The 57,671-nt window shown below is 36.8% G+C and carries 52 protein-coding genes and 3 tRNA genes (1 of these 55 running past the window's edge); 36 read left to right on the forward strand and 19 right to left on the reverse strand.

Translation table 11 applies throughout. The features are described from left to right. Positions 1-64 precede the first annotated feature (64 nt). Positions 65-1,075: a DEAD/DEAH box helicase family protein gene (locus D0T53_RS05410; protein ID WP_255489399.1), complete on the reverse strand. Its 1,011-nt coding sequence runs from the start codon at positions 1,073-1,075 to the stop codon at positions 65-67. A gap of 704 nt (positions 1,076-1,779) precedes the next feature. Between D0T53_RS05410 and D0T53_RS05415 the strand changes: the two genes are divergently transcribed. The 3 genes from D0T53_RS05415 to D0T53_RS05425 are packed head-to-tail and all read left to right on the forward strand — an operon-like array spanning position 1,780 to position 3,859. After that, positions 1,780-2,331, forward strand: a complete 552-nt coding sequence (locus D0T53_RS05415) for a hypothetical protein (RefSeq protein ID WP_163265865.1) — start codon at positions 1,780-1,782, stop codon at positions 2,329-2,331. Positions 2,332-2,335: 4 nt separating this feature from the next. Then, on the forward strand, positions 2,336-3,118 hold the full coding sequence (locus D0T53_RS05420; protein ID WP_163265867.1) for a hypothetical protein: 783 nt from the start codon (positions 2,336-2,338) through the stop codon (positions 3,116-3,118). Positions 3,119-3,169: 51 nt separating this feature from the next. Then, positions 3,170-3,859, forward strand: coding sequence for a hypothetical protein (locus D0T53_RS05425; RefSeq protein ID WP_163265869.1), 690 nt, complete (start codon positions 3,170-3,172; stop codon positions 3,857-3,859). Between the two features lie 19 nt (positions 3,860-3,878). Here D0T53_RS05425 and D0T53_RS05430 read toward each other — a convergent pair whose 3' ends face one another. The 3 genes from D0T53_RS05430 to D0T53_RS05440 form a co-directional block, all read right to left on the reverse strand. Continuing rightward, on the reverse strand, positions 3,879-5,078 hold the full coding sequence (locus D0T53_RS05430; RefSeq protein ID WP_163266160.1) for a site-specific integrase: 1,200 nt from the start codon (positions 5,076-5,078) through the stop codon (positions 3,879-3,881). A 122-nt stretch (positions 5,079-5,200) separates the two neighbouring features. After that, positions 5,201-5,274, reverse strand: a tRNA-Ile gene (locus tag D0T53_RS05435). A 77-nt stretch (positions 5,275-5,351) separates the two neighbouring features. Next, positions 5,352-6,248 carry a class I SAM-dependent methyltransferase gene (locus tag D0T53_RS05440; protein WP_163265871.1) on the reverse strand — a complete coding sequence of 299 codons (897 nt, stop codon included), beginning with the start codon at positions 6,246-6,248 and terminating at the stop codon, positions 5,352-5,354. A 101-nt stretch (positions 6,249-6,349) separates the two neighbouring features. Here D0T53_RS05440 and D0T53_RS05445 point away from each other — a divergent pair, with 101 nt between their 5' ends. From D0T53_RS05445 to D0T53_RS05475, 7 genes are all read left to right on the forward strand, one after another. Beyond that, positions 6,350-7,033 carry a class I SAM-dependent methyltransferase gene (locus D0T53_RS05445; RefSeq protein ID WP_163265873.1) on the forward strand — a complete coding sequence of 228 codons (684 nt, stop codon included), beginning with the start codon at positions 6,350-6,352 and terminating at the stop codon, positions 7,031-7,033. Between the two features lie 5 nt (positions 7,034-7,038). Next, positions 7,039-7,602 carry a cob(I)yrinic acid a,c-diamide adenosyltransferase gene (locus tag D0T53_RS05450; protein WP_163265875.1) on the forward strand — a complete coding sequence of 188 codons (564 nt, stop codon included), beginning with the start codon at positions 7,039-7,041 and terminating at the stop codon, positions 7,600-7,602. Positions 7,603-7,658: 56 nt separating this feature from the next. Beyond that, positions 7,659-7,880 carry a DUF2795 domain-containing protein gene (locus D0T53_RS05455; protein ID WP_163265877.1) on the forward strand — a complete coding sequence of 74 codons (222 nt, stop codon included), beginning with the start codon at positions 7,659-7,661 and terminating at the stop codon, positions 7,878-7,880. 577 nt (positions 7,881-8,457) lie between these two features. Beyond that, positions 8,458-8,907 (forward strand): DUF4252 domain-containing protein, encoded by a 450-nt coding sequence (locus tag D0T53_RS05460; RefSeq protein WP_163265879.1) that lies wholly within the window; start codon positions 8,458-8,460, stop codon positions 8,905-8,907. Positions 8,908-8,916: 9 nt separating this feature from the next. Next, the gene (locus D0T53_RS05465; RefSeq protein ID WP_163265881.1) at positions 8,917-9,420 is read left to right on the forward strand and encodes an RNA polymerase sigma factor; all 504 of its coding nucleotides are present in this window, start codon (positions 8,917-8,919) and stop codon (positions 9,418-9,420) included. Continuing rightward, positions 9,417-9,914, forward strand: a complete 498-nt coding sequence (locus tag D0T53_RS05470; protein WP_163265883.1) for a hypothetical protein — start codon at positions 9,417-9,419, stop codon at positions 9,912-9,914. Before D0T53_RS05465 ends, D0T53_RS05470 begins: the two co-directional genes overlap by 4 nt. A 6-nt stretch (positions 9,915-9,920) precedes the next feature. Continuing rightward, positions 9,921-10,880, forward strand: a complete 960-nt coding sequence (locus D0T53_RS05475) for a DUF4252 domain-containing protein (protein WP_163265885.1) — start codon at positions 9,921-9,923, stop codon at positions 10,878-10,880. 52 nt (positions 10,881-10,932) lie between these two features. Here the strand turns inward: D0T53_RS05475 and D0T53_RS05480 are convergent, their stop codons facing one another. Then, on the reverse strand, positions 10,933-13,926 hold the full coding sequence (locus tag D0T53_RS05480; RefSeq protein WP_163265886.1) for a glycoside hydrolase family 3 N-terminal domain-containing protein: 2,994 nt from the start codon (positions 13,924-13,926) through the stop codon (positions 10,933-10,935). 336 nt (positions 13,927-14,262) lie between these two features. Between D0T53_RS05480 and D0T53_RS05485 the strand changes: the two genes are divergently transcribed. From D0T53_RS05485 to D0T53_RS05510, 6 genes are all read left to right on the forward strand, one after another. Next, positions 14,263-15,078, forward strand: a complete 816-nt coding sequence (locus D0T53_RS05485) for an SDR family oxidoreductase (RefSeq protein ID WP_163265887.1) — start codon at positions 14,263-14,265, stop codon at positions 15,076-15,078. 25 nt (positions 15,079-15,103) lie between these two features. Continuing rightward, a complete protein-coding gene (gene uxuA, locus D0T53_RS05490; protein WP_163265889.1) occupies positions 15,104-16,276 on the forward strand; it encodes a mannonate dehydratase in 1,173 nt (390 codons plus the stop codon). A gap of 194 nt (positions 16,277-16,470) precedes the next feature. Then, positions 16,471-17,091, forward strand: a complete 621-nt coding sequence (locus D0T53_RS05495) for an HAD family phosphatase (RefSeq protein WP_163265891.1) — start codon at positions 16,471-16,473, stop codon at positions 17,089-17,091. A 9-nt stretch (positions 17,092-17,100) separates the two neighbouring features. Next, positions 17,101-18,039 (forward strand): riboflavin biosynthesis protein RibF, encoded by a 939-nt coding sequence (gene ribF / locus D0T53_RS05500; protein WP_370457790.1) that lies wholly within the window; start codon positions 17,101-17,103, stop codon positions 18,037-18,039. Between the two features lie 98 nt (positions 18,040-18,137). Next, positions 18,138-18,503 carry a MarR family winged helix-turn-helix transcriptional regulator gene (locus D0T53_RS05505; protein ID WP_163265895.1) on the forward strand — a complete coding sequence of 122 codons (366 nt, stop codon included), beginning with the start codon at positions 18,138-18,140 and terminating at the stop codon, positions 18,501-18,503. A gap of 49 nt (positions 18,504-18,552) precedes the next feature. Further along, positions 18,553-21,000, forward strand: a complete 2,448-nt coding sequence (locus D0T53_RS05510) for an FAD-dependent oxidoreductase (protein ID WP_163265896.1) — start codon at positions 18,553-18,555, stop codon at positions 20,998-21,000. 2 nt (positions 21,001-21,002) lie between these two features. On the opposite strand, the gene D0T53_RS05515 is transcribed toward D0T53_RS05510, so the two are convergent. Both D0T53_RS05515 and D0T53_RS05520 read right to left on the reverse strand, forming a co-directional pair. Next, positions 21,003-21,308 (reverse strand): YkvA family protein, encoded by a 306-nt coding sequence (locus D0T53_RS05515; protein WP_163265898.1) that lies wholly within the window; start codon positions 21,306-21,308, stop codon positions 21,003-21,005. Beyond that, positions 21,305-22,594 (reverse strand): hemolysin family protein, encoded by a 1,290-nt coding sequence (locus D0T53_RS05520; RefSeq protein ID WP_163265900.1) that lies wholly within the window; start codon positions 22,592-22,594, stop codon positions 21,305-21,307. The genes D0T53_RS05515 and D0T53_RS05520 overlap by 4 nt, the downstream gene beginning before the upstream one ends. Before the next feature lie 211 nt (positions 22,595-22,805). Here D0T53_RS05520 and D0T53_RS05525 point away from each other — a divergent pair, with 211 nt between their 5' ends. The 15 genes from D0T53_RS05525 to D0T53_RS05595 all read left to right on the forward strand — a co-directional run bounded on the left by D0T53_RS05525 (position 22,806) and on the right by D0T53_RS05595 (position 37,970). Further along, positions 22,806-23,825 (forward strand): branched-chain amino acid aminotransferase, encoded by a 1,020-nt coding sequence (locus D0T53_RS05525; RefSeq protein WP_163265902.1) that lies wholly within the window; start codon positions 22,806-22,808, stop codon positions 23,823-23,825. Positions 23,826-23,856: 31 nt separating this feature from the next. Continuing rightward, positions 23,857-24,624, forward strand: coding sequence for an LPS export ABC transporter ATP-binding protein (gene lptB, locus D0T53_RS05530; RefSeq protein ID WP_163265904.1), 768 nt, complete (start codon positions 23,857-23,859; stop codon positions 24,622-24,624). Between the two features lie 41 nt (positions 24,625-24,665). Beyond that, positions 24,666-25,100, forward strand: coding sequence for a Holliday junction resolvase RuvX (ruvX, locus tag D0T53_RS05535; RefSeq protein WP_163265906.1), 435 nt, complete (start codon positions 24,666-24,668; stop codon positions 25,098-25,100). Further along, the gene (gene def / locus D0T53_RS05540; RefSeq protein ID WP_163265908.1) at positions 25,097-25,648 is read left to right on the forward strand and encodes a peptide deformylase; all 552 of its coding nucleotides are present in this window, start codon (positions 25,097-25,099) and stop codon (positions 25,646-25,648) included. The genes ruvX and def overlap by 4 nt, the downstream gene beginning before the upstream one ends. Positions 25,649-25,666: 18 nt before the next feature. Continuing rightward, complete coding sequence (locus D0T53_RS05545) at positions 25,667-26,482, forward strand: polysaccharide biosynthesis/export family protein (protein WP_163265910.1); 816 nt, start codon at positions 25,667-25,669, stop codon at positions 26,480-26,482. After that, positions 26,479-27,261: a polysaccharide biosynthesis/export family protein gene (locus D0T53_RS05550; RefSeq protein ID WP_163265912.1), complete on the forward strand. Its 783-nt coding sequence runs from the start codon at positions 26,479-26,481 to the stop codon at positions 27,259-27,261. Before D0T53_RS05545 ends, D0T53_RS05550 begins: the two co-directional genes overlap by 4 nt. A 5-nt stretch (positions 27,262-27,266) precedes the next feature. Beyond that, positions 27,267-29,657 carry an exopolysaccharide transport family protein gene (locus D0T53_RS05555; RefSeq protein WP_163265914.1) on the forward strand — a complete coding sequence of 797 codons (2,391 nt, stop codon included), beginning with the start codon at positions 27,267-27,269 and terminating at the stop codon, positions 29,655-29,657. 87 nt (positions 29,658-29,744) lie between these two features. Beyond that, the gene (locus D0T53_RS05560) at positions 29,745-31,832 is read left to right on the forward strand and encodes a tetratricopeptide repeat protein (protein ID WP_163266162.1); all 2,088 of its coding nucleotides are present in this window, start codon (positions 29,745-29,747) and stop codon (positions 31,830-31,832) included. A gap of 84 nt (positions 31,833-31,916) precedes the next feature. Beyond that, complete coding sequence (locus D0T53_RS05565) at positions 31,917-33,413, forward strand: helicase HerA-like domain-containing protein (RefSeq protein WP_163265916.1); 1,497 nt, start codon at positions 31,917-31,919, stop codon at positions 33,411-33,413. Positions 33,414-33,638: 225 nt separating this feature from the next. After that, the gene (locus D0T53_RS05570; RefSeq protein ID WP_163265918.1) at positions 33,639-34,925 is read left to right on the forward strand and encodes a sigma-54-dependent Fis family transcriptional regulator; all 1,287 of its coding nucleotides are present in this window, start codon (positions 33,639-33,641) and stop codon (positions 34,923-34,925) included. After that, on the forward strand, positions 34,922-35,425 hold the full coding sequence (locus D0T53_RS05575) for an LptE family protein (RefSeq protein ID WP_163265920.1): 504 nt from the start codon (positions 34,922-34,924) through the stop codon (positions 35,423-35,425). Before D0T53_RS05570 ends, D0T53_RS05575 begins: the two co-directional genes overlap by 4 nt. 4 nt (positions 35,426-35,429) lie before the next feature. Continuing rightward, entirely contained in the window at positions 35,430-36,194 is a 765-nt protein-coding gene (locus D0T53_RS05580) for a hypothetical protein (RefSeq protein ID WP_163265922.1), read from the forward strand. Positions 36,195-36,196: 2 nt separating this feature from the next. Continuing rightward, complete coding sequence (secG, locus tag D0T53_RS05585) at positions 36,197-36,568, forward strand: preprotein translocase subunit SecG (RefSeq protein ID WP_163265924.1); 372 nt, start codon at positions 36,197-36,199, stop codon at positions 36,566-36,568. Between the two features lie 146 nt (positions 36,569-36,714). Then, positions 36,715-37,554, forward strand: a complete 840-nt coding sequence (locus D0T53_RS05590; RefSeq protein ID WP_163265926.1) for a sulfite exporter TauE/SafE family protein — start codon at positions 36,715-36,717, stop codon at positions 37,552-37,554. Beyond that, on the forward strand, positions 37,554-37,970 hold the full coding sequence (locus tag D0T53_RS05595; protein WP_255489400.1) for a DUF1634 domain-containing protein: 417 nt from the start codon (positions 37,554-37,556) through the stop codon (positions 37,968-37,970). The genes D0T53_RS05590 and D0T53_RS05595 overlap by 1 nt, the downstream gene beginning before the upstream one ends. A gap of 190 nt (positions 37,971-38,160) precedes the next feature. On the opposite strand, the gene D0T53_RS05600 is transcribed toward D0T53_RS05595, so the two are convergent. Genes D0T53_RS05600 through xseB form a run of 4 tightly spaced genes read right to left on the reverse strand, consistent with a single transcriptional unit; the run spans position 38,161 to position 41,388 of the window. Continuing rightward, the gene (locus tag D0T53_RS05600; RefSeq protein ID WP_163265928.1) at positions 38,161-39,045 is read right to left on the reverse strand and encodes an alpha-1,2-fucosyltransferase; all 885 of its coding nucleotides are present in this window, start codon (positions 39,043-39,045) and stop codon (positions 38,161-38,163) included. A 3-nt stretch (positions 39,046-39,048) separates the two neighbouring features. Beyond that, the gene (locus D0T53_RS05605; RefSeq protein WP_163265930.1) at positions 39,049-40,488 is read right to left on the reverse strand and encodes a lipopolysaccharide biosynthesis protein; all 1,440 of its coding nucleotides are present in this window, start codon (positions 40,486-40,488) and stop codon (positions 39,049-39,051) included. Between the two features lie 7 nt (positions 40,489-40,495). Further along, positions 40,496-41,176 carry a 2-C-methyl-D-erythritol 4-phosphate cytidylyltransferase gene (locus tag D0T53_RS05610; RefSeq protein ID WP_163265932.1) on the reverse strand — a complete coding sequence of 227 codons (681 nt, stop codon included), beginning with the start codon at positions 41,174-41,176 and terminating at the stop codon, positions 40,496-40,498. Positions 41,177-41,190: 14 nt separating this feature from the next. Next, positions 41,191-41,388: an exodeoxyribonuclease VII small subunit gene (gene xseB, locus D0T53_RS05615; RefSeq protein WP_163265934.1), complete on the reverse strand. Its 198-nt coding sequence runs from the start codon at positions 41,386-41,388 to the stop codon at positions 41,191-41,193. Positions 41,389-41,697: 309 nt separating this feature from the next. On the opposite strand from xseB, the gene D0T53_RS05620 reads away from it, so the two are divergent. The 4 genes from D0T53_RS05620 (at position 41,698) to D0T53_RS05635 (ending at position 43,398) form a co-directional block, all read left to right on the forward strand. After that, a complete protein-coding gene (locus tag D0T53_RS05620; protein WP_163265936.1) occupies positions 41,698-42,654 on the forward strand; it encodes an aldo/keto reductase in 957 nt (318 codons plus the stop codon). A 5-nt stretch (positions 42,655-42,659) separates the two neighbouring features. Further along, entirely contained in the window at positions 42,660-43,121 is a 462-nt protein-coding gene (locus D0T53_RS05625) for a hypothetical protein (RefSeq protein ID WP_163265938.1), read from the forward strand. Positions 43,122-43,233: 112 nt separating this feature from the next. Then, positions 43,234-43,306: transfer RNA gene (locus D0T53_RS05630), tRNA-Gly, on the forward strand. 8 nt (positions 43,307-43,314) lie between these two features. Then, positions 43,315-43,398 (forward strand) — tRNA-Leu (locus D0T53_RS05635). Between the two features lie 246 nt (positions 43,399-43,644). Here D0T53_RS05635 and D0T53_RS05640 read toward each other — a convergent pair. The 8 genes from D0T53_RS05640 to D0T53_RS05675 all read right to left on the reverse strand — a co-directional run bounded on the left by D0T53_RS05640 (position 43,645) and on the right by D0T53_RS05675 (position 55,572). Beyond that, a complete protein-coding gene (locus tag D0T53_RS05640; protein ID WP_163265940.1) occupies positions 43,645-45,360 on the reverse strand; it encodes a helix-turn-helix transcriptional regulator in 1,716 nt (571 codons plus the stop codon). Positions 45,361-45,622: 262 nt separating this feature from the next. Next, positions 45,623-46,630 (reverse strand): fimbrillin family protein, encoded by a 1,008-nt coding sequence (locus tag D0T53_RS05645; RefSeq protein ID WP_163265942.1) that lies wholly within the window; start codon positions 46,628-46,630, stop codon positions 45,623-45,625. Between the two features lie 115 nt (positions 46,631-46,745). Beyond that, positions 46,746-48,830: a fimbrillin family protein gene (locus tag D0T53_RS05650; protein WP_163265944.1), complete on the reverse strand. Its 2,085-nt coding sequence runs from the start codon at positions 48,828-48,830 to the stop codon at positions 46,746-46,748. 52 nt (positions 48,831-48,882) lie between these two features. Next, positions 48,883-49,863, reverse strand: a complete 981-nt coding sequence (locus tag D0T53_RS05655) for a DUF5119 domain-containing protein (RefSeq protein WP_163265946.1) — start codon at positions 49,861-49,863, stop codon at positions 48,883-48,885. Continuing rightward, positions 49,860-51,185 (reverse strand): DUF3575 domain-containing protein, encoded by a 1,326-nt coding sequence (locus tag D0T53_RS05660; protein ID WP_163265948.1) that lies wholly within the window; start codon positions 51,183-51,185, stop codon positions 49,860-49,862. The genes D0T53_RS05655 and D0T53_RS05660 overlap by 4 nt, the downstream gene beginning before the upstream one ends. 434 nt (positions 51,186-51,619) lie before the next feature. Further along, positions 51,620-53,545: a family 43 glycosylhydrolase gene (locus D0T53_RS05665; protein ID WP_163265950.1), complete on the reverse strand. Its 1,926-nt coding sequence runs from the start codon at positions 53,543-53,545 to the stop codon at positions 51,620-51,622. Positions 53,546-53,927: 382 nt separating this feature from the next. Next, positions 53,928-55,121, reverse strand: a complete 1,194-nt coding sequence (locus D0T53_RS05670; RefSeq protein WP_163265952.1) for an MFS transporter — start codon at positions 55,119-55,121, stop codon at positions 53,928-53,930. 10 nt (positions 55,122-55,131) lie between these two features. Continuing rightward, positions 55,132-55,572, reverse strand: a complete 441-nt coding sequence (locus D0T53_RS05675) for a MarR family winged helix-turn-helix transcriptional regulator (RefSeq protein ID WP_163265954.1) — start codon at positions 55,570-55,572, stop codon at positions 55,132-55,134. A gap of 232 nt (positions 55,573-55,804) precedes the next feature. Here D0T53_RS05675 and D0T53_RS05680 point away from each other — a divergent pair, with 232 nt between their 5' ends. Next, on the forward strand, positions 55,805-57,671 hold the 5' portion of the coding sequence (locus tag D0T53_RS05680) for a Plug domain-containing protein (protein ID WP_163265956.1). The gene runs 785 nt beyond the window's last position; the window shows 1,867 of its 2,652 coding nt (coding positions 1-1,867); its start codon is at positions 55,805-55,807; its stop codon lies beyond the right edge, outside the window.

The following is a 57,671-nucleotide window of genomic DNA, read 5'->3' on the forward strand; positions in this document are numbered from 1 at the left end:
CATCTCGTCCGAGACACTTAGTGGTATACTTTTCAATTACTAAGTGGACTACTTTTCAATTATATTATACAGTTCTATAATCGGAGTCTCTTATTCGTCCGCATATCTGTATAATTAAAGTAGATATATCTAATAATGTATGAGATTTTCTTCTATCACTAACAATATATGTTTTACCGTTTTTATCATATATATCACACCCCTCAAACGATGTTGAAGTATAGAAGTTGATTAATTTAGCCTGTGTTGTAGTATCTTCAATTAAATAGTTATCTCCTAATTTCTTCTGATTACTTTTATTGCCTTTGCCTGATTTCTCATTTTTAGAACATACAACTCTTACTTGTTCGGGTAATAACTTTGTTTTTTGAATAACATCTGCAATAAAATCAACACTATTGACGAAGAAATGCAGATTACCAAATATTTGAGTGCGAATAGCTCTGTTAATCAAATCACAAACAACTCTTATCGGCTGATTTGTAACAACCAATTTTATATCAACGGTTGTAACATTGTCCCATTGTACCTCTATAACAGGTAAATTCTTTAATTCCCTTAAAATAAATTCTTCTTCTATTGGGGTTGCTGTCATATAAGTAACTTCTTTGAATCGCCTTGCATGGTTCAATAACCTTTTAACAGCCTTGTTCCTAAAAGCATAACTATTAAATAATATATGCCACTCGTCCACTAATAAGAAGAACTCTTTGTAAACATTAATATCTGTTTCTTCCTGTAATAGATTTATTAATCTCTCTAAGCTGTCATAAGTAACAGCGAATTTTTTAATCTTGTTCTTTCTGATATAATCTAAAATTTCATCTTTAGTAACACCCTCATAGATTCCGAGTAGCTTATTATCGCATTTTTCATTCGGATATTGAGCAACCTTATTTTTAATAACATTCACATAAGGCATTGCAATAATGGTGTTTTTGTCGTTTTCGATTGCAATAGATGTTCCACCGCAACCCGTCTTTCCCTTGTCAAATAAGCAGTTTACAGGGAGTTCAGACATAAATTCATTGAGATATTCACAGTCTTTCTTTGCTTGGATAATTCGTTTATCCATGATTAATTATTTTATAATGTTTTATGCTGTTTAATCTGAAAAAAGGTAGGACGGAAAATTTTTGTATTCTTTCTTTATAGTAGTTTTCTATGTTTGCGAATACAAAAAACCGTTCTAGGAATCTGAATTTTCGGGGACGGATTTTTTACTATTTTGTTTCTTATAGAGGTTTTTACCATTTCAGAATCAAAAAATCCGTTTCGTTATCTTGTAGTCAAAAATTTGGATGAAAGTTGATTTTTGAGACTTTTCACCTCTTCCAAATTTCTTATACAAATATACTTAATTAACAATCTTGAAAAAAGTGAGGAAATTGCATATCCTGTAATTGTAGCCAGGTATAGCATATTTTTATTCGTTAGATGCTAATTTTAGGTAAAGATTGTGTGTTTAGGGCTAAAGTTAGGGTATGAATCATGTATTTATAAATTAACCTAAATAGCTATCAATATTTTTTTGTTAAAATATAGCCATGATTAAAGTGTTAAATTGATTTTTATTTATTAGTTTAGCAAAACCAATGTCGACAGTATGTCAAACTAGCATATCTGTAGCTGGTTAGTTCTTTGATGTATTTATTAGTATCTATAAATCCTTTAATTGCTTTTAGTTTTTCATAACAATTGAAATTATTTTTTTCTTGGTTTGACATAAAAGATATATCGGCAAAAGATGCCGTGTTTTTTTAATAAATAATTTTAACAATGAAAAATTCCACTAAAAGTCCTGAACAAGGCATCGCTGAAGAGTCTCAAAACCCTAAAAAAGCAAATCCTCGCAAACCAAAAGCACCATTTCTAAAAGTCAATGAAAAATATGAGCCTCTGCTCAATAATCAAGTTGGTGAAAAGGATGTTGCTTTGCGTAGAAATGTTATTGAGGAATGTATCAATCGAGTTAAAGGTGTTTCACATAGTGGGTACCAAAAAGATTTGAGAGATGCAATGACTAAACTTCTGTTTAACTTTTCGTTTCTGATGGATTGTCAAAAGTTAGATTTCGACTGTGAAGAAATTTTTTATGCAGCACAGAATGTTGTAATGTATAATAAACTCGGAACAGTTATAAAAGATGGTCTAACAATTGTATTCAAAGGAAAATATGATTTACTTAAAGAAGAAGCTGTATATTCAGAAGATGAATTATCTTCTGCAAAATATGATTCACCTGCAAGTAAAGCAACAGAAGAGCAGAAAGAAGAACTTTCTCAGTTTATTAAAGGAGCTATAACTCTATTATCATCAATTAAAAATTAATGATATGATTATAGTAAGATACTTACAAACTCAAACCAAGTGCATTATCCTAGCCAGCTTTTTTACTTATAATCGTAATATGGCAAAAAAAGATTATTCAATAGAATTTTTAAAAGCATTTGAACCTTTTGTTCATTTGAAAGATGAAAAGTTTAAAATTATATCAGAAACATCTAATGTCTTTGAATGTTATGATTTAGAACATAAACTTTTCTTTATTATTAAAAATTATGAACAAACAGGACGGGATGGACAAGTTTTATTACGTGTTTTACAAAACCCTGCCTCTTCCACAAAAAAGGAAAGTAGTTCAAAATCGGTGCGTTTGTCTGACTTATCTAAGGTTTTTCAAGCATGGTTAGATATGCTAGATGAATATGATAAAGTTAATTCTTTCTATGATGATCCCATAGTTTCAGCTTTTGCAGATGAATATTATGCGGAATTTGAATTTGTCGATAAAGATGCAGACATTAAACCTTTTGGTATTAAACGCATTTTGGCTATTGATTCTTTTTTAGAAAGCACACAGCAAAAGCTCTCCCAATATTTGACAGAAGAGAATCAAATTCAAATAGAAGATATTCAAAATGATATTACAGAATTAAGAGAGAATCTTACATCTAAATCTAAGAAATGGGTTGCTAGAAAAATTAGTATAATTTGGGCAAAAATGACTAAACAAGGTTTACAATTTGTTAAAGATTTTGTCAAAGAAGGAAAAAAACAAATGATTGAGATTGGGGTGAAATTTCTTATTGAGACAGGAAAAAATATTATTGAATAAAACAAAATTTACTGTTTAATAATCAGTTATATATAGAAGTCTAAATGTTTTATGGGTGTAATTGATAAATTATTTAATTTATTCTTAAATAAAGAATATTCTATAAAATCAAAAATATTGTGGGGTGTTCTTCTAATAATATTGATTATAGGGATAAATGATTTTGTAGGCTTCACTTTTTATTATTCTGCATCTAAAGAAATAGAATTAATATCACAAATAGAAACTACTAAACAGACAACTAATAATAAGGAATTACTAAGTTACTTAGATTCAAAAGAAAAAGAAATATTAAACAGAAAATATCTCTATGAGAAATTCTTAGATTTATTTAAACAAACAGAATTAGTAAATGATTCTAAAAATGAAGTTAATTCGTCTTCATCAAACAACACATCATTTATAAGTGAAATTTTCCCAGAGATGCCTTATCGGTCTCAATTATGGCATACTATAACTTCATCTTTCGTTCAAATCTTAGCTTTAATAATTTTATTAATACTTTGTATTATTGCTCCCTTTAGAACAGATATAAAAGATAAACAAAGCGTAGGAATATATATAATAATATTTATTTTATCATCTGCTCTTGGTGCTGGACTTATTTGGCTTACACAATTTCTATTTGGTTTAATACCTGTAATTTTAGATAGAGCATATATAAACTATGGTATACAAATATTATTTCAGATATTATTAATTTATATAAGTATTAAAACGAGTAAAAATAGGGCAGAATAATTCCACCCTATTAAATATTTCATAATAAATTCTTCATTGCTTCGTTTATCTGTGAATTTTCAAAGCTGTCTAAATAGATTTGAGTTACCTTTTCCGAACTATGCCCTAAAGATTCAGAAATTATTGAAGTATTTACACCAGAACGTTTTAAAACGGTTGCAAATGAGTGTCTTGCCACATAGGTTGTTAAATCAATAGGTATATTTAATTCTTGACCTATTTGTTTCAGTCGTTTATTTATAATAGCTAAGACCTTGTGAACCCTGTTTGCTTTTTGTTGCTCCGTTTTATGAAAAGAAGTAAAAATAGGAAACAAATAAGGGTTGTTAAGATTTGAATATTTATCTATCAATTCACTTGCTTTTAGTTGCAACGGTATCTTTATTAACTTCTTCGTTTTTTTCCTTGTGTAAACAAGTCTATCCTCTATAATATTACTTTTTGTCAAGTGTGCTATATCGACAAAGTTTATACCGCCTGATAGATATGAGAAATAAAACAAGTCTATTGCTAAACGTGTGTATTCACTATCAGCATTGTAGTTTATTATTGCTTCAATATCTGATTTCTGAATTGCACGTTTAACCGTTTCTGTATGAAGTTTAGAGACTTTATAAACCTTAAACGGATAGTATTCTTGTTTAACAATATTCAGTTCTATAGCCTTGTTGAATATAGACCTCAATGTTCTGAAACGAACTCCTAAAGAATTATCGGATAATCCTTTTTTACGCAAAAATGCTTCGTATTCCCTTAGCCAAATAATATCTATTTCGGAAAAGTAAATATCAAGATGTGTATTAAAATCTAACATTGATACTAACAATTCCTTGTATATAGATGCTGTTTTCAGACGATTCTCTTGTCTTAGTCGGTCAATTTCAGAATTAAATAATTGCTGAACTGTATTATTAACAGTAGGTGCTTCAACTTTTTCAATTAGACTTGAGACGGTAAAATCTTTGTTAATAGTCTTAAATTCAATTATTTGCCCCGAAAATTCTTTTGTTTTCTCTATGATTATAGTTTGTATGCTGTCTTTATTCGGACAATTACGTTTAGGTTTGTTCTTTTCAAAATCCCAAAATTGCGGTTGAATTGAGATACCTAAACTTTTATACTTCTTCTTATTGTTTTTGCAGATTCTTATCATTAACGGATGTGAACCATCTGCAAGCGTTTTCGACTTGAATAATACGACATTAACTGTTGCATTCATTTGAGTTTTTGGTTTAACTCTTGGTTTAACTAAACGTCGAAAAGCCGTGTTTAAACTATAGTAAAATGGTAGTATATAAAAAATAGAAAGCACCTACTTTATTGTAAGTGCTTCATTTTCTGTGGTCCCACCTGGGCTTGAACCAGGGACCCCCTGATTATGAGTCAGATGCTCTAACCAACTGAGCTATAGGACCTGATTTTCGGAGGTTATCCCGAAATCGGATGCAATATTACTGCTTTTTCCTTAATTATGCAATAGTAGGGCATAAAATTATTTTCTAAATCGGGCAAAGATACTTAACGGAAGGCGTTTCCCTGATCTTTCAGGAATTAGTAACTCCCCATATTCACAGTGCTTTACATCGGGAAAATAACATTTCATTAAATTTTCGGCAATAATGGCTGAAAATCCCATTGAATACAGATTGAGAACAAGAAATGCATTTTTGGGCTCTAACAAATCTTTACACAATTCCATTATTTCGCTAATATTGTCTTCAAGTATCCATTTCTCGCCATCGGGTCCACGACCATATGCAGGAGGGTCAAGAATTATACCATTATATTTTTTACCACGCTTTACTTCTCTGCGACAAAACTTCAACGCATCTTCTACAACCCAACGAATGTCATTTAACCCTGAGGCTTCCATGTTTTCTTTCGACCAGTTTATAACTTGCTTCACCGAGTCTACATGGGTTATATCGGCTCCTGCACTTTTCGCAGCAATTGACGCTCCGCCTGTATAAGCAAACAGATTAAGAACTTTGGGTTGAGCGACACTCATTTCCGTTACAGAATCGTAAATATAGTTCCAGTTTTCGGCTTGTTCGGGAAATATCCCGACATGTTTAAAAGAAGTCATGCCCAAACGGAACCTTAACTTCATATTTTTGTAATGATAACTGATAAACCACTGGTCGGGCATATCTTTTTTCTGCATCCAGCTTCCCCGTTCATTCCCATCGGGCGAGTTGTTTTTCTTTTTTTCTTGTCTAAAGGTAGCATTCGCAAGTTTTTCCCATTCTGTTTCGGGTAAACTTTTAGTCCAGACAGCCTGAGGTTCGGGGCGTGCTATAATGTATTTTCCGAAACGTTCGAGCTTTTCGTAGTTGCCCGAATCTATCAGTTCGTAGTCGGTCCAGTATTGAGGTTCTAGCAAATTCATAAATTATTATTTATAAGGACAAAGATATTAACAATACTTTATAAACAAATGATTGGCAGATTACAAAAACTCTATTACTTTTGGGCACATTTTATTAGCATATGCCTAAAATCTATCGCTTATCAAGAACAGGATTAAGATTATATTATAAAATCCGCCATCATCGCGGACATGGAATCCATTCGCCCTTTGTATTCGGACTTGTAACAAGAGTTATAGAAGAAAAGCGTCCTTTTTATGCCTACAACGAGATAAAAGAATTTATATCAGGCAGTTTCAACCTCAATCAGCAGCTAAACAAAAGCAACCTTTTATCTTTCAAGCTGGTTAATTATTTTAATTCGAAAAAGATATTGGAGATAGGAGCAGGTACAGGTGTAAATACTCTATGCCTTACAGCACCATCGTCGGATATAAAATGTATAGGTATCGAATTGCAGGAGAAAAAGTATAAATCGGCTCAGCTTCTTTATCGCGAATGGGGCAGGAATATTACACTACATACAGACAAGGTTCCGCAAGTTAGTGAGATACAAGACTGCATATGTGTTGACCTGAGAAACTATGATGCTGACAAATCATTCTTTTTCGATACATTATTTGGCATTGTGGGCAACGAATCTTTCATTATTATTAAAGGTATACGAACAAATAAGAAGCGTCAGGCGTTATGGAAGAATCTGAGGGATTCGCAGAAGGTAACAGTATCTCTCGATTTGTATCACGAGGGAATTCTGTTTTTCAATCCGAAACTATTTAAACGTAATTACAGAATAAGTTTTTAATAGAAATGGGAAAAAGTAAAATATATACAAAAACAGGCGATGCAGGAAAAACGTCCTTGGTTGGAGGTAAGCGCGTAGCTAAAACCCATATAAGGCTTGAGGCTTATGGGACGGTTGATGAGTTGAATTCGTTTCTGGGATTTTTGATATGTGAAGTAGAAACGGAAGAAGTTGCGAAAGTTTTATCATTTGTTCAGCATAAGTTGTTCAATGTAGGTTCATATCTTGCTACTGATACAGAAACAACAGCAGTTCGGGATAAGAGTATTATATATGATAAAGATATTGCCGTATTGGAACGCGAAATAGACAGGATGGATTCGGAAGTTCCTCCGTTAAAACAATTTGTTCTTCCCGGAGGTAGCGAAGCTGCATCAAGGGCTCATATCTGCCGTACAGTGTGCCGTAGGGCTGAACGTTGTATACATAGGATAAACGAAATATCCCCTGTTGACGAACATGTGCTTATGTTTATGAACCGGTTATCGGACTATTTTTTTATGCTTGCTCGTTATAAGGCAAATAAAGCTGGAAACGAAATATTTTGGGACAATACTTGTTTGTTATAAATATTGTTCTATTTTTGCGGAAATTTTAATTTATAATTTAATAATTAGGTTATACTATGTATTGGACATTAGAACTTGCTTCAAAATTAGAAGATGCCCCATGGCCTGCCACTAAAGAAGAGTTGATTGACTATGCTCAGCGTTCGGGAGCTCCTCTTGAGGTTATTGAAAACCTGCAGGAACTTGAGGACGAAGGTGAAGTTTATGACACAATAGAAGACATATGGCCAGACTATCCAAGTAAAGAAGATTTCTTCTTTAACGAGGATGAATATTGATCTGGCGAAGGCACAGAACGCTTAAAAAATAAGCATATATAGAGAAGGAGGCTAGAGTAATAATATTACTCTAGCCTTTTTATTTCGATTAAACTTTTTAGTTTTGAAAGAAGATGTATTTAATCTATTGATAGAAAATTACGAAAAGCATTGAAATTAAATATAATAATGTTCTAAAGGCAGCCTGCAACAGCCTGCCTTTATCGTTTAGTATTATCTATATAATAGGTCTTTATTGATTACTAGTTTTGTAAAGAATAAAAAGAATTAGAATTTGACAGAAGTTGTCAGGTTTTCGAATTTTGAACACAAAAAAACAATCAAAACAATCAGAATTATTTTTTTTGAAAAGCTGTCAGATATGTCAGGTTTTGCGTAAAAAACGTATTTGGGCTTACTATAATGAAGGTGTAATTCTACATAAGTAGAGTTTCGATAATTTTATATTTGTATTTCAAAAAAAAATGATTTTACTATTTTGTACCTTTATTAATTATGACACGTTGTAACATTTATATCTTTAGCTTCGTCTCTTATATAAAGGGCAAAAAATAAATGTTCAGAAGATTGGGATGTTATGAAAAAAAATCTATTATTATTGTTTGTGCTACTGTTTTTGTCAACACATATTAGTATTGCAAAAAACGCAGAAAAATTCCTCGACCGTTTTGCCGGAGAAAAACAAGTTGAGTTGGTTTCGTTAAGCGGATCGTTGTTAAAATCATTCAAAAATAGTTTAAACGAAAGTTCAGCTACGTTCGAATCGTTGAAAGTATTAATGTTAAAATCGTGTGACGATAAAATAAAAAAACAATTTGAGAAGGAAGTCGAAAAATTAAAGTTGGATGGATATGAAACTTTAGTACGTAAAAATGGTGACGACGAAACTGTTATTGTTAATGTAAAAATAGAGGACGATACAGTAAAATCTTTATTTGTAGCCAAAACAGGCTCCGAACCTTTATTGGTACTTATTAAAGGGAACATCCATAAATCAGAAATAAATTCAGTTGTTGCAAATTTTTAAAAAAGGCTGATGACTGCCGAAGGATTCAAACAACAATATTTGCCATATCATCAAAAGCTGTATCACATAGCCTTTCGATTACTTGAAAACACATTCGAAGCAGAAGATGTTATTCAGGATGCATATATAAAGCTGTGGGATAAGCGTGGCGAGCTGCATTCTATTCAGAACTGTGAGGCGTATTGTGTGCAAATAGTTAAGAATATGTGTTTGGATGTTTTGAGGTCGAAACGTAATAAAGTTAGCCAATTGTCCGATGATGTCAGTATGCATGTGGATGTTGCCAATTCGGTTGAATTTTCGGAGCGCATTGATATGCAAGATGATTTGGAGCACGTTAAATATCTGATAGATTTATTGCCCGAACAACAACGAAGAGTATTTGTACTTAAGCATTACGAAGAATACTCGACCGAAGAAATCGAAGAAATAACAGGTCTCACAAATATACATATAAGAGTCCTTTTGTCGAGAGGAAGGAAGAGATTAAAAGAATTATTTATAAATAGATGATGAGCGATACCAATAAAATAAAACAATTGCTCGAAGCTTTTTACGAAGGAGAAACAAATGTAGCTCAGGAGCAGGAATTATGCCGTTATTTTACAAATGGCAATATCGATCCTGATTTAGAGGACGATAAAGAGCTATTTATGCAAATATACTCTTCGCATTATAACGAGAATGTACCCATACCTCAGGGGCTTGAAGATAGGCTGGGTATGTTGATTGACGGGCTCGAAGAGTTAGATAAAGAAAAACCTGCAAGAAAAAAAGTCGGATTGTGGCGATGGGTGTCAGGTGTTGCGGCAGTTTTACTTATTGCCATTTTAGCAGGAGTGTATATTCAGGAAAATACAGCAAGCAATGATAAAATGTTAGTGGATACTTACGACGAACCCGAAGATGCTTACAAGCAAACCCAAAGTGTTTTATTGGAAGTGTCGTCGAAGTTGAATAGCGGATTGGGAAGATTAGAAGAAGCCGAGGATAGTTTTATAAAATAAATAGATATGAAACGATTTATAATTATACTGGTAATGATAGCGATTGTTGGTTCTTTGAAGGCTCAAGACGAGGCTTTCGAAAATTTGGCAAAGCTCAAAGGGACTGATGTGGTGCATATATCCAGTTCGATGCTTAAATTAATGCCCGATATTAAAACTCAGGGTGTTGATGTAGGTAGTATTGCCGGAAAATTAAACTCTATAACCATAATATCTGCCGATAGAGAGAGCAGTGTGAAAAATGTGAGGAATGAGATTGATAATATTGTGAAAAAGGGGTCTTATGAACAAACGATGTTTATGAAAGACAATGGTTCGAAAACAGTATTTTATATCAGGAAGATAAACAATAACAGCTCGGAGTTATTAATGTTAAGTGATGAGGCGAAAGAAATAAATCTGATCCGAATAGTTGGTAATATATCGGCTAAGGATTTGCAAAAACTTACTTCGGGCAAAGATCGTGGTAAAGATCGTAAGGAGGCAGAGGAGCAGAGGCGAAAGGCTCGGGAAGCCCGCGAACGCGCTCGCGAGGAGGTACAGAAAGCCAAAGAAGAGGCGCGAAAGGCCCGCGAACAGGCAAGGGAGGAAGCAGATAGAGCTCGTAGCCAAGCTCATGTCAATGCCGAACAAGCCCGGAAAGAAGCTCAAAAGGCCAGAGAAGAGGCATTGAAGGCTCGTGAGGAGGCTTTAAAAGAAAGAGAAAAAGCTTTAAAAGAGGCCGAGAAATTGCGAGAAGAAGCTCAAAAAATGAGAGAGCAGATGTTGCGTGAAGCAGAAAAAAATAGAGAAAAATCGATGCGCGAGGCTCAAAAATTGCGTAAGCAAACTCAAACACAAGTAGAAGAAATGCGTAAACAGTTAGAGGATGCACGAAAGGAAATGAATAAAGCTCCTGATATTATGATGATTCCGGATATAGAGTTTCCTGAAATATCTGAGTTTTCGATGGATTTTTTATATTAGCAGAGTTGTTGTAGAAGTGAAGCAGCCTTAGGCTATTAAAATGCAAAATTTGTCAATTTCGGACTCTCAATGCATTGTATATTTCTTCCTGTATGCGGGATCTTATGTTTAGTTCCATCAACCCACGATTAGTACGACTATCGTAAATTCTGTTTGATAAGAATATGTAAATGAGGTTATTGTCGGGGTCTATCCAAAAGCAAGTTCCTGTAAAACCCGTATGTCCATAGGTGTTGAGCGGAGTTTGCGGGCTACAAGGACTCGACTTGTTATTACGTCCTTCGGGTTTGTCAAACCCCAATCCTCTCCTACTTTTGGCGCTTTTAGCCGTTGTAAATAGTTTACAGGTTTCGCTACTCAAATAACGTTCGCCACCATATTCGCCTTTGTTCAACCACATTTGGTATAATTTAGCCAAATCGTTAGCGTTGGAAAACAGCCCGGCATTACCGCTTATTCCTCCTAACAAGGCTGCTCCTTCGTCGTGTGCGAATCCTTGGATCAATTGTTTACGAAAGAAAGCGTCTCGCTCGGTAGGGGCAATATTATCTTTATACAACAGCTTGTTCAAGGGATTGAAAGTTGTTGTGGTGGCTCCAAGTTTATCGAAGAAATTTTTCTGTAGAAATGTATTCAAATTTGTTTTTGCCTCAGCCTCAACAACCTCTTTCAACAACATGAAGTTGAGACAACTGTAAAGATAGTTTTTGTTGCTCCTGAGTTTCGATTTGGCAATCATCCCGATAATTGAGTCTTTGTATACAGTATTGGCATACATATTTTCGGTTACTTGTAAGCTAAAACCCGATTTTGGAGTGGTTGATATCAACTTAGGGTCGAATTTATAATCGGTTCGCCCCCATGTGTTGTTATCCAGCCTTGCATTATATATGTCCGATTGCTTGTTCGAAAAAAGCCTGCCCGTATAACTGTTTTTGTCGATGGCAGGCATATAATATGGGATGAATGATGTCAGTCCTGTTTCGTGCAATAAAGCGTCGCGTATTGTTATTTTCGATTTATCAGTACCCTTTAATGCGGGAATATACGAACTGAGTTCCGATTGCAAGGTTATTTTCTTCTGGTCGTATAACTTCATTATTGCAGGAACAGTTGCCGTGCCTTTAGTCATGGAAGCAAGATCGTATATATCTGTATTTTTTACGTATCTGTCGCCTTTGTATTCAAACTTTCCGAACGATTGGTTATAAATTACCACTCCGTCTTTTGCAATTAAAACCTGACATCCGGGAAAAGCTTTTTCGGCAATTCCATTATATACAATAGAGTCTATTCCCCGAAGTTTTTCGGAAGGTATTCCTATGTCCTCAGGTAAATTGTATGATAAACGTATTTTGCGGGTGTGTAGCCCTTCGCCTTCTTTGTATAAATCGCGAACGGTTACAGGTAACTTCCCATCTATACTATTGCCTCCAAAAATAGCTTGCGCAGCATATTCCTGAGCGAAAGGGGTATTTTCGTAAGCCACAATAACCGCATCTGTTTTTTTCAGACTCAAGGCATATGGCGACATGCGGTAAGGCGATGTGAAGAATACCATTATACCTTTTTTCTCTTCCAGTATACTTTGTATCGCACTATTGTTATGCACTTTATTGTTATGAACGGATATAATAACAGTATTATAATCGGATAAAGTGCTTTTTAGCTGAAGCAATTCGCTGCCATCGCTAACATCGAAGCACGATACATTACCATAGGCTCGCAATGTTTGATGGAACATGTTTCCGTCAAACCCACCTATCGATATTGCTGCAATTTGGTTTTTATCAAGGTGCTTCAGAGGCAAAAGGTCTTTCTCGTTTTGTAATAGTGTTATAGACTTTTGGTTTAACTTACGTGCTATCCAATTACCATAAGAAGTGTTTAAGCGGGTAAGTAAGTTATCTGTTTCTGCTCTGTTTATAGTCGGTACATTTAATATGTATTTGTATGTTAATACTTTCCGGCAACGTTCTTCTATTGTTTTCTCAAGTTTCGGATCTTTCTGTAAAGCCAATTTTATAGCATTGAACTCTTTTTCGGGCGAAATAGGTCCCAACAGAATATCATTTCCTGCAAGCAAGGCTTTCATACTCATATCAGGTTGGGTCGATACTCCCCGCATTGCTAAACCATCGGTAAAGATTAATCCTGTAAAGCCTAATTTGTTTTGAAGAAGATCGGTTACAATTGATTTTGACAGAGAGCTGGGTAACCCCGATTTGTCCAAAGCGGGGATATTAAGATGAGCGGTCATTATACCCGACAAGCCCGCTTCGATATAATTTTTGAAGGGAAGGATTTCTACGGCTTCCAATCGTTCTGTTTTATGGTTTATTACAGGTAATTCCTTGTGCGAATCGGCAGAAGTGTCGCCATGTCCCGGAAAATGTTTGGCAACAGACATTACTCCTCCGCTTTCGAGCCCTTTCGAATATAAAATTCCGTATTTTGATACCTTTTCGGGATTTTCTCCAAACGATCGCGTCCCGATTACCGGATTGGCCGGATTACTGTTTATGTCGACAGCCGGAGCGAAATTTACGTGTATACCCATCAATCGGCATTGACGTGCTACTTCTTGTCCGTAACGGAAAATTAACGAGTCGTCTTGTATAGCACCTATCGTCATATTTCGAGGGAAACGTATCGTATTATCCATACGCATCGATAGCCCCCATTCTCCATCAAGAGCTATCAATAAAGGAATCTTAGCTTTTTCCTGACACAAATTGGTTAGTGCAGCCTGATCCAATGGCGTTGTTTTAGAAAATACAATGCTTCCTACATGTTGCTCTTCAACTAGTTTTTGAAGCTTGTTTCTGTTCGCTTGCGAGTTGTCGCCTGCAGCCATAACCATAATAGTTTGACCTATTTTTTCGTCAAGACTCATTGTATTGAATACCGAGTCGACCCATTGATTCATTTTCTTTTTATCTATATTCTGATATAAAGAAGTTGGAATCGGGTTGTTTTGAGAATGTGTGTAAGATGAGAATAAGCAAGCAATTGATATATATGCGAAGAATATTTTTAATTTCATTTTTTATTGTTATTTCTCTTTTGCCTTAATAGCAAAATGTAAGTCGAAAATTATTTTTTTGCAAAAGTACTATCAAAGTTAACATATATGTCATTATTCTTGTTGATAAATGTTGTTAAATAGATTATCGACAATGTTTAAAAATACTCCAAGAGGTTAATTTTATGTTATTAAACATGTTGCATTTAAACTTCTTGTACTGAATTAGTTATACTTATACTCTAAAATATGTGCGCGAACACATATTTTACTTTCTCTTTATAATTGTTACTTTTGCCATACTGTGTGCGTGCACACCATTTTATAAAAACGGTATAAGAAGTTAAATGTGATTTTATGAACGAAAATTTGTTTGACATTAAAAGTAAAGTTGTTGTTATTACAGGAGGAGTCGGGGTGCTCGGTTCAGATATAGCACAATATTTAGCAGCTCAAGGATGTAAAGTTGTTATTTTAGACAGGTTACAGGATAAAGGTAATGAGTTGGTGGCTAAAATAAAAGCAAGTGGAGGAGAGGCTGTATTTCTGTTAACCGATGTACTCAAAAAAGAGATATTAGAGCAAAACCGTGCTGATATACTCGATAAATACGGGCAGATAGATGTTCTTATTAATGCAGCCGGAGGAAATATGCCCGGAGCGACAATACCGCCGGATAAAACAATTTTCGATCTTAATATTGATGATTTCAAGAAAGTTGTCGATTTAAATCTTTTCGGAACGGTTATTCCGTCCATAGTTTTTGCAAAAGCGATGGTCGATAACGGAAAAGGGAATATAATAAATTTTGCATCCGAGTCGGCTTTACGTCCACTTACCCGTGTAGCAGGTTATGGTGCGGCAAAAGCTGCTGTGGCAAATTTCACTAAATATCTGGCAGGAGAATTAAGCCTTAAATTTGAGGGAGATTACAGAGTAAATGCTTTGGTGCCCGGATTTTTTGTTACAAATCAGAATCGCGACCTATTAATCAATCCTGATGGATCGTTTACTCCGCGTTCCAAAACAATTTTAGGACATACACCGTTTAACAGGTTTGGAGAGGCCGACGAACTTCTTGGCTCGGTACATTATTTGATGAGCGATGCTTCGAAATTTGTAACAGGTACTTTATTGGTGATAGATGGCGGTTTCGATTCGTTCTCTATCTAATGATTAAAAATAATAAGTTTAGATTATGATACTCAGTGAGCAAACATGGCGTTGGTATGGGCCAAACGATTCTGTGCAATTATCAGATATTAAGCAAGCAGGAGCAACAGGTATTGTTACTGCGTTGCACCATATAAAAAATGGTGAAATATGGACTGTTGAGGAAATACAGAAGCGTATAGCTGAAATTGAAGCTGTAGGTCTTAAATGGTCGGTTGTGGAAAGTATTCCTGTACATGAACATATAAAAACTCAGGAAGGAAATTACAAGCAATACATAGAAAATTATAAAAAAAGCATTCGGAATTTGGCAAAATGTGGAGTGATGATAGTTACTTACAATTTTATGCCTGTGCTGGATTGGACTCGTACCGATTTGGCATATACTATGCCCGATGGATCGAAGGCTCTCCGTTTCGAGCGTGCGGCTTTTATTGCATTTGAGCTATTTATTCTGAAGCGTCCGGGTGCAGAGAAGAATTATACCGAGGAGGAGATTGCAAAAGCGAAAGCCCGATTCGATAAAATGAGTCAGGCTGATAAAGATTTGTTGGTTCGCAACATGATTGCCGGATTACCCGGAGCTGAAGAGAGTTTTACTCTGGCTGAATTTCAGGCTCAACTTGACAGGTATAAAGGCATTGATGAAGCAAGATTGCGTTCGAACTTAATCGATTTCTTGAAAGAAATTGCGCCTGTTGCGGATGAAGTTGGCGTGCAACTGGCAATTCACCCCGATGATCCTCCGTATGGAATATTAGGTTTACCCCGTGTACTAAGTACAGGAAGTGATTTTCAGGCATTGATTGATGCTGTGCCGAATAAGTCTAACGGTTTGTGCTTCTGTACAGGTTCTTTTGGAGTAAGGGCTGATAACGATTTACCCAGAATGATTTTAGAATTTGGCGACAGGGTGTATTTTGTTCATCTGCGGTCGACAAAACGCGATAGTGAAGGAAACTTTTTCGAAGCAAACCATCTGGAAGGAGATGTAGACATGTATAACGTGATGAAAGGTTTTCTTGAAATACAACAAAGACAGGGTGTGTCTATACCATTCCGACCCGATCATGGACATCAGATGATTGATGACCTGAATAAGAAAACAAACCCGGGTTATTCCTGTATAGGGCGTCTTCGGGGGTTGGCCGAATTGCGAGGTTTAGAACTGGGTATTGCTAAAACGATATTTAGTTGAACGATAAAAATATTATTGATTTATAATTGTACTAATTCAGGGGTCGCTCTTCGTGAGAAGGGCGGCTCTTTTTATCAGAAAGCTAATACTCTGTGCAATAAAATGACATTTAAATCTTAGTTATTTATGTTGTGCAACATCAAGTAATTCGTTAACTTCGCATCATAATAATAAATTACACGCTTTTAAGGAATATGGAGAATATAAAAAATATCCTTTTTGATTTTGGAGGAGTTATAGTAGGACTGGATAAACAAAAGGCTGTTGACCGTTTCAGGGAAATAGGAATCTCGAACATAGAGGACTATTTGAGCGAATTCAGACAGAGTGGAATATTCCTTGATTTAGAGGAAGGCAAACTAACTAAAGATGAGTTTTATGCCGAATTTCGGAAACTGGCAGGGAAGGATGTATCTGCCGACGATATAGATTCGGGTTGGATGGCTTTCTTGACCTATATTCCTGAGTATAAATTTCAGTTATTGAAGGACTTGCGAAAAAAATATAATGTTTATCTATTAAGTAATACAAACCCGGTAATTATGGGATGGGCCGAATCGGAAGATTTTTCGCCGACTAAAGAGCCTATAACGGCCTTTTTTGACAAATGTTTTTATTCGTTTAAAATAGGTGCTGCAAAGCCCGATAAAGCGTCTTTCGAGGCGGTAATAGCAGGAGCAGGCCTTAAGCCCGAAGAAACATTGTTTCTTGACGATGGGCAAACAAATCTTGATGTAGCCGCCGAATTTGGTTTCAAAACTTATTTGGCTAATCAGGACGAAGATCTGAGAAAAGTATTTGCCGATTTACTCTAGTATGTAAAAGTGGAATTAATAGATTCAATACAAAATAAGCAATTAAAGCCGATGGTAGCTACCATCGGTTTTTTCGACGGAGTACATTCCGGGCATCGTTATCTTATTGAACAAGTAAGGGAAGAGGCTCGTAAACGTTCGCTACCATCGGCTGTTATAACATTTCCCGTTCACCCCCGAAAGGTAATGAACAGCACTTATCAACCAGCTTTGCTATGTGGCTTTGAGGAGAAAGTAGAGCGTTTAGCTTCAACCAATATTGATTATTGTGTATCAATGGATTTCACACTTGAAATATCTCGTATGTCTGCCGAACAGTTTATGCGAAACATATTGAAAGACCAGCTTAATGTAAAAACATTGGTTATTGGTTACGATCACAGGTTTGGGCATAACCGAATAGAAGGATTTGAAGATTACGTGCGTTTTGGCAAAGAAATAGGGATAGATGTTGTTCAGGCGAAAGAATTAAATGAATTGGAACATGTGAGTTCGACCCGTATCCGTACCCTTTTAATGGAAGGGAATGTTGAGGCAGCTGCTAACATGTTATCGTATAACTATACAATATCGGGGAAGGTTGTTGAAGGATTTAAAGTTGGACGAACCATAGGTTTTCCGACGGCAAATATCAGAGTTTGGGAAGACTATAAAGTAGTACCGGCTTACGGTGTATACGCTGTTGTTGTACACGTTAACAATGTAAGATATGGAGGAATGTTATACATCGGGAAACGGCCTACCTTGCATAATGGAGAAAATGTGAGTCTCGAAGTAAACATTTTCAATTTCGATGGCGATCTTTATAATCAATCGTTGACTGTTGAATTTATAGAATTTATCCGCCCTGACGAGAAATTCTCAGGTTTGGAAGAGCTTAAAGCACGGATTGGGAAAGATAAATGTACTGTACTTGCAGTTCTTGAAAAACGTTTGCTATTATTTTAATCTCTCTGCTAAAAATATTTAAATAAGTTGTTGTATTCTTGATAATCTAAACTAAATTATGTTCCTTTGGAAATATTTATCACTAGCAAGTATTTATTATGGAATCAATCTGTAAATTAAAAGACTTATACAAAGCCCTTTATAATTTTGAAAAGAAATTTTCGGAAGTAAATGGCTTGACTATAAATGAAGGCATGGTTTTATGTTGCTTGAAAGATGGAAAATCTAAGTCAGCTAACGAGTTGTGCGATTTTGTAGGGTTGTCTAATTCGCGTGTTTCGCGTATAATAAATACAGTGGAAAATAAAGGATATATAATGCGGGAAATGGGAATCGCTGATAAGCGTCAGATGATTTTTACATTAACCGATTCAGGATTACAGAAAGTTAAGGAAATGCAAGCGAAGGAAATTGATTTCTCGGGTTTTGCTGCATCTTTAACGCAACTAATGAATAAAGAATAAAAAATTTTGACAAATTAATTGCTATTGGCAAATATTTATATTAGAAATTATGAAAATAATAATAGTAGGAGGCGTTGCAGGAGGAGCAACTGTTGCCGCTCGTTTAAGAAGAGTTGATGAATCGGCAGAAATAATATTATTTGAACGGGGAGCTTATGTGTCGTATGCAAATTGCGGTTTGCCTTACTACATAGGAGGTACAATAAGTGAGCGCGACAGATTGTTTGTACAAACGGCAGAGGGTTTTGTTAATCGGTTTAATATAGATATACGGGTTAACACTGAGGTGTTGGTTGTAAACAGACAGACGAAAAACGTTGTTGTCAGAAATTTGCTGACGGGAGAAGAGTATTCTGAAAGCTACGATAAGCTTGTGTTATCGACAGGAGCCGAACCTATAAAACCTCCTATTCCGGGTATCGGAAACAAACAGATATTCGCGTTGCGTAATATCCCCGATATGGATAGGATAAAAGAATACGTTGATGAGAATAAGCCTCGTCGGGCTGTTGTTGTTGGAGGTGGTTTCATCGGGCTCGAGATGGTCGAAAATTTGCATGATGCCGGAGTAGAAGTCTGCGTTGTAGAACGTTCCGATCAGGTAATGGCTCCACTCGATTTTCCTATGGCTGCAATGGTGCATCAACATTTAAAATCGAAAGGTATAGGGCTGCTGTTGGGCGAAAATGTTATAGAATTTAAAGAAAGTGGACACAATGTTTCTGTCCTACTCGAAAGCGGAAAAGAAATATCTGCCGATATGGTTATCCTGAGCATAGGCGTGAAACCTGAAACAAAACTGGCTAAAGAAGCATCACTGGAATTAGGATCGCTTGGGGGAATAAGAGTAAATGAATACATGCAAACGTCGGACTCTGACATATATGCTTTGGGCGATGCTGTCGAGGTTTTAAATCCTGTTACGGGTAAATATAGTCTGATTCCGCTTGCCGGACCGGCCAATAAACAGGGACGTATTGTTGCTGATAATATAACCGAAGAAAATAAATATAAGTATAAAGGGACAATAGGAACATCTATTGCAAAAGTATTTGATGTGACGGTTGCGGCAACAGGGGCTTCGAGTAAATTGTTGGATAAGGAGCAAATTGAGCATATATCATCTTTTACACATGGAAATTCGCATGCGGGATATTATCCGGGAGCTTTGCCCTTAACCATTAAAATAAATTTTTCTCCTGTCGACGGAAAGCTCTGTGGCGCACAAGTTGTGGGTTTTGATGGCGTTGATAAGCGAATCGATCTTTTAGCTGAGGTAGTTCGGAAAGGTGGCACTATTTACGACTTGCAGGAAATTGAGCATGCTTATGCTCCGCCTTATTCATCGGCTAAAGATCCGGTTAATATGGCAGGATTTGTTGCAGATAATATTTTAAGAAATAAGGTAAATATTGTCCATTGGGATGATATTGCATCGCTCGATTCTTCTTCTATTATGATACTGGATGTTCGTACCCAAAGTGAATATTCTTTTGGAAATATTTCAGGTTCTGTAAATATTCCGTTAGACGACCTCAGAGGGCGTCTGTCTGAGATTCCGCGGGATAAGAAGATAATTATTTACTGTGCTGTTGGTTTACGAGGATATACAGCTTCGCGCATTCTTTTGCAGCATGGATATACAGATGTGCACAACCTTTCGGGCGGTTATAAAATATATTTAGCTTCAGTTGACAAACAATCAACCGATCAAGCCTTTAAATCGTCATCGGATATGAATGAAAGAACAAGCGAGAATAGTGAAGATCTTATAAAAACAATATCGATAAATGCTTGTGGAATGCAATGCCCAGGGCCGATAATGGAACTTAAAAAGAATTATGACCGGATAGAAGTTGGAGATCGTCTTGAAATAAAAGTGACCGATCAGGCTTTTGGCGAAGATTTAAAAGGCTGGAGCCGTATGATGGGCGCTAAATTATTAAATATTGAAAACTCGAAAGGCGTGATTTCCGCTACGGTAGAAAAATCAGCGAAAGAGCAGAACGCTCTGCAAATGAAAGAAAGAGATAATAAAACGCTGATTGTTTTTAATGACGATCTCGACCGTGCACTAGCTTCGTTTGTTATTGCAAACGGGGCAGCAGCTTCGGGGAAAAAAGTGAGTATGTTTTTTACTTTCTGGGGCTTAAATGTTCTAAAAAAGAGACAAAAGCCATCGGTAAAAAAAGACTTAATGGGCAAAATGTTTGGCTTAATGTTGCCTTCGAGCAGTAAAAAACTTAGTCTGTCGAAAATGAATATGGGAGGATTGGGTAGTAAAATGATGCGTTATGTAATGAAAAATAAAAATATAGACAGCCTCGAAATGTTGATGCTAGAGGCTCAGAATAACGGTGTCGAATTTATTGCATGTTCAATGTCGATGGATGTAATGGGTATTAAGGCTGAAGAACTTTTGGATGGTGTAACAATAGGAGGTGTTGCTGCATACTTAGACAGAGCTGAAGATGCCAATGTTAATTTATTTATTTGATACTAAAAAAGTTGGGTTACAGCATAGCCTAAGAGTAGAATAAATATTATTATCAACAGAATGATTGCAATAATGCCCCATTTTAAAAGTCTCAATAGTTTTTGTATCGAACTATGTGTTTCAGTATAGTTCTTTTCGAGCAGGTTTAAAACAGCAGCCGAGAATACAAGAACATCATCGAGCCAGCCTATACCGGGAATATCAGGAATAAGGTCGGTTGGGATAACGGCGTAAACAGCCGAAAGGATGACCCATATCCAAGCCCATACCGACTTTTTATTTTCAACTTTATTTTCTGGTGTTTTCATGCCGAAGCGTGTTGTTTATTAGCCGGAGTTTCAAATACCAGAATTTTGTCGATGCGTACACCATCCATGTCGACAATCTCGATGGCAAATTTTTTCCATTTTAACGATTCTCCTGTTTTGGGGATATGTCCTAAACGGTCAAGTATTAAGCCACTGATTGTATTGTATTCGTATTTTGGATATAACTCAGCCATATTGAAGTAAGATAAGAAATTATAAAACGAACACTGTCCATCAATAAGGTATCCGCCATCTTCGCGTTTTATAATGTCAGGTTCTTCGTTAGGCTCGGATATGTTGCCAACTAATGCCTCAAGGATATCTTTCAGACTGACAATTCCCTGTACAGTGCCAAATTCGTCTGAAACAAGCGCATATTGAATATGAGTTTGTTTCATTTCGTCTAATGCGCTGTATACTTCTTTATTTTCATAAAAATAGTGTACGGGACGTGCAGCGGTTTCCAACTTAAATTCAGGGTCATTCATTTTTCCGAACATATCTTTCAGGTGAACCATACCCAATACATTGTCGAGGCTTTTGTCAGCAACAGGGTATTTATCATAAGGATTGTTTCTTATAATTTCCATAACCTGTTCGTTAGACATCGATTTCTCCAGCCATACTATTTCGTTACGGGGTGTCATTATAGATTCAATATCTCTATCTCCTAAAGTAAATACACGTTCTACTATCGCCTGTTCTACAGGCTGTACATCACCGCCTTCGGTACCTTCCAATAGCAGCGATTTAATTTCTTCTTCAGTGACTTTATTTTCCGACTCTTCTACCCCTAAAATATTGAAAATAAATGCGGTACTTTTCGATAATATCCAGACAAAAGGAGATGCCAATACTGATAAGTAGTGCATCGGGCGGGATATTATTTTAGAAATCTTTTCAGCCGCACTCATTCCAATACGTTTAGGCACGAGTTCTCCAAAAATAATAGTAAAGTAAGTAACTACAATTACAATTAAAATTTGAGCCACATGATACGAATACGTAGGAGGAAAACCTGCACTGGATAATATCTCCGAGAAAGGAGCAGCTAACACTTCGCCGGAGTAGATACCGGTTAATATTCCTATAAGTGTAATTCCAACTTGTATAGTCGAAAGAAATTTATTAGGGTTATTTGCCAGATTTAATGCTGCTTGTGCCGCATTATTCCCATGTCTGGCCTCGTTTGTGAGTTTCGATTTACGTGCCGAAATTACAGCAATTTCAGACATTGACAGAATGCCGTTCAAAATAATTAATCCGATAATTATAAAGACTTCCATAAAAGATTGATTTATATAGCGAATGTAAAGATATTCTACGAATAATTACAGCATTTTTAGTCTTTGTTGCAAATTTGGTCTTTGTTGTTCTTGTTTTTTGTACATTTTTTTATTCTTATACCTCAAAAAGCAAAGATTATAATACTAAAAGTTGTATTTTTGTTGAATAAATGACAAAAAATAATATTTAACAGCACTAAGTGTAACAATTATGGATTCGATGGATTGGGCAAATTTACCGTTTGGGTACATGAAAACCGACTACAATGTAAGGTCGTATTTCAAAGATGGAAAATGGAGTACTCCTGAAGCTACTGATTCGGAACAAATAACCTTGCATATGGCTGCAACATGTTTGCATTATGGGCAGGAAGCTTTTGAAGGACTGAAAGCATTCAGGGGAAAAGACGGAAAAATACGTATTTTCAGAATGAGAGAAAATGCTTTGCGTATGATTTCATCATGCGAAGGCATACTAATGGAAAAATTGCCCATCGAGATTTTCGAAGAATCTGTTATTAAAGCTGTGAAGATGAACGAACGCTTTATTCCGCCATACGAAAGTGGTTCATCATTATATATTCGTCCATTGCTAATTGGCACAAGTGCACAAGTAGGTGTAAAACCGGCGCAAGAATACTTGTTTGTGGTGTTTGTTACTCCGGTAGGTCCATATTTCAAAGATGGCTTTAAACCAACACCAATTGTTATTTTAAGAAGTTACGACCGCGCGGCTCCTCTTGGAACCGGAACGATTAAAGTTGGAGGTAATTATGCAGCAAGTCTTGTGGCTGGTAAAAAAGCACAAGAGCTAGGGTATTCGGCAGTTCTTTATCTTGATGCTAAAGAAAAGAAATACTTGGATGAATGTGGACCCGCTAACTTTTTCGGAATAAAAGATAACACATACATAACTCCTAAATCATCGTCGATATTACCGTCTATCACTAATAAAAGCTTAATGCAATTAGCCGAAGATATGGGTATGAAGGTTGAGCGTCGGCAGATAGAAGAAGATGAACTAGCTACATTTGAAGAAGCGGGGGAATGTGGAACTGCGGCTGTGATAACACCTATTGAGAGGATTGATGATATAGAAGAAAACAAGTCGTATGTATTTACTAAGAACGGCGAAGCCGGGCCTGTTTGTACAAAATTATACAATAAATTAAGAGCGATACAATACGGTGACGAACCCGACAAATATAATTGGGTAACTGTATTGGATTAAAATAAAAGAAAAAACCAGAAGCAAACTGTAAATGAGTTCGAATCAATCGCAAATGGTTCTTCGCACCGAAGGACTGGTAAAAAAGTATAAGTCGAGAACAGTTGTTAACGATGTGTCTATTGAGGTGAAGCAAGGCGAAATTGTAGGCTTGCTGGGACCAAATGGTGCAGGAAAAACAACAACCTTTTACATGACTGTAGGATTGGTTATTCCGAACGCTGGAAAAATATTCCTGAACAATCAGGAGATCACAAAGTTTCCTGTTTATAAACGTGCCCAAAATGGTATCGGATACTTGGCTCAGGAAGCTTCTGTTTTTCGGAAAATGACCGTTGAGGATAATATTCGGGCGGTGTTGGAAATGACAAAAACCTCGAAGGAATATCAACGTGAAAAGCTTGAAAGCCTGATTTCGGAGTTCGGGCTGGGAAAAGTGCGCAAAAATCTGGGAGATAGGTTGTCGGGCGGAGAACGTCGTCGGGCCGAAATAGCCCGTTGCTTGGCTATTGACCCTAAATTCATCATGCTCGACGAACCTTTTGCCGGTGTAGACCCTATTGCAGTACAGGATATACAGGAGATAGTTGCACAGCTGAAATATAAAAATATTGGTATACTCATAACCGACCATAATGTTGACGAAACATTGAGTATAACCGATAGAGCCTATTTACTTTTTGAAGGTAAAGTTTTGTTTCAGGGAACGGCGGAGCAACTTGCCGAAAACGAGATTGTGAGAGAAAAATACTTAGGTCGTGATTTCCAACTAAAAAGACGAACATTTGATCATCTTCGGTAACTGTTTGAAGGATTGAAAAAAATATTTATCTTTGTGCCCTTATGGGCAGATTAATGGCGATAGATTACGGTACTAAACGAACAGGTATTGCTGTTACTGATACATTGAAGATAATAGCAACAGGGTTGGCAACCGTATCTTCCCATAGTTTGATTAATTTCATAAAAGAATACACAAATAAAGAAACAGTTGATTGCATTATAGTTGGAGCACCTAAACAAACGAATAACGAACCTTCTGAAAATATGAAATTTGTTGAAAGGTTTGTTAGAAGTTTAAACAAGGAGATTCCGGAAATTCCGGTCAAACTATATGATGAAAGATTTACCTCCGTTATGGCTCATAAAGCTATGATTGACGGTGGTCTAAAGAAAAAAGATCGTCAGAATAAAGCGTTAGTTGACGAAATAAGTGCAGTCATTCTTTTACAAAGCTATATGGAAAGTTCTTTTTATAAGAAAGGTACAAATATATGATTTTACCGGTATATTTATACGGACAGCCTGTTTTGCGTAAAGTAGCGCAAGATATAACTCCAGAGTATCCAAAACTAAAGGAGTTGATTGGTAATATGTTCGATACAATGTATAACGCAAATGGAATAGGATTGGCTGCCCCTCAGGTGGGGCTTAGTATAAGGCTATTTGTTATTGATTTATCTCCTTTAGCAGAGGATGATGATAGGTTTACTGACTTTAAGAAGGTTTTTATTAATCCGCAGATATTGGAATCATCGGATGAAACTGAAGCTATTCAAGAAGGATGTTTGAGCTTACCCGGTATAAACGAGACAGTAATAAGGCCTGTACAGATAAAAATCCGATATTTAGATGAAGACTTTGTTGAACATACAGAAATGTACGACGATTTTTTTGCTCGTTGTATACAGCACGAGTATGATCACATTGAAGGCAGAGTATTCATTGACAAAATTTCGGCGATTCGTAAACAACTAATAAAGTCGAAACTAAATAATCTGCTGAAAGGTAAAACCCATTGTTCATACAGAGTGAAACCAATATAAGAAATATAATTGTTTATTATGATAAAGAATAAATTATTCTTATTGTTAATTTTTGTGGTCGCGTTCATGACCTCTTGCGTGACGCCTAAAGACACAAATTATTTACAAGACATAGATTATCCCACCACAGGAGATGTAGCTCCTGTCGATTACCTGATTATTCCGGGAGATCAACTTATCTTAAAAGTCTTTACATTGAATGAAGATATGAAAATATTATTTTCGATGTTTATATCTGAAGACAACAGAACTCTTACCGACAATCGGAATAATAATAACATGTACATTCAAAATCAGGGACTTTTTGGCTCACGAAGTACACCAAATAATGTTTTAAATGTTGCATCGGATGGAACTGTTAATATCCCATTTGTCGGGCTTTTGGAAGTGAAAGGTCTTACAGTGCTGGAAGCAAAGAAGAAAATAGCAAATAGCTTTCAGGCTTTTTCTTCAGATGTAACAGTTGATATATCTTTGAGGAACAGGGTTTTTTATGTAGTTGGTGCCGCCGGTTCCAAAACAGTTCAAATGAATAACCTGAGAATGAATATATATCAGGCTATGTCTCAGATAGGAAATGTTGATATGTATGCAAACAGAAAACAAGTTCGAATATTGAGACAAACATCGGATGGAACCGAAGTAAAAACTTTTGACCTTCGATCGAAAGATATTGTGGACTCCGAGTATTACTATATTCAACCGAATGATGTTATTTATATGCCTACAATGCAGCGAAGGTTCTATGGAGCCGTAACCTCATTTACAGGTGTTTTTGGTCTTCTCTCAAGTATTGCTGGTATTGCGGTGTTGATAATAAAATTAGTGCGATGAATAGAAAATATTTAAAAAATATATTGTTGTTTTTAGGCGTATTCGTAGTTTTACATTCGTGTATTTCGCCTAAACAATCGAATTTGCTTCAGCCAAATCATGAGCCTTTTTATGTGCCAAAGCTTTTTGAGGATTATCGTTTACAAGCAAATGACGAGATATACTGTACTATATTAACAAGTAATACAGAATTCGCCAAAACTTTTAATGGCATTTTAACCTCGTCAGAAAGCTTATCAGCTACTGAGAATAATTTCGGGCAACAACAGAACGCATACATTGTATATGATAACGGGAACGTATCTATTCCGTTTTTCGGAGACATTAAAGTTTTAGGACTTACATTAAGGGATGCAGAACTTGCCATTCAGCGTGTCATGAGAAAGTCTACACCGGATGCGCAGGTACGTGTTAGCCTCAAAAACAATCTTTTTTACGTTGTTTCGGATAAACAGAATGGGGTATATGCTGTATATAAAGATAATATGACTATATATCAGGCAATAGCAATTTCGGGAAATCCTTCGGAAGAAGTTGATTTCAGTAAAATAAAGATTGTCAGGATGACTGAAAATGGACAGTCTGTTGTTAAAGAGTTTGATTTGAGAACAGAGTCGGTTATTGAGTCTGAATATTATTATATAAAACCAAATGACGTGTTATATTATTCGACTAGTAAAGGTTCTTTTTTCAAAGTTAAATCTTTTACATCTTTAATTACAACGATAATTACGCCTATAACATTTTTGGTTACAATGTTAGCTATTGATATTAAGTAAACACAATGGAACAAAATAACACTATTAGAGATCCTTTTTTTGACGAAGCACAAGTAAAGTCGAAGTTTTCTTTTGACTTTGTTTTGTGGTTTTATCGCATACTAAAATATTGGTATTTGTTTGCTATATCTTTAATTTTATTTTTAGGATACGCATATATCAAAAATAAATCGTGGAAACCATATTACACAACCACAGCTAAGTTGATGATTGAGCCTCGTAATACAAGTATTGGTGTTGCCATGGGAACCGTGCCATCTCATGCTTTGACCAGAGGACTGACAAATCAACAAATGATTTTGACTTCTTATGAAATGATTGCAAAAACTGTGGACAGGTTACCTCAGTTGCAAGTTGATTATTTCAGAACCGGAAAGTTCAGATCTGATAATTTGTATGGGATGACTCCTATTACTATAGAATGTAGTTATATTGCTCCAAGTGCATATAACTATGTATATACAATAGAGCCTATAAATAACGAGAAATGTAGGATATATTATGCTGAAACAGGAGATACGCCTCCATTTTCGATGGAAATCCCTTATGGAGAACTTGTACCTGAATCGCGTTTCTTTATTCGAATAAGAAAAACAGAAAGATTTACTCCAAACTTTATACCTTTTAATTTTAGATTTGTTTCTAAAAATGAGCTTGTTGCTCGTTATTCGGGAGGACGAATTCAGACGGGGCAGTATTTGGAAGGAGCTTCGGTTTTAGCTATATCAATGGTTGGAGATAATTCGAAACAAGATGTTGATTTTTTAACGGCATTACTTGATGAGTTTGAAATACATAATCTGTCATTAAAAAATGAAGCCGCCGATAAAACAATAGCCTTTATTGATAAACAACTGGAAATTATATCGGATTCGTTGAGATTTTCTGAATTGTTATTTCACGATTTTCAGGAACGGACAGGTATTTACAAATTAGAGTCGGATGACAATCGTCAACGTTTAAATGGAGTATTGTCGGCCATAGGAGAAAATAGAGCCAAAGAGGCTGCCATCATAAAATTGACAGAGGTTATAAACAGTTCAATTCTTAGCGATGAAGAACTTATTGATCCTGCCAGTTTAGGACTTGGTGTAGAAGCACAAGTTGGAGGACCATTATCTCAATATGTGGTTAAATATAATGAGATAATTAAGAAGATGAAAGAAATGGGTGGAGCCAATCCGCTTTACTCAAGAAGCGAAAAGGAATTGTTCGAAATAAAAATGAACATCCTTAATGGTCTGAAAAACATACAAAATCAAATACAACTGGAAAAAGAAGATCTTGAGAATATATCTAAAACTTTACAAGTAAGTTTGGACTCGCTACCTGCACAGGAGCGTGAATTTTTGAGGTACGAACGTCATTATAAGATAAATGAGTCTTACGACACATACTTGAAGAGCAAGAAATATGAAGCGTCCATTCAAAAAGCATCTAATGTCCCCGACAACTATATTCTAGAGAAACCACGTCAACAGGGAGGGGCTGTAAATACCGGGGAAAAAGAACAAAATTACTTAATGTTTTTTGCTATAGGACTAGTTATTCCGTTGGCATTTGTTGTATGTAAGGAAGAGCTGTTTAACTATTCTATATCGACAAAAGAAGAGTGTGAGAAAATATCAGGATTGCCTGTTATCGGAACTATTGAAAATATTGCTAAAAAACAGTCGACAGGTGCTGTATTAGTTAAAAACTTTCCAAAATCGAGTTTTGCCGAGTCGTTTAGAAATATGCGGGTACGTCTCGAATATATAACACAAAAAGAATCTTCGATCTCTTTGTTAGTAACTTCTGCCGAGCCTGCTGATGGTAAAACATTTGTGGCTGCCAATGTGGCATCTGTATATCAATTGACAGGTAAACGGGTTATATTGGTAGACTTTGACCTTCGCCGTCCTTCGGTGGGAAAAAATCTGAATATACACTCAAAAAAAGGGGTTTCAAACTATCTGGTTGGTCAAGTATCTTTAGATGAAATTATTTTAGTCCATCCTGAATTTGGGTTTGATGTTGTTACAGTAGGAACATTGCCACCTAACCCTAGTGAACTGATAAAAACACAAAAGACGAAAGATCTGATCGATTATCTGAAAGCTACTTACGATTATGTAATTCTTGACTGTAGTCCTATTGGGCTTGTTTCGGATGCATATATCCTTTCTAAATATGTCGATTCAACTCTGTTTGTTATACGTAGGGCTAAAACAAATAAAGCGTTCTTTAAAAGTGTAATAACACAGGTTCGCGACGACGGATTAGAACGTTTTGCACTTGTGTTCAATGATGTAAAAGGGCGTGAAGGATATTATGGTACATCGCGGTATTACGGAGATAAATCTTATTACCTGAAACGGAATTCATATTATCACGACGATTACTTCGAAAAATAAAAAAAATTAAAAAGAGGAGCTTAAACAGTTCCTCTTTTTTCTTCTTGCCTATAATTTATATATTTGCCCAATATTCAGTATTATATGATGAAAAGAAATGCGATTATATTCATAACACTGCTAGTCAGTATTGCAAACTTTGCGCAAATAAATACAGACAGGGTTATACTTATTGGGCGAAATGCTTTGTACTACGAAGATTATGTTCTTTCGATACAATATTTTAATCAGGTTATAAAAATAAAACCATATTTGGCCGAACCTTATTATTACAGAGCTATCGCAAAGTTTTATCTCGATGATGTAAAGGGTGCCGAAGAAGATTGTAGCTTATGCGTTGACCATAATCCGTTTTACATAAATGCATACCAACTTCGGGGCGATGCACGCCTTAGCCTTGAAGATTATAAAGGAGCAATTGAAGATTATAAAAAGGTTATCGATTATTCTCCTGACAACAAGTATGCTTTACGTAATCAGGCTATTGCTCACATTCAGAATAAGGATTATAAACAAGCCGAAAACGATTTGGATGTACTATTGAAAGCTTATCCCAAATTCTCGGAAGCTTTACTCATTCGAGGTACTATGCATGCAGAGGTTGGAGACACTGCAAAGGCCTTTCAGGATTACGGGTTGGCTATAGAATACGACAAATATTATTCTCAAGCCTATTCGATGAGAGGATTATTATATTACCAGAAGAAAGACTATGATGATGCTTTGGCCGATTTTGACGAGGCTATTAAACTAGAACCTTTGTTTACGGGTAATTATATAAACAGAGGATTGGTTAAATATTCGAAAAATGATTTGCGCGGCGCTATGGCCGATTATGACAAGGTTATTGAAACCGATCCGAACAATATTATAGCCCGGTTTAACAGGGGGCTACTTCGCAGACAAGTTGGAGACGACAACAGGGCTATCGAAGACTTTGATATAGTAATAAAAGTAGAACCCGAAAATTATCTTGCATACCTGAACAGAGCACTGCTTAAGCAAAGCATATCTGACAATAAAGGTGCAATAGCCGATTTAGATGTAGTATTAGCCGCACATCCTGATTTTTATCAGGGTTTTTATATACGCTCGGAACTGAAACGTAAGCAAAATAATCTTCGTAGTGCCGAAAGTGATTATTTATATGCACGTAAGGCGGAAGACCAATTTATGCGTACTGCTCAAGATGCAGATGATAAAGCATCGGCTGGTAAGAAAGGAAAGAAAGAAAAAGACTCTAACATTAGGGAGCAATCAGACAATACAATCGATAAGTTCAATATGCTAGTGGTTGCCGATACAAAAGAGCAGGAAAAAAGTAAGTATAAGAGCGAAACAAGAGGAAGGGTACAGAACAGGCAAGTTAAAATAGAACTTGAACCCCGCTATGTTGTAACGTTTTACGAAAAACAGGACGAGTTAAGAAGCTTTGTCCGTCTAAATAAAGCTTTAGATAATTTAAACAGTGAAAAATTCCTTAGCCGGAAAGCAATTATAACTAACAGGGAGGTACCTCTTGACGAAACGCAGATTGAAGTTCATTTTGCATCGATAAATGAGTATTCGAAACTAGTCGTCGAAAATCCGAATAATCCGAATTATCTTTTTGCCAGAGCAATGGACTATATGCTTATACAAGATTTTGCTAGTGCTTCGGAAGATTTGACTAAGGCTATAGAATTGAAACCTGATTTTATGCTTGCTTATTTCAATTTAGGTGTTGTTTATACAAAACAATTAATATTCAGGGAGCATGTACCCGAATATGAAAGCTCGGCACAAGAGGATAAATTGAAGCTGTCGGAAAACATTGGTAAATCATCTTCGTTAGGATCAATAACATTGAAAGATGAACCTAAATCGGATAAAAAAATGTTTGAATACGAGAACATACTGAAAAGTTATGCAAAAGTACTGGAACTTGATCCCGATTTTGTTTATGCTTACTATAACAGAGGAGAGGTAAGATCGATGCAACGCGATTTCAGAGCTGCTATATTAGATTACAACGAAGCACTGAAACGTGAACCGGAGTTTGCCGATGCTTATTTTAACAGAGGATTAGCAAGGTTGCAAATTGGTGATAAAACACGTGGATTAAGCGATTTACGAAAGGCTGGAGAGTTAGGTATAGCCTCGGCTTATAGTATCATTAAACGAATGACAGAATAACAATTATTGTTTTTGAACAGTTTGATTGTTTTCATGTTATAATCTGAGAAATACGAATTTGTAAAACTGATAGGTAAATTTGGTATGTTTGATAAAGAAGATAAAGCTTTTATAGCAATAGCAGGAGATAAAGATGTGTGCATGATTCCTAAAATGGCGAATCGGCACGGACTGATAACCGGTGCAACCGGAACAGGAAAAACTGTAACCCTTCAGAATTTGGCCGAAACATTTTCACAAATGGGTGTACCTGTTTTTGCGGCAGATATTAAAGGCGATTTGTCGGGGGTAGCTAATAAAGGCGGCAATAAAGATAGCGTAATAAAAAGAGTTAATGCCTATAACCTTGTTGAAAAGGGATTTCAGTTTCAAGGTTTTCCAGTCCAGTTTTGGGATGTTTTTGGCGAACAAGGAGTTCCTGTAAGGGCTACAGTAGCCGATATGGGTGCATCTCTGTTGTCACGCTTACTTTCACTGAACGATACCCAGAGTGCAGTACTTACGGTTGTGTTCAAAATATCGAAAGACGAATCGCTGGAGCTTATTGACCTTAAGGATCTGCAAAAAATACTTGAATATGTAGGTAACAATGCATCGAAGTTTACAGCAAGTTATGGTAATATATCAATGGCAAGCATTGGCGCTATACAGCGTGGTGTTTTGCAGCTGGAACAAGATGGTGCCGATCAGTTTTTTGGAGAACCGGCTTTGAATTTCGACGATTTTATACAAACAAACGGAAATAAAGGTGTTATAAATATATTAGCAGCCGATAAGTTGATGAACTCGCCAAGGGTTTACACAACTTTCCTGCTTTGGATGATGACTAAATTGTTTGAACAATTGCCCGAAGTGGGCGATATGGACAAGCCTAAATTAGTATTCTTTTTCGATGAAGCACATCTTCTATTTAACGACTCGCCTAAGGCGTTGACCGATAAAGTAGAGCAGGTTGTAAGATTGATACGCTCGAAAGGCGTAGGTATATATTTTGTAACACAAACCCCATCCGATATTCCGGATGTAATACTGGGACAGCTCGGGAATCGTATACAACATGCATTGCGTGCATATACTCCCAAAGATCAGAAAGCGTTGAAAACCGCTGCTCAAACATTTAGGGCAAATCCGGCATTCGATACCGAAACTGCTATTTCGCAACTCGAAACCGGCGAAGCTTTAGTCTCATTTTTAGATGAGAAAGGAGCTCCACAACCGGTAGAAAGAGCGTTTATATTACCTCCCGAAGGTCAAATTGGACCAATAACAGCTGAAGAGCGGACCAATATTACACAAACTTCTATTGTGTATCGTTATTATTCGCAGGCGCAGGACCGTGAGTCGGCGTATGAAAAGTTAACCGTGCATCTGAATAATATTCAGCAGGAAAAGGAAGCTGCCGAACAATTAAAACAAGAAGAAAAGGCGCGGAAGGAACAGGAAAAAGCAGACAAAGTGCAAGAAAAACAACGTCAGCAAACAAAAAAAACGCGTAACCGCTTCCTCCAAACATTGGCAACAGCAGTGCTTGTTCCCGTTGCCCGCCAATTTATTAATTCGTTTTTTAAAAAGAAAAAGTGAAATAACTTCTGTTTGGCATATTTCGGGGTTTTGTAAAATTGTTTAACTATTGATTCTCAGCAGTATTTACTTTGTTGTTAGATTCTTGAATTAGATCATTATAAATCAGATAAAATGTCTGGTATTATAATATCCTAAAACTTCTAAATCTTTATCTAAACCAAAGTTAGTTTCAATAAAATATGTAAATTTGTCAGTTATCATTGACTGACGCAATAAATTGTTATGGCAAAACCTGATATTCAGCAAGTAAAACAACGTTTCGGTATAATAGGAACATCCCCATCGCTTGATAGGGCTATTGATGTGGCTTTGCAAGTTGCACCAACCGATATGTCGGTATTGGTTACAGGCGAAAGTGGGGTTGGTAAAGAAAGCTTCCCTCAAATTATACATCAGTTTAGTCATCGTAAGCATGGTACATATATAGCTGTAAACTGTGGTTCGATACCCGAAGGTACAATAGACTCGGAATTATTCGGGCACGAAAAAGGTTCGTTCACAGGAGCTACCGGAGAGAGAAAAGGATATTTTGAAGTAGCAAACGGAGGAACGCTTTTTCTGGACGAAGTGGGTGAGCTTCCGTTATCGACTCAGGCACGCTTGTTACGCGTGCTCGAAACAGGCGAATTTATAAAGGTAGGGTCTTCTAAAGTTGAAAAAACCGATGTAAGGGTAGTTGCTGCAACAAATCTGGATATGGTAAATGCCATCAATAACGGGCGTTTTCGCGAAGATTTATATTATAGGTTGAACACTGTTCCTATTAAAATTCCGGCATTAAGGGAGCGAAAAGATGATATACCTCTGCTTTTCAGAAAATTTGCGAGCGATTGTGCCGAAAAATATTCGATGCCGTCTATAGTGCTAACAGATGATGCCAAGCAAATGCTAAAAGAATACCGCTGGCCCGGGAACATCCGACAATTGAAAAACATTACAGACCAAATATCGATAATAGAACAAAGCAGGGAAATAACCACCGAAATACTAAAGCGGTATTTACCCGATAACGAAGTTAGAATAGTTCCGTTAGGATTGTCGGGAGCAGCAAACGATCAGAAAATGTTTGGTAGTGAACGGGAAATACTGTATCAGGTGCTTTTTGATATGAAAAAAGATGTGAATGATCTGAAGAAGGTTGTTCATAACATTATATCGGGAGGCATAAATATAAATGGCGGGCAACATAATAATGTTCCGAATGATGATGATAAAATAGTTGTTCCTTCGATAGTTGTTGCACCCGATCAGAAAGACATGCTTCCTGTGAAGTTTTTAGATGACACATCGTCTGTTGAGCCAACAATTATAAATGCCGATATTGAAGAGATTGAAGCTAAAGATGCATCCAACGAAGAAAATCTCTCGTTACAGGATGTTGAAAAGGAGATGATAAAAAAGGCTTTAGAACGCCATAACGGAAAACGAAAAAATGCAGCGGAAGATCTGAAAATATCAGAACGTACACTGTATCGTAAAATTAAAGAATACAATCTGGATAATTTATGAAAAAAGCTTCAGCTTTGTTTTTAATGATTTTAATTGCAGTATCGTGCAGGGTGTCTTATCAATTTAATGGGGCGTCTATCGACTATAATATAATAAAGACAATAGATATAAGGGACTTTCAGAATCAGGCTGCAATGGTTTATCCTCCATTGACGCAGGTTTTTAACGAGAAACTGAAAGATCATTATACAAAGAATACTAAACTGACGTTTACCGATGCTGCTCCCGATTTGGAACTTGAGGGAGAAATTATCAGGTACGATTTAGTATCGCAAACGCCAAAAGACGGGCAGTGGGACTCCGAAACCCGTTTGACGTTGGCTGTACGAATACGATTCAAAAACAACAAACAACCTAACGAAGACAGGGAAGAAACCATATCGGCATATCGCGATTTTTCTAGTAGCAAATTGCTGACCGATGTACAGGATCAGCTTATCGACGAGCTTTCTGAAGAAATTGTCGATCAGATATTTAATGCAACCCTCTCAAAATGGTAAAAGTATGAATGTGCAATTTTATCAACTACTCGACCGCACTAAAACGCCTGATATATCAATGCGTTTCGGGCTGAGGGCTATTGTTGATAAATATCCGTATTTTCAGCCTGCCATATTTGCTTATTTAAAGTGCCTTTATGTTGCTGACGATGTAATGTTTACACCCGAACTGCAGCGTCTGGCAGTATTTATATCGGACCGAAAGGCCCTGTTCTATTATGTTATGAGCGAGGTATACGAACGTTTTTTCGAAAATAAAGGGAAACGCGAAGATATATCTGTCGATCGAACAAAACTGTTGTTAGATGCTTTTTTTGAGACTCTTGACGACTCGGTGCTTGAGCAAAAAACAGATTATGATATTCCTGAACAAAGCATGGTTTCGTCGGATTACTTTTCGTATCTCGATACGTATAGCGACAATTCGGAGGCCGACGATTTGGATGTCCGACCAATGAAAGGGCAAAGTTTAATTGACAATTTTATCTTTAATGCGGGAAGTGAAGAGGGGGTAAAATTTGAATTTGATGTAGCCGATACAAACAATGCAACTAATTCGAATCCGATAAACGACTTACCTGATGATTTACAAGACGATTTCTTTTTTACCGAAACTTTGGCGGGAATTTACATCAAACAGCATAAATATGAGAGGGCTTACGAAATTATTAAACGTTTAAATTTGAATTTTCCGGAAAAAAACATTTACTTTGCAAACCAAATTTCGTTTTTGGAGAAACTGATTATAAATAAACAAAATAAGAAATAAAAATGGAAGCTCTTTATGTAGCATTGTTGAGTATAACTGTATTAGCTGCTATTATATTGATATTAATGGTGTTAGTTCAGAAATCGAAAGGTGGAGGTTTAGCTTCGGGCTTTTCTTCATCTAATCAGATTATGGGTGTTAGAAAAACAACCGATTTTGTTGAAAAAGCAACTTGGGGATTAGCTGTTGCTATTGTTGTTTTAAGCTTGGTAAGCACTATGATGCTTAAAGATTATGCAAGTCAGTCGGGCGATTCTACTCCTAATATCGAAACACAGGCAATACCTTCATTAACAACACCCGATGTTAATACTGATCTGCCTATGCCTGCGCCAGCCGAATCGGCTCCTGCACAAGAAGTTCCTCAGAACTAAATTTAGTTCTGTTCAAAAATATATAAGAAAGCTGCCTGTTATGGTGGCTTTTCTTTTTTTGATAAAATTGAAATCAGCAAAAGGCTTATTGATAAAACTATATCTTTGCCTTAATTGTTGTACATCTTATATCTATATATGTTCTCATGGATTTGGGTTTATTTACATTAATATTATTTGGAGGCGCAATACTTGCGGGTTTTTTAGGTGCGCTTACCGGACTGGGTGGTGGCGTGGTTGTAATACCTTTGCTTACATTAGGTTTTGGGGTCGATATGCGTTATGCTATTGGGGCAGCTTTGGTAACTTCCATTGCCAGCTCTTCGGGGGCTGCGGCTGCTTATATTAAAGAAGGAATTACAAATGTCCGTATTGGTATGTTTTTAGAGATTGCGACTACCACAGGAGCTGTTTTAGGAGCCATTATAGCCATTTATCTCGATAAAAAGTATATAGCACTTGTTTTTGGTTGTGTTCTCATTTTTTCGGCGTTACGCACTATCATAAAAAAAGAGCAACAACCCGACTATTCGAAGAGTACAGATAGACTGGCAGAAAAATTAAAATTAGATGGATCGTACCCAACTGCAGAAGGTGTGGTTAATTATAAAGTAAGTAATGTTGCAACCGGCTATTCGTTGATGACCTTGGCCGGAGTCCTTTCCGGTTTATTAGGTATCGGGTCGGGTGCGCTAAAGGTATTGGCTATGGATACGGCTATGAAAATACCTTTTAAGGTGTCTACTACTACAAGCAATTTTATGGTGGGTGTTACTGCTGCAGCAAGTGCTGTTGTATACTTACAACGAGGCTACATTGATCCGGGGCTGGCAATGCCAATTGTTGTAGGCGTGCTGTTAGGCGCATTTATAGGTTCAAAGATATTACCAAAAGCGAATGTCAGGAAACTGCGGCTGTTATTCAGTGTGGTTATCTTCTTTCTTGCGATTATGATGATGTATAACGGATTAACGGGCAAATTGTAATGATGAATAATATTTTTACCAAAGAATTTTGGGCCGAAAAAGATGTAGAGTTATATATCGGTAAACTGCTTCGCTACGGAGTGTTGCTTTCGTGTGCAATAACTTTGGTGGGTGGGGCATTATATATTTATCAGCATCAGGGCATAGTTCCCGATTATAGTCCTATTCCTTCGGGCGAAGAATTTACAGGTGTAGCGGCATATTTGCGTGAATTAACTACAATATGGCCCCGTGTATTACAGTTGGATGGTGCTGCTATTATACAGCTGGGTGTTATCGTTCTGATCGCAACGCCTGTCGTACGGGTGGCTTTTTCGGCAATTGCTTTTCTTATCGAAAAAGATTATCTGTATGTTGTAATAACCCTTATTGTTCTGGCAATTATTTTGCTTAATATGGTATTTGGTTTCCACTGATAAATCAGGTCTTTATTTATCTATGTATTGATGCCGATTATAAGTAAAATAAAGTTTCAACTAACAACAAATAGAAATGAGTAAAAACTGTCAGATGTGTCAGGTTTTATAATTTATATGGCTTTGGGGTGTTGAGAGTAGACAATAATTCTATTTTAGTAGAATAACTAGGTGTAAGTTTTTGGGGTCATTAGATTTTTGACCACGATTTAGGAATAAAGCCATCGATCAGCAAATTTGCATCGCTCACTTTATACCATTGTTTTGGTGCTACAACCATTTTCTCCGGATTTCGGTTAAGCCATGCTCCCCACCAGCTAAAACTGCTGTTTGCTATAATATTGTGTTTGCAAAGGCTCATCAATTGCATATCCTTGTAGCTATCTGTCCCTTTGTTCCAATCCACAAAAGTAACATTGCCTGAGGGCAGGTCAAGATTTTGCCTTACCCACTCTATATCATCAGAGAAAACAACAAACTCGGGATTGATAATTTTTTCTTTGATAGTGTTTATAGCTTCCGAGTAATAACCTTTATCCAGCAAATTAAGGTTACCAACATGGGGAGTCAGATAATCGCCTCTGCGAACATGTACCGATACCGAATTTGTGTCTGCAATTTTCAAGGCAAGGCTTTTATTCTTATCATTCAGTTCCTCCCTGAATCTGAAATCGGACAACAATACATCTTTTATTCCATCAAAGTACCTTTCGTTCTGAAAATATCCCATCATCAGTACATTGCCACTCAGGTTCTCGAATTCGGTATCATAAGCAATAGCCGCATGATTAAGATCGTGAAAAACATTCAACTTCTTCACAATCTTTTTTCCTCCCTCACTGCGTAACAAAAAAGGAATGGCTTTATAAACCATTTTGTTGAATACCGGAGATTTCGTTTCAACAGACATGGCAAATATATCTAGTTCGTAACGACGATAAGTAGCATGAGTTTCTTTCTTAAACGAATACAAGTCGATTGATACATCTGTGTTCAGTTTTATACTCAACGCCCGGGCTGCTGCATACTGAAACATCTGATTACCTAAACCACCTGTAAGCAATAACGAAACCATTACTTATTTCAATTTTTTGTTTTTAATAAACTCGATACAATCGGCAAGCACCCTCGAACCCAGTAACTTTACAATTAACAGATACCCTCCCATGCCAACAACAACTTGTATAGCCAACAATAAATAAATATTATCTACAATGCGATTCAGAAAATAGAGCGGAGAAAATATGCAACAAGCAATAAACAAATAAGGAACAATGTCTTTTATTGCCTCTGTTAAACTGTACGAAATTTTTCTCCCTGTTGCATAAATGTTTACAACAAAAGCAACTATACTGGCAGTGCTGATGCCTGCAACCATAGCATATATGCCATAGTTAACCGAAACCAACAGAATAGCAATAGAAAGGATATTGCGAAAACCTTCTACCTTCAGCATCAATTTTGAATGCCCAAGCGATTGAGCCAACGAATTAGTTACATGATAAAGAGGGTATACCGATGCTCCTATAGCCAATATTTGAAGAATGGGCACCGATGGCAACCACTTTTCGGAAAGAATTATCAACACTATCGGTTCTGCCCCGATTGCTAATAAAATGATTGCAGGAAAAGCAATAAACGAAGATATTCTTATAATTTTTCTAAACACACGCTTTACACGCTCTCTCTCCTCGAGTTTCGACAACACAGGATACGCAACTCCTTGTATGCTGTTCCCTATTATTGATTGCAGAATTGAAGTAAGTTTATTAGCCTGTGTATAAAACCCAACTTTATCCATCAAATCTGTTTTACCTATAATAAGAGGATATATATTAGCCACAACCTGATTTAGCAAAGCCGTAACCAGCAAATTCATGCTGTAGCCTGTCATTTCTTTCAAACGGGCAAACGAGAAGCCTTCTTTAGGATACCACCTAACAAACATCCAAAGAAGTAAAGTTCTGATAAAAGTTTGCGCAACCAATTGTACAGCCAAACTCCAAACACCATAACCTTTAAAAGCCATTAACACGGCTATTGCACCCGAAATAATTCCTGCGATAAAAGTTATGCGTGTATTGGTTCTGAAATCTATTTCGCGTATCAGTATTACATTCTGAATAATAGCAAAAGCATTGAGCACAAAAGAAATAAAGATAATACGGGCCAATGGTGCTAGAAGAGGTATTTCGTAATAATCGGCTATAAACGGGGCACATAAAAACAGAACGATGTAAACCGTAATACTTATGGCAATATTGAAATAAAAAACCGAAGCATAATCTACCTCATCAATGTCTTTTTTTCGGATAAGGGCTGACGAAAAACCACTGTCTTGCAACAGTGTTGCCACTGCCGTAAAAACAGCAAGTAGCCCAACCAATCCGAATTCATCGGGTAGAAGCAAGCGTGCCAACACACACATGAAGCCAAGCTGAATAACTTGCTGTCCACCTTTATCAATAAAGTTCCAAAAAAGGGCCGACCCGGTTTTCTCTTTTAATGAATCGGACATTATTTGATCATTTTTTTGTTTTAAGAATAACTTCAGCTATCTCCAAATCGAAGGGAGTAGTAATCTTTATATTTGTTGTTTCGCCTTTAACCAGCGTTATCTCATGTCCATAAGATTCCACAACCGAAGCATCGTCCGTAAATGTACCTATATACCTCAGGTTATAAACTTTTCTTAGTAACTCCGAATCAAACACCTGAGGCGTTTGTACCATCCTTATTTTGCTGCGGTCTATTACACGGCTACGGGTACTGTCTATCATTTCGCGAAGGCTATCGGCACAATCAACAACGGGTATTACCGCTTTATGCACAGCAGCCGCTTCGAAAATGCGTTTTATTAAAGCAGGCGAAACCAAAGGTCGTGCTGCATCGTGAACACCTACCAGTCCCTTCTGCACCAACGACAACCCGCTTTTCACCGAGTGAAACCGGGTTTCTCCTCCTTCAACTATACTATGCTCTATCGTGAAAGAGTATTTTTCGCAGATTTCTTTCCAGTAATCCATATAATTGGCCGACAGCACAACTATAATGTTTATTTGCTGATCGTACTTGTAAAAGGCCTCAATAGTATGCATTAATACAGGCTTACCTCCTATTTCGAGAAACTGCTTAGGTAACTCGTGCCCCATTCGAAGTCCTTTGCCCCCTGCGACAATTATTATATTATTTTTTTGTGAAGACATATATTATAGTTTATTTAGTCTATTTTATCAAGTATTTTCTTGATTTCCTCGTCGGCCTTATGCAATTTATCCTTGCAGCTTTTTATAAGTACCGAAGCATTTTTTATTTCTTCCGACAATACATCCACATCAAGCTCGCCACTCTCTATGCGTTGCAATATAGCTTCAAGCTCCTGCATTGCTTCACTATATGTCTTTTCTTTTTTTGCCATATATTGGTATTATTAATTTTCAAAGATACAAAACATTTGTCTAATTGCACTCCGCGATTCTTTTGTTGCAAATTAAGACAAAACAGCGAGAGATATCATGTTTTCGAGACAACATAGTCAACAAGGTATTATCCCTATAATATTATTCTTTCCGGTATAGAATAAATCCTGCTAATTTTCGTTTTACTTATAAGTATTTGCCTACTTAGGTTTTAACAAAACTTGTTGTTATTTTCGGCTTCATTCACAATCAAATAAGTATATAATTATTACTTTTGCTATATAAGCTTTTGCAAAAAAACTATAGATATGGAATACAGATTTTGCGGAAATAGCGGGCTTAAACTCCCGATTCTCTCATTAGGACTTTGGCATAATTTCGGGGAGATAGACGATTACGAAAATTCCCGTCAAATGATTTGCCTTGCTTTCGAAAAGGGTATTACCCACTTCGATTTGGCCAATAACTACGGACCACCCCCCGGAAGTGCGGAAACAACATTCGGCAAAGTTCTGAGAAACGATTTGTCGGCATATCGCGACCAAATGATAATATCTTCAAAAGCAGGGCATCGTATGTGGGATGGTCCTTACGGAGATGGAGGCTCGCGCAAGATGATTATAGCCAGCATAAACCAAAGCCTGAAGCGCACAGGTCTCGATTATTTCGATATCTTTTACAGCCATCGTTACGACCCCGAAACTCCGTTGGAGGAAACAATGCTCGCGCTGGTTGATATTGTTCGTCAGGGAAAAGCTCTATATATAGGCTTATCTAAATATCCTTATGAAATAGCTAAGCAAGCCTTTGCTATACTAAAAGCCGAGAAAGTCCCCTGCCTTATTTATCAGGACAGGTATCATATGTTTGAACGAAAAATAGAATCGCAGATGTTAGGGCTTACGAAAAAAGAAGGAACAGGCTTTATATCGTTCTCTCCGCTTGCACAAGGCATACTTACCGATAAATACCTTTCGGGTATTCCGCAAAGTTCGAGAGCTGCAAAAGAAAGCGGATTTCTGAAGGCAGAGCAAATTACACCCGAAGTTATAGAAAAAGTAAAGGCTTTGAACGAAATAGCAAAACTTCGCAATCAGTCTTTAGCCCAAATGGCTTTGGCGTGGTGTCTACGTCCCGAACAAATGACTTCGGTTATTATTGGTACAAGTTCGCCTAAACAGCTATTAGATAATTTAAAAGCTACGGATAATCTTACCTTTTCGGTAGACGAATATTTACAAATAGACAAGATATTAACCAATTGAAAAATATGAAATTATATATTCCGGTTATACTTTTCCTAAGCACTTTATTATTTTCGTGTGGCGAGGAAGAGCTTGATTATACTATACCAAGAGCACGGGTATATTTTCGGGTCGAGCTAAGCGGCAGGGATAATGCACTCAAAAATCAGGGACATTACGAGGTTTTCACCGAAGGACGTGGTGATGGAGAATATATATATGTAGGCTATAGCGGGCTGATTATCTTTAATCATGGGCTGGACGACGATTATCCTTTAGCTGCATACGACCGATGCTGCCCTAATGAGGATAGTAAGACTATAACAGTTACTCCAAACACGCAGGGAAAAGCTGTATGTAATAAATGTAAATCTGAATTCAGCCTGTATACAGGACAATGTTTATCAGGGCCTGCCAAAGAACGGTTGCAAAGCTATCGTGTAAGGAGAGGTACATCGCAATACGAAGATTTTGTATTCTATAATTAATTTTTCGGGAAAATCCTTTGCGATAAAGGAAAACATTTATACATTTGCACTCGCTTTTGGCTTTTGACCGACTCAATGGAGTTTGATTATGGTTACCGAAAGTAAGAATATTGCGAAAGTAGCTCAGTTGGTAGAGCACGACCTTGCCAAGGTCGGGGTCGCGGGTTCGAATCCCGTCTTTCGCTCAAGGTCTGCCCGGATGGTGGAATGGTAGACACGCAAGACTTAAAATCTTGTGGCCATTATGGCTGTGCGGGTTCAAGTCCCGCTCCGGGTACATAAGGGGACTTAACAGTTTTTTCGCTGTTAAGTCCTTTTTCTTTTAGAATAAGTTCTTTGCGTTTCGGATTATAAATATGTTATAATAGTCGGGGAACGAAATATTGGAAAAATGTAACACTATTGTACTTTTGCATACATAAAGTTAGACACTAAAAATAGCGTTTGTGTCAAATCGCAACAAAGCGTCGACACAAAACAACGCACTATCTTTCAACAAACAAGATACAAAAACAAGCGTTTTTCACCCCTCTTGATTCAATATATGTCGGCGATATTCATCGGGCGTGAGCCCATAATATTCACGAAATTGGCGATAGAAAGTAGACCGTGAGCCGAATCCCGATTCGTAGCCAATACGCTCTACAGTTTCGGTGTTGTTCGTGTCGGATAATAATTCGCGTGCATGTCGCACTCTCTTATACGATATATATGCAGAATATGTTTGTCCATAATGTTCCAGTATAAGCATACGCAAATTTTTCTCGCTTATGTTGAGCCTCTCCTGAACATCTTTTCTCGATAGCTTGTTATCGGTGTATTGCCTGTTTTTGTCCATCAATTGCTGCAATGCTTCAAGCAATTGCCGGTCTGAGTGTTTCGTCAAGTCTTCGTCCATTGGCTGTAGTTCCTTTACTTGCTCTTCGAGTTGCCTGTTTCTTTTTACCAGAATATCTTGTTCCTGAAGTCGCAACACAAGTCTTTTGTTCTTGAAGTTTATCCGGCGGCTATTACGATATACCATTATTGCCAATACAACAATCAGTAATGCTACAAAGGCTATGGCAATAACTATACGCCGCGTAAATTGCAATTGCATACGATCTTCTCGGGCTTGCTGCTCTATGTGGTTCAGGTCGTATAAAATGCGTAACTCGTTTAACTGTAACTTATACTCGTTCCGGTTGTTTTCCTCCTGTCTTGTTATTGCTTCGGCATAGGCTTGCACAGCTTCGCTATGGCGGTTTAGGAGTGTCAACAGTTCGGCTTTCCGAGTAAGTACGCTGGGCAGGTCGGAGAGCAGTTCATATTGCCTCATAAGTTGCAGCATCTGTTCGTTGTGTATGTAGGCCTGCTGATACTCTTTTTGTTGCATGTGATAATTGATGTACATCTGATCGATCAACAAACGGAACGAAAGAGGATAGTCTTCGTTATACAATTCTTCTGTTTTGGCTATATGTTTTTTTGCTTGTTCTTGCCTATTCAGGTAAATATTTGCCTGAGCCAACAGGTATTCGGCAATGAAAATCGATTCGGCATCATTGCTTCCTTTATCTTTGTGCCGCAAGTCGATACAGATATACATAGAGTCAACATAAAGTATAGTTTGTTCGTACTTCTCAAGGCTTAAACTCATAAAAGCCAATTCCTGATAATTTTCAAGAGTCAGAGTAGAAGTTGCTCCGCCATCAGTTTGCCTTAATAACTCCAAACTTTCGAGCAAATAAGTAGCACTTTCGTCATACTGATTCATGTGTTTATGAGTGTTTGCTAATGCCGCTGTTGCCCGTGCCATATTAAGGTTATCGTTCAGTTCGTGAGCTTCGGAATACATTTGACGAGCTTTCGACAATGCCAAATTGAACATACCCTGATTGGCATAACGCTGTATAACGGTTTGCTGCACGACAAACATAAGACGATATTCTTTGTGTATGCGGGTAAATGCTTCAGCAGCTTCAGCAGCGTCAACAATGCTATCGTTATCGAATTGCGGATAGTAATATTCTACCATCTTAGCTTTTGCTATTGCCTGGTAGTAGACATCTTTTTGCCGCAGAGCTTCTTTTTCGAGTTCAATCACAAAAGCACGTCCTTTGAGGGGATTGATGTAAAAGTTTTGTTTTATGGAGTCGAGCAGGTCATTTATTTTTTGCTTGTCATTGTTTTCGGCATAACAATGACCTACAGTAAATGTCAATAACAATAAAAGGTAACGTATGTTAGTGTTTGCCATGCCCATCCTGTTTCTTAGATAGTACAAAGTTATTGAAAATATTATTAATAAAATTTCCGATTTATCTGAATTGTCGCAATATTTGTATCAATACAGCACCAATATGTTGCATTCTAGCTCTGTATGTTAATCATAAGCAGCAAGGAAAACACACAAATATTATCCGAAGACTTTGTTCCCGACAAAGAAATTAAGGGGCTAGCGCATCAGCGCTTGAATATTTTTTGACAAGTGCAGTTTTTTAGTTTACCATCTGTGTTAGCTACTCGTCGTACGACTCACAAACAACGTGGAATTTGATCTCTGTTTCCGTCATACCAATAGTTTGTCTCGAACTTCTGGATGAAGGTTTTGTACCCAAGTTCAGATTAAACGTATATCGCTTGCCCATTTCGAAAGCAAAATCGTCATCGAGTGTATAATTACCTACAGCTTCACTACCGGGTGTACCAACTATTTCATAGGATACGACGATTTCAAAATCGTTCACTGGCCTTTGAGAAAATACCATAGCTTGAGGGAGTACCATCAAGTTACCAACCTCTTTATAGTCTTCGCCTTGCGTTTCGAAAGGGTATTTTTGATACACAATATAATTTTTGCGGTCCAGACGTTCGTACCACAACCAGTTAGATGTTTCTTCGTCAGCCACACCTGTTATAAGTCCTTTACTAAATAAGTTGACTAGCTTTATTTCATTTATGCGAAATGTAACATTAGGATCGTGACTACATACCTGAAATACAACATTAGAAAGCGCATGCTGAAATTTGAGTTTGACCGGATTTTTTTTCTGATCTAAACTGCTAGCTACCATAAAGTCTTCTTGCTGCTGATAATTAGTGCTAACATCGTATTGGATGGTTATCTGATTTGTTGCATTATCTATATAAAACAAATCAGAATTTACTCCCGACGATATTGCCGGGCTGTAAGCAAAAAAACTAACCGAACCGTATCCCGGAAAATATCTTATTGGTGAATAAACCCAGCTGTCTCCTTGTTTTTCGACCAACTGATTGCTCATGAACGATTCGTAGACTCCTGTTTCTTTTTCCCAGATAGCCGATACACGAAAATATTGCATATTGTCGGTCACGGCTTTTGCGGCACGCAAATTTGACGTTGAACAATCGAACGCAATGGCATTTTCGCCCATTCCATTGTCTATGTCGTTATCGTCTTTAGAGCATCCGGCAAAAAATAGAACTATCAGGAGAGAGAAAATCATCCTCCCGATATTTAGCCTGTATTTGTTGTTCGTTTGCATGTTTTTGCGTGACTTTTATTTTTTTTATTAGTAGCCGGAAGGGGACATTCAACCCCTTCCGGCTTATAGATTCTACACCATTCTAATTAAAAAGGAAGGCATAGGGTGAGGCAAATTATGGAGTTGGAACTGGTTTTATTTGTGTTCCATCAACTGTTTTAATAATGTTCACAAGTCCTTTGTCACCAGCGTTTGAATGTATGTTCACTATATTATTAGCGTTTAAATAAGCTTGAGTACATCCATCCCAAACAGTCAAAACATTTATTGTGTAAGCATAACGTATATTCATCATTTTGATATTCTTACTGTCTGATATATCAAAATTGTTTATCACATAAACATCCGAGCCGGAACCAGGTGAAACGGTTTCATATCTTTCTAAAGCAGTATTTCCTTTTGCATTTAGCAAACCTGTTCCGGAAACGCCTGTTCCTTTTCTAACAGAACTCTTCTCAAAGTTAAACGTTTTCAGCAATGTGTTGTTTGAGATATCCAGGTTCTCGAAAGTAGAATTTGATATAGAAAGAGTTACAAACTTATTATTCGACAAGTTAAGATTAGTCATTTTACCCGAAGTCATGGTAAAGGTAGTCAAACTACAATTTGACAAATCTAAGTCAAATTTAGCAGGACTAGCACCATTAATAGTCACACCGGAAAGATCTACTGCAATTAACGAAGGATTGTTTGATAAATTCAAATCACCATCTATTTTAGTAGTTGAAGCGAAAGTTAAAGCATCGAGTTTATTGTTGTTCGATGCATCCAATGATGTAAACGTATTGTTTCCAGAGAACGCTAGTTTTGCAAGAGTACCATTCAGCAAGTTCACGTCACCAAGTGTAGAACCATTAATAGCCACTTCGGTAATCAATGGATTTTTAGATATGTCTAAGTCTCCACCACCGGTAACATTATTAAGCGTAAGTTTAGTAACTCCCTTGAAGTATTCGATACCTTTGAACCCAAAGTCGCCAGTAGCAACCAACTCTTCTGTTACAGAAGCTATATCTGCTGCAGTTACCATATTGTTGTTTGTCGGGTCAAACGCAGAGTTTGCTTTCTTCGCCAATTCATTACTGATAAGTGGTGCATAGTTATCCAATTCAGGAATATATTGGTCAGGAGTATCGCTCCAAGGGCTTACACCAACTTCGAAGCTTACTTCACCACTAACGTCTTCACCAAAGCCAAGATAGAAGTTGTATTGGCGTCCCATCTCGAACGTAATACCTTTGTTTTTTCCATTAATATCTTTTACTGCAAAATATTTCACTTCCGGAGCAGCTGCGCTTCCTGCATAATAGATATCATCAACAAATGCTTTGTAAGCTACTTTGATTGCAAATTCGCCTGAAGCAGGAGCTGTTTTACCTGTTCCATTTGTAGAGATTTTTGTTGCTTGTGGCAATACTAACATAGCACCTGTTTTACCCAATATAGATTTATATTCGTTAAGCAAGTAGATAGGAGAAGCACCCATATCCACAGCATAATCGACCGGAGTTTCCTGATCTTTCCAAAGTACAAATGCATCAGAACCATAAGCCAATGTACCCGATTCTGCAATAGAGTCGTTGCTGATATCCAAGGTTCCTGTTTGGTTCAACTGCAATAATTCTACACTTTCGATAGTATAAGTTATATTCTTCTGAGAAGTTTTAGCGAAGAACATAACGCGCGAAAGAGCGTGGTGGAAATTCAATTTAACGGTTCCTGAGTTTTTGTTCTGCTTTTTAATTTGGGCAACCAAGAAGTCTTCCTGTGCATTTGTTTCGTCAATTTCAGGAACTGTGTATTTCAGAAGAGATGTTCCTGGCACAAAATCTGTAAGTCCCAGGCCTGTACTTATAGTTAAGTTCTTAGAAGAAGATGGACTATAGGCAAGAAAGTCTACAGTTCCGTCTGTAGGCCAATAACGTTTTGGCGTATAAGCCCAACTGTCATTTTCACCTCTTGTAATGCCAAATGCATTGAACAGGTAATCGTTATCCATACTCTTGATACCAGTAACAGTAAAGCTTAGGATATTGTCTCCATTGGTAATAGCTGCACGCAGGTTAGATGACTTATCCGTTAGTGTACGAAATTCTATAGCATCGCTTGTGCCATTGTCTACAAAGCCTAAATCTTCATCGTTGGAACAAGATGCCAACGTAAGAGCAATTGTTGCAATAAATAAAAATAATTTTTTCATTTTGTCAAGTTTTAATTTATTAAATAATTAGTGTAATATTAATATTTGGGTTTTATAAATAGACATCAACATTGTCCCATTCTCCAACCCCGATTTCAAATCCTCCTCCAGCGCCGGGATTTTCCCCGGGTTCGGGTATTTCGGGTATTTCATCTTTGTTTTCTATAAGAATGTCATACCCATCCCTTTGCAATTTAGCTTCCCTATCATCCATCGACTCACTTATCTGACCTGATACGTCCCAATAAGCCGTGTAATATCCATTTATCTTAGATAGTATTTCTATCGTAAACCTGTTCGTGTATGGATACACAGGTCCAAAAGTGTAGAAAGAACCTTCAATATATCCCATTCCACTTTCGTCGACTCCTATAGTTGAATTATCAAATAAAACAGTCGAACGTTCAGTGGTCAGCTTATCTGTTTTGAAAAAATATGTCGCAGCCATTCCGGATATAGCACCCCGTGCTTCTGCTATATTTTTCGTTCCCAATATCCCATTAATCCTGTATGTGAACTCACGAAGTATATTTTTAGGATAGAAGTTAAGAATCAGAAAATCTTCGCATTCGTCACAAAATATGACATCGAACGTTTCTTGCCACGAGTGTACAAAGAAATCTCCTCTAGGATCTATCACCGTTTTCTCACCTGATATAGGCGTGGCTTTAGTGTTGTAAGTTTGGCGCGAAGTTTCGGCGCAATAAGCCTGAAAAGACTCAAGTGTGGTTTCGTTTCTAAAACTTACGTTCGAATTATTATCGTAGCATAACGGAATATAAGACGCATTAGCGACCAGCTTTATCATTTTTTCGCCGCTGACCGAGATGTTATCCCTTCCGTAATCTATTACTCCACTGGTTTGTGAAAAAATATTCATTCGCATGGAACGGGCATCCGATTGTTTTTCCCAATTGACAACCACTTTGATGCCTACATCTCCTTTTCCGCATATTCCTTCGTCACACAGGCTCTTGTTTTCACAAGCAACTGCAACGAAAATCAGCACAAGCAGGAACAAAAATCTTCTCATCGCTGGTCCTCCTTTCCTTTATTTTTGTTGAATATGTTCCCTATTAACCATACCAGCGAAATATTGGCCTTCGTTAATCCTATATAACTTCTTTGATGAGTGCTTTGCCAAGGGAATATACATTCTTCACATGCTCCGACTGTATATTTGTGATACCTTCCACCCAAATAGCCAACTCCAAGTCCAAATTCGAGATTGAATCGTTTGGCAATGGGCATAGCATACCCGAATGTTAATCCACCCGAATAGCTCCAGTTACTCAATTGTCCTTCATCACTATTCTTTTCTGTAAACAACCGAATGTCGTACGTTCCTCCATATCCATATGCTCCGACAAACCAACCGTTTAGGGGATTCCCAGTTCTGTTTCCAAACCATCGACGCAATTCAACGCCTGCTATCTGTATGCGATGATAATAATAGCTATTAGCATTGGTATTCCACCACGACCAATTGCCTTCTATTCCTACCGACCAATTGTAGTTATGCCCAAAGGGAATCTCTATTGCCAAATTGGGTAATAATGCGGCATCGTAAATCAGATTGTTTTTGATTGCCATAACAAACGACCTTTTGACCTTTGGAGGGCATATAGTATCGGTACGAAGTATTTCTTTTTCTACAAAAACCGTATCAACGCGATGTACCTCAACCGTGTCGGTTCTTACCAATCCTAGCGCAAACCTTTCTCCTTTTTTAAAGTAGATAGTTCCGGTTACGCTTTCTCGCAAATATGGTAATATATTTTTTAATAGGTATGAATATACTTTTCCGTTGTTTAGCTTTTTTATCCATGCCTTTTGTTTTTCCCGTTTTAAGCCGCTATTAAGAATCGAGAGTAATTCGTGACGATAAGGAACATTCTCGTTTTTTTCTATCATCATAATAAGGCCATCCCAGTCTTCGTCTCCCGAAAGAGTTACGATCTGGTTTCCTTTTATTTCGGGATATTTTTGTTTAATGTAATTTTTGAGAGAAAGAGCTCTTGCTTCGGCCAGACGTTGATTATTTCGAAAAGGCCCTTCCGGCGAAGCTCTTCCTGTGATAACTATGAAGTCTCCATCTTCTATCGGATTATCCTTAAATACTTCGTCGATAATATTTAGTGCTTTGGCATTTTCTAAATAATTTCTATCAATTACCGTTTTGTTTACACGATAATGAATGCGCACTGTTTTTGAGAAAGAAGAATCCCTAACTTGTTTTGTTTCCTCGTTTGCATATGTAGACACATCAACAAGCTCACTGCCCGAAACGGCTGTCGAAGCATTCAAAGCCCCCGCAGCGTATATAATTCCACACCAAAACAAGAATATTCTCAAGGGTTGTAGAATCTTGAATTTTGAAAAATCTGTTATTTTAATAGACGTAATGAATTTGAACTCTAATTTATATAATGATACGCAAAGTTAGAAAATATAAAATTAATGGCAAAAAAGTTTTTGGGAAAATAAATTCTATTAATATATTATTAGGTTATTTTACAATTTCACCTCCCTTCCCCCTATTCTGTAATGCCAGAAGCCCACCTTAACTATTTCTTTTACCAGCCTATATTTTTGTCGAAAACAATTTAAAATATCACGCCAACTCAGCTTTAACTCATTTTAACAACTATGATTATACACAACATTTTTAAATAAAACTTCAATTATTACCTATAAACCTCCTCTTTTTTTAATGCAAGAGGCAGCTATTAATATATAGCTGCCTCTATTTTATGAATCCTTTTATAAAGGATATGAGCTTCTAACTTTTAATCTTGAGGAATTACACGCTTAATACTTCCATCAGCGTTAAATTCCATTTTATCGATACATACCTCACGGAATACTCCCGGATAAGGTTTAGTTATACCATCAGGACGAGAAATACGATGATACACTATATACCATTCGTCGGTACCCGGCACTTGCAAAATTGAATTGTGGCCTGTTCCATAAATCCCTCTCGATTCATCTTTCATTATCACTATATTGTCAGAAGGTATAGTTAACGGACCAAGTGGCGACTTCGCTGTTGCGTAACGCACTTTATAGTTAGGGCTACCGGTATCATCCTGCGACCAAAGGAAATAATATAATCCGTTGCGATAAAAAACATAAACACCTTCTCGGAACGTTTTGTCTGGAGTCATTTCTCTTACAGTTTTCTTCTTAACCGAGGTCATATCTTTATTCAACTCAGCTGCAGCCATAAAACCATTCCCCCAATAAAGATAACTTTTTCCTGTTTTTGGATCTGTAAATACATCAGGATCGATCTCCTGCCCTCTGTTTACTCCTTCAGGTTTAAAATCGATAAGAGGCTTACCCGAATCAACAAACGGACCAGCAGGATCGTCGGCAACTGCTACTCCAATTTTTTTAGGCTGACCAGACTTTCCTGCGCTAAAATAATAGTAATATTTATATTTATTCTTTCCTACTTTTTTCTCTATAATACAAGGAGCCCAAGCATTGCCTTCGGCCCATGACACATCCTTTTTCACGTCAAGAATAATACCTTCTTCTTTCCAATCTTTAAGGTTGTCTGATGAGTATGTTTTGAAATAATAGCCACCCCAGCCATGAAAACCGTCGCTGGTTGGATAAAGGTAATATTTTTTATTTTTCTCGGAATATAAAATTTCAGGGTCTGCATAATATCCTTCAATAACAGGATTTTTATCTTTAGACATTTCGAAACCTTCGGGAACACCCCATTTGGCAGTAACAGCTGCAAGCTCGTGACGAGTCAAAGGTATAATTGATCCATGACGGGGATGAAAGTTCATCGATATTTCTTTATCTATAACCTTGAAAACATCAAGGTCTTTACTTTCGCAGAACTGATATTTCCCTTTCATATACACATCGTACATCAGAATATAAGTGTCACTGTTGATTAATTTAAAAACACTAGAACCCTCAACAGCATCACGGGTTTGTTGTTTGTAACCGGGTTGTTCAACCCACTTACCCGATGCTAACGAGTCTGTAATAGCAAGCCTAAGACCATTTCCATGCCCTTCGGTTTTATAGAACATATAGTAAAGTCCGTTTTTTCTTACAATATCCCCATCAATACACGACTTTCCATTTTTAGGAAGAAACAAAACTTTTGGATCTCCTTCAATATCAGTGAAATCGTCGTTAGTATATGCATAATAAATAATATCAGGACCATTTCCATGTTTCATCGACCAGTACACCATGTACTTCTTAACATCAGGATCGTAAACAGTTTGAGGAGCCCACACACGCTTAAGATCTTCTTGCCCCGCATATTTTTTTTGAATATTTATTACGCTTGAAGTCCAATTCACCAAATCGGTTGATTTAAGTAGTATCATTGCCCTGTTCGAATCCCAACCTTTCGAAGAAGTCATATCTGTTAAAACCATATAAAATGTTTTTCCATCTTCTCCTCTCAGTATATGAGGGTCACGAACACCTCCTGTTGAACTTATTTTTTTAGAATCAATTACCGGATTGTTGTTATTTAACGACAAATAATTGTAACCATCGCGACTTACTGCATAACAAACAGCTTCATCTTCCACACTATTACCTTTAAAATAGGCGAACAAATAGGCTACAAAATCTTTTTCAGCAGGCCCCGACTTATACTCCTGCGCACAAATCGGCAATGCCATTAAAGCTACTAATAAAAATAATAACGTCTGCTTTTTTCTTCTCATGGTGTTTTAATAATGATTTTAGTGTATTTATTAACTTATATATTTATGTATCAGACCAGTTCTGAATAAATGTACATGTTACATTTATCAGTAAAGATAATTATTTTTTTTAAACAAACAGACTGATTAGTTTCATTTGTAAACATATGTGCATTTTATCCTGTATTTTGGTAAATTCATACACCTTTTATACCCTTTCTATCTTCTATTTTCACATCGAGAAGACTCATTTACAATACACCTTGAAAATAAAATTGCCTCTATTATTGTTGATAATTGTTACAGCTTCAATATTCAGCAATAAATACAGGCTCAGATAACCAACAAAACAAGCCTTGAGACATTAAAACATCCTTTCTTATTCTTCGTTTACACCAATTTATCAGCGTAATTTATTCTTTTCAAAATAAGAGGCCGATATCAATGCAAAAAATATAAGCCCTATTATAATCAAGACTGCACATAGGGCAAACAGCCATCCAAAACTAAGACGCTCGATAATGGCTCCTCCGGCAGCAATGCCTAACCCTATACCCATATCCCAAAAACTAAAATAAGTTGCATTAGCAGTTCCACGCTGATTATGCCGTGCCAGATTTATAAGCATACTTTGGAACGCAGGATTAATATGTCCGTATCCGGCACCTAATGTTAGTGCAACCACGTAAAACGTTAACTGATTAGAGCATACCGCAAACAATACGTATGTTATTATCAACAGAATACTTCCCACGTAAATAGTACGCACAATTTTTCCATTATTTATTGCTTTTGCCGAAAACAAACGGGCCAATACAATTCCAACCGACAATACCATAAAGAACAATCCTGCACTACTTGTAAAAGTTGTTTGATCGGTATATAATCCTATAAAATTCGATATAATCCCGTAACCTACCCCCGATAGTAAAAGAAGCACAACACAAGGCAAAGCTTTTAGTAAAATAAAACGGTCCCACGACAAAGGAGGTTTTTCGACCATACCTATGTGATCTTTTTTTATAGGTGTAATAAAAACTATTGTCAGAAACCCTAACAAACTAACACCAAAGGCAGAAAGAAATATAACATCGAACGAATGATTTTCGTAAAGCCACAAACCCAATACAGGCCCTATCGCCATAGCTATATTGGCTGCCATTCCAAAATACCCAATGCCCTCCCCTCTTCGCTCCGAAGGCATTATATCAACAGCAACCGTACTGCCACTAACAGTACTTATTCCAAACGCAAAACCATGCAACACACGAAAAATAATAAATAACACTAAAGTTGCAGCAACCACATAACTGGCAAACATGACACAAAAGAAAGCGTAACAAACCAAATATAATGGTTTACGACTGAATGTATCTACCAAAAAACCCGAAAAAGGACGGACAACCAAAGCCGCAATAGTATAAAGCGACAAAACAACCCCCGCAATTGATTCACTCGTTCCAATATTTTCAATTAAATAAAACGGCAAAACGGGAACCAACATGTAAAACGAGAAAAACAGTAAAAGATTGGACAAAAAAGCCATGACAAAATCGCGTGTCCATAAAGGTGGACGCTTACATTCAATATCACTCATTTTTATATTATTATATATTATCTGACAAAAGTTTTTTTAACATCAGTCTAAAGGTTCCTTCATCTATATTCATAAAAAAATTCGAATTCACTCCTTCCGTTATTTTTTTCGCCTCCAAAGCTCTTTTTTCTCCTGCTATTGTTAAATTAAGCATCCATGCCCTACTATCGCCCGGATGACTGTTTCTCTCTATCAAACCTTTTGCCAACAAAGTTTTCACAACATTTGATACCATCGCTTTATCCAAATGACGCTCTAATACTATGCATTGTTGGGTAACTGCATGGTTTTCTTCGCTAAGTTCGAGTACACCGGCTAAAACAACAAATTGCATATAAGTAAGATCGAGGCACTTCAATGCCGAATTCAATATCCGCTGTTTCAATAACGAAACTTGCATTAAAAGATATCCTAATTGCTCATCGGGTTTATCAATTCTATTACTATTCATTCTTAATAAAAACGCGCAAATTTAGTTTACATACAAACTAAATACAAATTATTTCCTATTTTAGTACAAAATAATTAATCAAATCCCTTTACAGAACTATAACATACAATATTTATTATTACATTTGGTCTTAACAAAGCAATACTTTGATTAACTATAAAAAGCTAAAGAATAATATTCATTCAGAGAAAGTTAATCCGAAACAGACACTCTTAAACCTTATTCTATTAACATGAAAAGATTATTCGTAACCTTATTTACCGCCCTCTGTTTTATAATACCCGGACAATCACAAAATCAAACCGACTCCATTAAACGTGCACTAGTCGATTTATACGCACAGATAGTTGTTTTCCCTCAAGAAAAAATCTATTTACAAACCGATAGGCCTTATTACATGAATGGCGAAAAAATGCATTTCAGAGCATATATTATACATGCTTCGACAAATAAACCTGCTTATATAAGCCGCTATATTTATGTCGAATTATTAGCTCCGAACAACACACTTGCAGTTCGCCAGCAGATACGAATGGAGGACGATAATATGTTTTATGGACATCTGGAACTTCCCGAATCGTTGCCTGAAGGGAATTATACATTAAGAGCATATACGCGCTATATGGAAAATCTGGATGAATCTCAATTTTATACCCGCCCCGTATTTATTATAGACCCAAACTCGGCTAAGGCTGAAATTGAAACAAATTTTGAGTTTGTTGGCACAAAGCAGGTCAATGTAGGCATGCGATTTCGGGATGTACACACTAAAGAAATACTGTATCCAAACTATGTAGAGTTACAACTAGGCCAAAATGACAAGAGTACAAGAGTAGAGCCAAACGAAGAAGGTTGGATTTATAAAAAGTTCAACCTAAAAGATGAAGATACTGAAAGATGCCTATCATTAGAATACCGAGCCGAATATAACTCTTTCAAAAAATATATAAGAATCCCTTATAACAGCAAAAAGCCCGAAATCGGCTTCTATCCGGAAGGAGGAAATTTAATTGCGGAACAAGAAAATAAAGTCGCATTTAAAGCCCTTTTGCCTGATGGAGAAACAGCAGATATAAAAGGAGCGATATTTAATTCGCAAAACGAACAATTAACAACTTTTGCTAGTACTCATGAAGGAATGGGAGTGTTCAACTTCATTCCACATCAAGGAGAAACATATTATGCCGAATGCAATTATGAAAATCAATCTATAAAAATAAATTTACCCGAAATCAGATCAAATACTTATAACCTGCAAGCATTGTGGGAAGGCGACAGTTTATCGGTATCTGTATGCAAACCCGAAGAATCTCCAGCCGAAGAACTTTATTTGCTGATCCATCGCCAAGGTGTACCTCTATACTTCAAAGAGTGGAATCTTTCAGACACAAACAAAAAATGGGCTAAGAATAAACTCCCAACAGGAGTAACTCATTTAATGCTTCTCTCTGGCAATTTCACTCCAGTCAGCGAACGCTTAATATTCAACTATGTAAAAGATGATATAAATATAAACATTCAGACGCCTAAAAACACATACGTGCGAAGAGAACACGTTAAATTAAATATTGACTTAGTTAATCAGCCCATAGATACTATTCCTTCAACTTTTGCAATTTCAGTTACGGACGATAGAGACGTAAAGTTAGACACAACAACCAATCTTATGTCCGAAATAATGTTGGCATCTGAATTAAAAGGCAGAATAAACAATCCTAAATGGTATTTTCAGGACAATAAAGAAGCAGAACAAGCCGCCGATTTACTTATGCTCACACATGGATGGAGGCGTTACCATATAACCGAAGCAATACAACGAAACTTACAAAAACCTGCTATAAAACCTGAGATTACACAGGCTTTTTCGGGTGTACTGAAAAAACCTTCGGGTAAGTTGGCAAAAAAAGGAAAAATAAAAATAACTGCTGTCGGATATCATTTTTCCGAAGCATACGAAGTAGATGAAAAAGCTCGTTATTTATTCGACAACTTCGAATTCCCCGATAGTACTGCTTATTTCTTTCTTGCGGTAACTGATAAAAACAAGCCCGAAGTTGAAATACACCTCGACCCAATTAAATATCCCAACATTACGAATC

It is taken from the genome of Dysgonomonas sp. 216 (assembly GCF_010501065.1).
GTDB lineage: Bacteria > Bacteroidota > Bacteroidia > Bacteroidales > Dysgonomonadaceae > QVMM01.

Excerpts from the sequence above, each read along its gene's own strand:
- D0T53_RS05560 (WP_163266162.1), top strand. The coding sequence starts at position 29,745 with ATGAAAAGAAATGCGATTATATTCATAACACTGCTAGTCAGTATTGCA.
- ruvX (WP_163265906.1), top strand. The coding sequence starts at position 24,666 with ATGGGCAGATTAATGGCGATAGATTACGGTACTAAACGAACAGGTATT.
- D0T53_RS05525 (WP_163265902.1), top strand. The coding sequence starts at position 22,806 with ATGGATTCGATGGATTGGGCAAATTTACCGTTTGGGTACATGAAAACC.
- D0T53_RS05470 (WP_163265883.1), top strand. The coding sequence starts at position 9,417 with ATGATGAGCGATACCAATAAAATAAAACAATTGCTCGAAGCTTTTTAC.
- D0T53_RS05445 (WP_163265873.1), top strand. The coding sequence starts at position 6,350 with ATGCCTAAAATCTATCGCTTATCAAGAACAGGATTAAGATTATATTAT.
- xseB (WP_163265934.1), bottom strand. The coding sequence starts at position 41,388 with ATGGCAAAAAAAGAAAAGACATATAGTGAAGCAATGCAGGAGCTTGAA.
- D0T53_RS05510 (WP_163265896.1), top strand. The coding sequence starts at position 18,553 with ATGAAAATAATAATAGTAGGAGGCGTTGCAGGAGGAGCAACTGTTGCC.
- D0T53_RS05620 (WP_163265936.1), top strand. The coding sequence starts at position 41,698 with ATGGAATACAGATTTTGCGGAAATAGCGGGCTTAAACTCCCGATTCTC.
- D0T53_RS05645 (WP_163265942.1), bottom strand. The coding sequence starts at position 46,630 with ATGCAAACGAACAACAAATACAGGCTAAATATCGGGAGGATGATTTTC.
- def (WP_163265908.1), top strand. The coding sequence starts at position 25,097 with ATGATTTTACCGGTATATTTATACGGACAGCCTGTTTTGCGTAAAGTA.
- D0T53_RS05650 (WP_163265944.1), bottom strand. The coding sequence starts at position 48,830 with ATGAAAAAATTATTTTTATTTATTGCAACAATTGCTCTTACGTTGGCA.
- D0T53_RS05450 (WP_163265875.1), top strand. The coding sequence starts at position 7,039 with ATGGGAAAAAGTAAAATATATACAAAAACAGGCGATGCAGGAAAAACG.
- D0T53_RS05655 (WP_163265946.1), bottom strand. The coding sequence starts at position 49,863 with ATGAGAAGATTTTTGTTCCTGCTTGTGCTGATTTTCGTTGCAGTTGCT.
- D0T53_RS05675 (WP_163265954.1), bottom strand. The coding sequence starts at position 55,572 with ATGAATAGTAATAGAATTGATAAACCCGATGAGCAATTAGGATATCTT.
- D0T53_RS05600 (WP_163265928.1), bottom strand. The coding sequence starts at position 39,045 with ATGGTTTCGTTATTGCTTACAGGTGGTTTAGGTAATCAGATGTTTCAG.
- D0T53_RS05425 (WP_163265869.1), top strand. The coding sequence starts at position 3,170 with ATGGGTGTAATTGATAAATTATTTAATTTATTCTTAAATAAAGAATAT.
- D0T53_RS05430 (WP_163266160.1), bottom strand. The coding sequence starts at position 5,078 with ATGAATGCAACAGTTAATGTCGTATTATTCAAGTCGAAAACGCTTGCA.
- D0T53_RS05665 (WP_163265950.1), bottom strand. The coding sequence starts at position 53,545 with ATGAGAAGAAAAAAGCAGACGTTATTATTTTTATTAGTAGCTTTAATG.
- D0T53_RS05670 (WP_163265952.1), bottom strand. The coding sequence starts at position 55,121 with ATGAGTGATATTGAATGTAAGCGTCCACCTTTATGGACACGCGATTTT.
- D0T53_RS05520 (WP_163265900.1), bottom strand. The coding sequence starts at position 22,594 with ATGGAAGTCTTTATAATTATCGGATTAATTATTTTGAACGGCATTCTG.
- D0T53_RS05605 (WP_163265930.1), bottom strand. The coding sequence starts at position 40,488 with ATGTCCGATTCATTAAAAGAGAAAACCGGGTCGGCCCTTTTTTGGAAC.
- lptB (WP_163265904.1), top strand. The coding sequence starts at position 23,857 with ATGAGTTCGAATCAATCGCAAATGGTTCTTCGCACCGAAGGACTGGTA.
- D0T53_RS05565 (WP_163265916.1), top strand. The coding sequence starts at position 31,917 with ATGTTTGATAAAGAAGATAAAGCTTTTATAGCAATAGCAGGAGATAAA.
- D0T53_RS05545 (WP_163265910.1), top strand. The coding sequence starts at position 25,667 with ATGATAAAGAATAAATTATTCTTATTGTTAATTTTTGTGGTCGCGTTC.
- D0T53_RS05410 (WP_255489399.1), bottom strand. The coding sequence starts at position 1,075 with ATGGATAAACGAATTATCCAAGCAAAGAAAGACTGTGAATATCTCAAT.
- D0T53_RS05590 (WP_163265926.1), top strand. The coding sequence starts at position 36,715 with ATGGATTTGGGTTTATTTACATTAATATTATTTGGAGGCGCAATACTT.
- uxuA (WP_163265889.1), top strand. The coding sequence starts at position 15,104 with ATGATACTCAGTGAGCAAACATGGCGTTGGTATGGGCCAAACGATTCT.
- D0T53_RS05515 (WP_163265898.1), bottom strand. The coding sequence starts at position 21,308 with ATGAAAACACCAGAAAATAAAGTTGAAAATAAAAAGTCGGTATGGGCT.
- D0T53_RS05455 (WP_163265877.1), top strand. The coding sequence starts at position 7,659 with ATGTATTGGACATTAGAACTTGCTTCAAAATTAGAAGATGCCCCATGG.
- D0T53_RS05610 (WP_163265932.1), bottom strand. The coding sequence starts at position 41,176 with ATGTCTTCACAAAAAAATAATATAATAATTGTCGCAGGGGGCAAAGGA.
- D0T53_RS05575 (WP_163265920.1), top strand. The coding sequence starts at position 34,922 with ATGAAAAAAGCTTCAGCTTTGTTTTTAATGATTTTAATTGCAGTATCG.
- D0T53_RS05595 (WP_255489400.1), top strand. The coding sequence starts at position 37,554 with ATGATGAATAATATTTTTACCAAAGAATTTTGGGCCGAAAAAGATGTA.
- D0T53_RS05550 (WP_163265912.1), top strand. The coding sequence starts at position 26,479 with ATGAATAGAAAATATTTAAAAAATATATTGTTGTTTTTAGGCGTATTC.
- D0T53_RS05485 (WP_163265887.1), top strand. The coding sequence starts at position 14,263 with ATGAACGAAAATTTGTTTGACATTAAAAGTAAAGTTGTTGTTATTACA.
- D0T53_RS05480 (WP_163265886.1), bottom strand. The coding sequence starts at position 13,926 with ATGAAATTAAAAATATTCTTCGCATATATATCAATTGCTTGCTTATTC.
- D0T53_RS05460 (WP_163265879.1), top strand. The coding sequence starts at position 8,458 with ATGAAAAAAAATCTATTATTATTGTTTGTGCTACTGTTTTTGTCAACA.
- D0T53_RS05505 (WP_163265895.1), top strand. The coding sequence starts at position 18,138 with ATGGAATCAATCTGTAAATTAAAAGACTTATACAAAGCCCTTTATAAT.
- D0T53_RS05440 (WP_163265871.1), bottom strand. The coding sequence starts at position 6,248 with ATGAATTTGCTAGAACCTCAATACTGGACCGACTACGAACTGATAGAT.
- D0T53_RS05625 (WP_163265938.1), top strand. The coding sequence starts at position 42,660 with ATGAAATTATATATTCCGGTTATACTTTTCCTAAGCACTTTATTATTT.
- D0T53_RS05495 (WP_163265891.1), top strand. The coding sequence starts at position 16,471 with ATGGAGAATATAAAAAATATCCTTTTTGATTTTGGAGGAGTTATAGTA.
- D0T53_RS05475 (WP_163265885.1), top strand. The coding sequence starts at position 9,921 with ATGAAACGATTTATAATTATACTGGTAATGATAGCGATTGTTGGTTCT.
- D0T53_RS05415 (WP_163265865.1), top strand. The coding sequence starts at position 1,780 with ATGAAAAATTCCACTAAAAGTCCTGAACAAGGCATCGCTGAAGAGTCT.
- D0T53_RS05420 (WP_163265867.1), top strand. The coding sequence starts at position 2,336 with ATGATTATAGTAAGATACTTACAAACTCAAACCAAGTGCATTATCCTA.
- D0T53_RS05570 (WP_163265918.1), top strand. The coding sequence starts at position 33,639 with ATGGCAAAACCTGATATTCAGCAAGTAAAACAACGTTTCGGTATAATA.
- secG (WP_163265924.1), top strand. The coding sequence starts at position 36,197 with ATGGAAGCTCTTTATGTAGCATTGTTGAGTATAACTGTATTAGCTGCT.
- D0T53_RS05465 (WP_163265881.1), top strand. The coding sequence starts at position 8,917 with ATGACTGCCGAAGGATTCAAACAACAATATTTGCCATATCATCAAAAG.
- D0T53_RS05580 (WP_163265922.1), top strand. The coding sequence starts at position 35,430 with ATGAATGTGCAATTTTATCAACTACTCGACCGCACTAAAACGCCTGAT.
- D0T53_RS05555 (WP_163265914.1), top strand. The coding sequence starts at position 27,267 with ATGGAACAAAATAACACTATTAGAGATCCTTTTTTTGACGAAGCACAA.
- D0T53_RS05640 (WP_163265940.1), bottom strand. The coding sequence starts at position 45,360 with ATGGCAAACACTAACATACGTTACCTTTTATTGTTATTGACATTTACT.